The organism is Candidatus Limnocylindria bacterium (assembly GCA_036523395.1).
In the GTDB taxonomy this organism is placed as follows: Bacteria; Chloroflexota; Limnocylindria; order P2-11E; family P2-11E; genus CF-39.
The window spans coordinates 1-56,758 of record DATDEH010000109.1 but is presented as its reverse complement, the minus strand read 5'-3'; the positions used below and the strand labels follow the sequence as shown (position 1 = coordinate 56,758).

General features: G+C 68.3%; 60 protein-coding genes and 2 tRNA genes (1 of these 62 cut by a window edge). 15 read left to right on the top strand and 47 right to left on the bottom strand.

The window, feature by feature from the left end; genetic code table 11:
- Together VI056_13915 and VI056_13910 are read left to right on the top strand one after the other, a co-directional pair.
- A protein-coding gene (locus tag VI056_13915; GenBank protein ID HEY6204122.1) for a D-aminoacylase crosses the window boundary here: on the top strand, positions 1-1,170 show its 3' portion. The gene continues 450 nt to the left of window position 1, outside the view; only the last 1,170 of its 1,620 coding nucleotides appear in the window; its start codon lies off the left edge, out of view; the stop codon is at positions 1,168-1,170.
- A gap of 11 nt (positions 1,171-1,181) precedes the next feature.
- Positions 1,182-2,108, top strand: coding sequence for an alpha/beta hydrolase (locus VI056_13910; protein ID HEY6204121.1), 927 nt, complete (start codon positions 1,182-1,184; stop codon positions 2,106-2,108).
- A gap of 4 nt (positions 2,109-2,112) precedes the next feature.
- Here the strand turns inward: VI056_13910 and VI056_13905 are convergent, their stop codons facing one another.
- Genes VI056_13905 through VI056_13850 form a run of 12 tightly spaced genes read right to left on the bottom strand, consistent with a single transcriptional unit; the run spans position 2,113 to position 14,592 of the window.
- A complete protein-coding gene (locus VI056_13905) occupies positions 2,113-3,711 on the bottom strand; it encodes an NAD(P)/FAD-dependent oxidoreductase (protein ID HEY6204120.1) in 1,599 nt (532 codons plus the stop codon).
- Positions 3,708-4,775: an alpha/beta fold hydrolase gene (locus VI056_13900; protein ID HEY6204119.1), complete on the bottom strand. Its 1,068-nt coding sequence runs from the start codon at positions 4,773-4,775 to the stop codon at positions 3,708-3,710. Before VI056_13900 ends, VI056_13905 begins: the two co-directional genes overlap by 4 nt.
- The gene (locus VI056_13895) at positions 4,775-5,992 is read right to left on the bottom strand and encodes a dihydrolipoamide acetyltransferase family protein (GenBank protein ID HEY6204118.1); all 1,218 of its coding nucleotides are present in this window, start codon (positions 5,990-5,992) and stop codon (positions 4,775-4,777) included. The genes VI056_13900 and VI056_13895 overlap by 1 nt, the downstream gene beginning before the upstream one ends.
- A gap of 19 nt (positions 5,993-6,011) precedes the next feature.
- Positions 6,012-6,998: an alpha-ketoacid dehydrogenase subunit beta gene (locus VI056_13890; GenBank protein ID HEY6204117.1), complete on the bottom strand. Its 987-nt coding sequence runs from the start codon at positions 6,996-6,998 to the stop codon at positions 6,012-6,014.
- Positions 6,999-7,011: 13 nt separating this feature from the next.
- A complete protein-coding gene (locus VI056_13885; protein ID HEY6204116.1) occupies positions 7,012-7,974 on the bottom strand; it encodes a thiamine pyrophosphate-dependent dehydrogenase E1 component subunit alpha in 963 nt (320 codons plus the stop codon).
- Positions 7,974-9,020 carry an alcohol dehydrogenase catalytic domain-containing protein gene (locus tag VI056_13880; protein HEY6204115.1) on the bottom strand — a complete coding sequence of 349 codons (1,047 nt, stop codon included), beginning with the start codon at positions 9,018-9,020 and terminating at the stop codon, positions 7,974-7,976. The genes VI056_13885 and VI056_13880 overlap by 1 nt, the downstream gene beginning before the upstream one ends.
- Positions 9,017-10,108: a zinc-binding dehydrogenase gene (locus VI056_13875; protein HEY6204114.1), complete on the bottom strand. Its 1,092-nt coding sequence runs from the start codon at positions 10,106-10,108 to the stop codon at positions 9,017-9,019. Before VI056_13875 ends, VI056_13880 begins: the two co-directional genes overlap by 4 nt.
- Positions 10,105-10,866 (bottom strand): cyclase family protein, encoded by a 762-nt coding sequence (locus tag VI056_13870; protein HEY6204113.1) that lies wholly within the window; start codon positions 10,864-10,866, stop codon positions 10,105-10,107. Before VI056_13870 ends, VI056_13875 begins: the two co-directional genes overlap by 4 nt.
- A gap of 12 nt (positions 10,867-10,878) precedes the next feature.
- A complete protein-coding gene (locus VI056_13865; GenBank protein HEY6204112.1) occupies positions 10,879-11,988 on the bottom strand; it encodes an ABC transporter substrate-binding protein in 1,110 nt (369 codons plus the stop codon).
- A complete protein-coding gene (locus VI056_13860) occupies positions 11,985-12,815 on the bottom strand; it encodes an ABC transporter permease (GenBank protein HEY6204111.1) in 831 nt (276 codons plus the stop codon). The genes VI056_13865 and VI056_13860 overlap by 4 nt, the downstream gene beginning before the upstream one ends.
- Entirely contained in the window at positions 12,812-13,582 is a 771-nt protein-coding gene (locus tag VI056_13855) for an ABC transporter ATP-binding protein (protein HEY6204110.1), read from the bottom strand. The genes VI056_13860 and VI056_13855 overlap by 4 nt, the downstream gene beginning before the upstream one ends.
- Positions 13,579-14,592: a LacI family DNA-binding transcriptional regulator gene (locus tag VI056_13850; protein ID HEY6204109.1), complete on the bottom strand. Its 1,014-nt coding sequence runs from the start codon at positions 14,590-14,592 to the stop codon at positions 13,579-13,581. Before VI056_13850 ends, VI056_13855 begins: the two co-directional genes overlap by 4 nt.
- A gap of 110 nt (positions 14,593-14,702) precedes the next feature.
- Between VI056_13850 and VI056_13845 the strand changes: the two genes are divergently transcribed.
- The 4 genes from VI056_13845 to VI056_13830 all read left to right on the top strand — a co-directional run bounded on the left by VI056_13845 (position 14,703) and on the right by VI056_13830 (position 16,803).
- The gene (locus VI056_13845) at positions 14,703-15,878 is read left to right on the top strand and encodes a hypothetical protein (GenBank protein HEY6204108.1); all 1,176 of its coding nucleotides are present in this window, start codon (positions 14,703-14,705) and stop codon (positions 15,876-15,878) included.
- The gene (locus VI056_13840) at positions 15,857-16,096 is read left to right on the top strand and encodes a hypothetical protein (protein HEY6204107.1); all 240 of its coding nucleotides are present in this window, start codon (positions 15,857-15,859) and stop codon (positions 16,094-16,096) included. Before VI056_13845 ends, VI056_13840 begins: the two co-directional genes overlap by 22 nt.
- Before the next feature lie 81 nt (positions 16,097-16,177).
- The gene (locus VI056_13835) at positions 16,178-16,426 is read left to right on the top strand and encodes a hypothetical protein (protein HEY6204106.1); all 249 of its coding nucleotides are present in this window, start codon (positions 16,178-16,180) and stop codon (positions 16,424-16,426) included.
- Entirely contained in the window at positions 16,426-16,803 is a 378-nt protein-coding gene (locus tag VI056_13830) for a hypothetical protein (GenBank protein HEY6204105.1), read from the top strand. The genes VI056_13835 and VI056_13830 overlap by 1 nt, the downstream gene beginning before the upstream one ends.
- On the opposite strand, the gene VI056_13825 is transcribed toward VI056_13830, so the two are convergent.
- The 3 genes from VI056_13825 to VI056_13815 all read right to left on the bottom strand — a co-directional run bounded on the left by VI056_13825 (position 16,800) and on the right by VI056_13815 (position 20,344).
- The gene (locus tag VI056_13825; protein HEY6204104.1) at positions 16,800-17,852 is read right to left on the bottom strand and encodes a LacI family DNA-binding transcriptional regulator; all 1,053 of its coding nucleotides are present in this window, start codon (positions 17,850-17,852) and stop codon (positions 16,800-16,802) included. The genes VI056_13830 and VI056_13825 overlap by 4 nt on opposite strands.
- Positions 17,853-17,958: 106 nt before the next feature.
- A complete protein-coding gene (locus tag VI056_13820; GenBank protein HEY6204103.1) occupies positions 17,959-18,630 on the bottom strand; it encodes a Crp/Fnr family transcriptional regulator in 672 nt (223 codons plus the stop codon).
- A 34-nt stretch (positions 18,631-18,664) separates the two neighbouring features.
- Entirely contained in the window at positions 18,665-20,344 is a 1,680-nt protein-coding gene (locus VI056_13815; protein HEY6204102.1) for an acetolactate synthase large subunit, read from the bottom strand.
- A gap of 83 nt (positions 20,345-20,427) precedes the next feature.
- Here VI056_13815 and VI056_13810 point away from each other — a divergent pair, with 83 nt between their 5' ends.
- A complete protein-coding gene (locus VI056_13810; GenBank protein ID HEY6204101.1) occupies positions 20,428-21,081 on the top strand; it encodes a hypothetical protein in 654 nt (217 codons plus the stop codon).
- A 3-nt stretch (positions 21,082-21,084) separates the two neighbouring features.
- Here VI056_13810 and VI056_13805 read toward each other — a convergent pair whose 3' ends face one another.
- The 8 genes from VI056_13805 to VI056_13770 form a co-directional block, all read right to left on the bottom strand.
- Positions 21,085-22,500: an NAD-dependent succinate-semialdehyde dehydrogenase gene (locus VI056_13805; GenBank protein HEY6204100.1), complete on the bottom strand. Its 1,416-nt coding sequence runs from the start codon at positions 22,498-22,500 to the stop codon at positions 21,085-21,087.
- Positions 22,500-23,186 carry a dienelactone hydrolase family protein gene (locus tag VI056_13800; GenBank protein ID HEY6204099.1) on the bottom strand — a complete coding sequence of 229 codons (687 nt, stop codon included), beginning with the start codon at positions 23,184-23,186 and terminating at the stop codon, positions 22,500-22,502. Before VI056_13800 ends, VI056_13805 begins: the two co-directional genes overlap by 1 nt.
- Positions 23,187-24,086, bottom strand: a complete 900-nt coding sequence (locus tag VI056_13795; GenBank protein ID HEY6204098.1) for a fumarylacetoacetate hydrolase family protein — start codon at positions 24,084-24,086, stop codon at positions 23,187-23,189.
- 12 nt (positions 24,087-24,098) lie between these two features.
- Positions 24,099-25,004 (bottom strand): CoA ester lyase, encoded by a 906-nt coding sequence (locus tag VI056_13790; protein ID HEY6204097.1) that lies wholly within the window; start codon positions 25,002-25,004, stop codon positions 24,099-24,101.
- Positions 25,004-26,170 carry an acyl-CoA dehydrogenase family protein gene (locus tag VI056_13785; GenBank protein HEY6204096.1) on the bottom strand — a complete coding sequence of 389 codons (1,167 nt, stop codon included), beginning with the start codon at positions 26,168-26,170 and terminating at the stop codon, positions 25,004-25,006. Before VI056_13785 ends, VI056_13790 begins: the two co-directional genes overlap by 1 nt.
- A gap of 1 nt (position 26,171) precedes the next feature.
- On the bottom strand, positions 26,172-26,654 hold the full coding sequence (locus tag VI056_13780) for a MaoC family dehydratase (GenBank protein HEY6204095.1): 483 nt from the start codon (positions 26,652-26,654) through the stop codon (positions 26,172-26,174).
- Positions 26,655-26,679: 25 nt separating this feature from the next.
- Positions 26,680-27,447, bottom strand: a complete 768-nt coding sequence (locus tag VI056_13775) for a hypothetical protein (GenBank protein HEY6204094.1) — start codon at positions 27,445-27,447, stop codon at positions 26,680-26,682.
- A 217-nt stretch (positions 27,448-27,664) separates the two neighbouring features.
- Positions 27,665-27,736, bottom strand: a tRNA-Asn gene (locus tag VI056_13770).
- Positions 27,737-28,002: 266 nt separating this feature from the next.
- Here VI056_13770 and VI056_13765 point away from each other — a divergent pair.
- Positions 28,003-28,962 (top strand): hypothetical protein, encoded by a 960-nt coding sequence (locus tag VI056_13765; protein HEY6204093.1) that lies wholly within the window; start codon positions 28,003-28,005, stop codon positions 28,960-28,962.
- A complete protein-coding gene (locus tag VI056_13760) occupies positions 28,962-29,465 on the top strand; it encodes a hypothetical protein (GenBank protein ID HEY6204092.1) in 504 nt (167 codons plus the stop codon). Before VI056_13765 ends, VI056_13760 begins: the two co-directional genes overlap by 1 nt.
- Here the strand turns inward: VI056_13760 and VI056_13755 are convergent.
- From VI056_13755 to VI056_13740, 4 genes are all read right to left on the bottom strand, one after another.
- A complete protein-coding gene (locus VI056_13755; protein ID HEY6204091.1) occupies positions 29,422-29,562 on the bottom strand; it encodes a hypothetical protein in 141 nt (46 codons plus the stop codon). The two genes, VI056_13760 and VI056_13755, sit on opposite strands and share 44 nt — an antisense overlap.
- 39 nt (positions 29,563-29,601) lie before the next feature.
- Positions 29,602-30,147, bottom strand: a complete 546-nt coding sequence (locus tag VI056_13750) for a methyltransferase domain-containing protein (protein ID HEY6204090.1) — start codon at positions 30,145-30,147, stop codon at positions 29,602-29,604.
- 112 nt (positions 30,148-30,259) lie between these two features.
- Complete coding sequence (locus tag VI056_13745; protein ID HEY6204089.1) at positions 30,260-30,643, bottom strand: hypothetical protein; 384 nt, start codon at positions 30,641-30,643, stop codon at positions 30,260-30,262.
- Positions 30,640-30,846 carry a hypothetical protein gene (locus VI056_13740; GenBank protein HEY6204088.1) on the bottom strand — a complete coding sequence of 69 codons (207 nt, stop codon included), beginning with the start codon at positions 30,844-30,846 and terminating at the stop codon, positions 30,640-30,642. The genes VI056_13745 and VI056_13740 overlap by 4 nt, the downstream gene beginning before the upstream one ends.
- A 25-nt stretch (positions 30,847-30,871) precedes the next feature.
- Between VI056_13740 and VI056_13735 the strand changes: the two genes are divergently transcribed.
- Positions 30,872-31,387 carry a nitroreductase family protein gene (locus VI056_13735; GenBank protein ID HEY6204087.1) on the top strand — a complete coding sequence of 172 codons (516 nt, stop codon included), beginning with the start codon at positions 30,872-30,874 and terminating at the stop codon, positions 31,385-31,387.
- On the opposite strand, the gene rpoD is transcribed toward VI056_13735, so the two are convergent.
- The 5 genes from rpoD to ppdK form a co-directional block, all read right to left on the bottom strand.
- On the bottom strand, positions 31,375-33,036 hold the full coding sequence (gene rpoD, locus VI056_13730; protein HEY6204086.1) for an RNA polymerase sigma factor RpoD: 1,662 nt from the start codon (positions 33,034-33,036) through the stop codon (positions 31,375-31,377). The genes VI056_13735 and rpoD overlap by 13 nt on opposite strands.
- Positions 33,033-34,865 (bottom strand): DNA primase, encoded by a 1,833-nt coding sequence (gene dnaG / locus VI056_13725; GenBank protein HEY6204085.1) that lies wholly within the window; start codon positions 34,863-34,865, stop codon positions 33,033-33,035. The genes rpoD and dnaG overlap by 4 nt, the downstream gene beginning before the upstream one ends.
- Positions 34,866-34,939: 74 nt before the next feature.
- Positions 34,940-36,733 (bottom strand): ATP-binding protein, encoded by a 1,794-nt coding sequence (locus VI056_13720; GenBank protein HEY6204084.1) that lies wholly within the window; start codon positions 36,731-36,733, stop codon positions 34,940-34,942.
- Positions 36,734-36,916: 183 nt separating this feature from the next.
- Positions 36,917-38,005 (bottom strand): deoxyguanosinetriphosphate triphosphohydrolase, encoded by a 1,089-nt coding sequence (locus VI056_13715; GenBank protein HEY6204083.1) that lies wholly within the window; start codon positions 38,003-38,005, stop codon positions 36,917-36,919.
- A 10-nt stretch (positions 38,006-38,015) separates the two neighbouring features.
- Complete coding sequence (ppdK, locus tag VI056_13710) at positions 38,016-40,751, bottom strand: pyruvate, phosphate dikinase (protein HEY6204082.1); 2,736 nt, start codon at positions 40,749-40,751, stop codon at positions 38,016-38,018.
- A gap of 96 nt (positions 40,752-40,847) precedes the next feature.
- On the opposite strand from ppdK, the gene VI056_13705 reads away from it, so the two are divergent.
- A complete protein-coding gene (locus tag VI056_13705; GenBank protein HEY6204081.1) occupies positions 40,848-41,240 on the top strand; it encodes a phage holin family protein in 393 nt (130 codons plus the stop codon).
- Entirely contained in the window at positions 41,201-41,668 is a 468-nt protein-coding gene (locus VI056_13700) for a hypothetical protein (GenBank protein HEY6204080.1), read from the top strand. The genes VI056_13705 and VI056_13700 overlap by 40 nt, the downstream gene beginning before the upstream one ends.
- Positions 41,669-41,710: 42 nt before the next feature.
- Here the strand turns inward: VI056_13700 and VI056_13695 are convergent, their stop codons facing one another.
- The 5 genes from VI056_13695 to recO all read right to left on the bottom strand — a co-directional run bounded on the left by VI056_13695 (position 41,711) and on the right by recO (position 46,221).
- Positions 41,711-42,505 (bottom strand): SMP-30/gluconolactonase/LRE family protein, encoded by a 795-nt coding sequence (locus VI056_13695; protein ID HEY6204079.1) that lies wholly within the window; start codon positions 42,503-42,505, stop codon positions 41,711-41,713.
- A gap of 202 nt (positions 42,506-42,707) precedes the next feature.
- A complete protein-coding gene (locus VI056_13690; GenBank protein ID HEY6204078.1) occupies positions 42,708-43,343 on the bottom strand; it encodes a hypothetical protein in 636 nt (211 codons plus the stop codon).
- Positions 43,344-43,353: 10 nt separating this feature from the next.
- Positions 43,354-44,070, bottom strand: coding sequence for a hypothetical protein (locus tag VI056_13685; GenBank protein HEY6204077.1), 717 nt, complete (start codon positions 44,068-44,070; stop codon positions 43,354-43,356).
- A 13-nt stretch (positions 44,071-44,083) separates the two neighbouring features.
- Positions 44,084-45,442 (bottom strand): glycine--tRNA ligase, encoded by a 1,359-nt coding sequence (locus tag VI056_13680; protein ID HEY6204076.1) that lies wholly within the window; start codon positions 45,440-45,442, stop codon positions 44,084-44,086.
- The gene (recO, locus tag VI056_13675) at positions 45,439-46,221 is read right to left on the bottom strand and encodes a DNA repair protein RecO (GenBank protein ID HEY6204075.1); all 783 of its coding nucleotides are present in this window, start codon (positions 46,219-46,221) and stop codon (positions 45,439-45,441) included. Before recO ends, VI056_13680 begins: the two co-directional genes overlap by 4 nt.
- Before the next feature lie 70 nt (positions 46,222-46,291).
- On the opposite strand from recO, the gene VI056_13670 reads away from it, so the two are divergent.
- From VI056_13670 to VI056_13660, 3 genes are all read left to right on the top strand, one after another.
- Positions 46,292-47,350, top strand: coding sequence for a polyprenyl synthetase family protein (locus VI056_13670; GenBank protein ID HEY6204074.1), 1,059 nt, complete (start codon positions 46,292-46,294; stop codon positions 47,348-47,350).
- Between the two features lie 11 nt (positions 47,351-47,361).
- Positions 47,362-47,898 carry a PH domain-containing protein gene (locus tag VI056_13665; GenBank protein ID HEY6204073.1) on the top strand — a complete coding sequence of 179 codons (537 nt, stop codon included), beginning with the start codon at positions 47,362-47,364 and terminating at the stop codon, positions 47,896-47,898.
- A 98-nt stretch (positions 47,899-47,996) separates the two neighbouring features.
- On the top strand, positions 47,997-48,392 hold the full coding sequence (locus tag VI056_13660) for a hypothetical protein (GenBank protein ID HEY6204072.1): 396 nt from the start codon (positions 47,997-47,999) through the stop codon (positions 48,390-48,392).
- On the opposite strand, the gene cdd is transcribed toward VI056_13660, so the two are convergent.
- The 10 genes from cdd to VI056_13610 form a co-directional block, all read right to left on the bottom strand.
- Positions 48,389-48,796, bottom strand: a complete 408-nt coding sequence (cdd, locus tag VI056_13655; protein HEY6204071.1) for a cytidine deaminase — start codon at positions 48,794-48,796, stop codon at positions 48,389-48,391. The two genes, VI056_13660 and cdd, sit on opposite strands and share 4 nt — an antisense overlap.
- Positions 48,793-50,115, bottom strand: coding sequence for a hemolysin family protein (locus VI056_13650; protein ID HEY6204070.1), 1,323 nt, complete (start codon positions 50,113-50,115; stop codon positions 48,793-48,795). The genes cdd and VI056_13650 overlap by 4 nt, the downstream gene beginning before the upstream one ends.
- Positions 50,115-51,479, bottom strand: coding sequence for a bifunctional UDP-N-acetylglucosamine diphosphorylase/glucosamine-1-phosphate N-acetyltransferase GlmU (gene glmU, locus VI056_13645; protein HEY6204069.1), 1,365 nt, complete (start codon positions 51,477-51,479; stop codon positions 50,115-50,117). The genes VI056_13650 and glmU overlap by 1 nt, the downstream gene beginning before the upstream one ends.
- A gap of 22 nt (positions 51,480-51,501) precedes the next feature.
- Positions 51,502-51,572, bottom strand: a tRNA-Gln gene (locus tag VI056_13640).
- Between the two features lie 27 nt (positions 51,573-51,599).
- Positions 51,600-51,965, bottom strand: a complete 366-nt coding sequence (locus VI056_13635) for a KGG domain-containing protein (protein ID HEY6204068.1) — start codon at positions 51,963-51,965, stop codon at positions 51,600-51,602.
- A 48-nt stretch (positions 51,966-52,013) separates the two neighbouring features.
- A complete protein-coding gene (ispE, locus tag VI056_13630) occupies positions 52,014-52,868 on the bottom strand; it encodes a 4-(cytidine 5'-diphospho)-2-C-methyl-D-erythritol kinase (GenBank protein ID HEY6204067.1) in 855 nt (284 codons plus the stop codon).
- Positions 52,865-53,722 carry a 16S rRNA (adenine(1518)-N(6)/adenine(1519)-N(6))-dimethyltransferase RsmA gene (rsmA, locus tag VI056_13625; protein HEY6204066.1) on the bottom strand — a complete coding sequence of 286 codons (858 nt, stop codon included), beginning with the start codon at positions 53,720-53,722 and terminating at the stop codon, positions 52,865-52,867. The genes ispE and rsmA overlap by 4 nt, the downstream gene beginning before the upstream one ends.
- Positions 53,723-53,741: 19 nt before the next feature.
- Positions 53,742-54,641 carry a G5 domain-containing protein gene (locus tag VI056_13620; protein ID HEY6204065.1) on the bottom strand — a complete coding sequence of 300 codons (900 nt, stop codon included), beginning with the start codon at positions 54,639-54,641 and terminating at the stop codon, positions 53,742-53,744.
- 156 nt (positions 54,642-54,797) lie between these two features.
- The gene (locus VI056_13615; protein ID HEY6204064.1) at positions 54,798-55,721 is read right to left on the bottom strand and encodes a UTP--glucose-1-phosphate uridylyltransferase; all 924 of its coding nucleotides are present in this window, start codon (positions 55,719-55,721) and stop codon (positions 54,798-54,800) included.
- The coding region (locus tag VI056_13610) for a choice-of-anchor J domain-containing protein (GenBank protein ID HEY6204063.1) at positions 55,718-56,758 on the bottom strand (1,041 nt) is incomplete at its 5' end. The genes VI056_13615 and VI056_13610, both read right to left, overlap by 4 nt.

Genomic DNA, 56,758 nt, shown 5'->3' with positions numbered 1-56,758 from the left:
GAGCTCGCGCACGAAGATCGCCGGCCGACACCCGCCGAGCTCGGACGCATGCGCGCGCTGATCGAGGCCGCGATGCGTGACGGCGCGCTCGGGCTCGGCTCGGCTCTCATCTACTCACCGGCGACCTACGCCGATACCGACGAGCTCGTCGCGCTCGCGGAGGTGGCCGGCCGCAACGGCGGCATGTACATCTCTCACATGCGAAGCGAGGGAAACCGGCTCGTCGAGGCGGTGGATGAGGTGATCGAGATCGCGCGGCGCGCGAAGCTGCCCGCGGAGATCTACCACCTGAAGCAGGCCGGCCGTTCGAACTGGACGAAGCTCGACACGGTTATCGACCGGGTCGAGCGCGCTCGCGCCGGTGGCCTCGCGGTCACCGCGGACATGTATCCGTACGAGGCCGGCGCGACGGGCCTGAGCTCGTGCTTCCCGCCGTGGGCGCACGAGGGCGGCCTGCGCGCCACGCTCGCGCGCCTCCGCGAGGCCGGGCAGCGCGCGCGGATCCGCGACGAGATGGCACGCCCCGGTACGGATTGGGAGAACCTGTACGAGGCCGCCGGCACGCCGGAGGGCATCGTGCTCGTCGCGTTCAAGAACGAGCGCCTGAAGCCACTCACCGGACAGACGCTCGGCCAGGTCGCGGCGCAGCGCGGTGCCGACCCGCGCGACGTCGCGATGGATCTGGTGCTGGAGGACGAGAGTCGCGTGGGCATGGTCATCTTCATGGCGTCGCCGGAGAACCTGAGGCGAGAGGTCGCGCTCCAGTGGATGAGCTTCGGCTCGGACGCCGGTTCGATCGCGCCCGAAGGAGTGTTCCTCCTGTCGCAGCCGCACCCGCGCACCTATGGCACATTCGCGCGCGTGCTGGGTCGGTTCGTGCGGGACGAGAAGGCGGCGCCGCTTGAGGACGTCATCCGACGGATGACCGGTTTTCCGGCGGCGAACCTCAAGCTCGACCGCCGCGGGCTCCTGCGGGCCGGCCATTTCGCCGATGTCGCAGTGTTCGATCCCGCGACCATCAGCGACCACGCCACCTACGCCGAGCCGCACCGATATGCGACCGGTGTCGCGCATGTGCTGGTCAACGGAACGCCGGTCCTGCGGGACGGCGAGCACACCGGCGAGCGCCCGGGGCGCGTCGTCTACGGGCCCGCGCGCCAACACAGGTAATCTCTCGCACGATGCCGGTCGACCCAAAGATCGCCGGGCTTCTCGCCGAAGCTGAGATGATCGACCCGCGACCGATCGAGGCGCTCAGCGTCGCCGAGGCTCGCGCCCGCGGCGGATCGGTGAATGCCGCGCCAGCGCTCGCCCCCGAGCCCGTCGCCGACGTGCGGGACGTGGTCATCGACACGCTGCCGCCGATCCCCGCGCGTCTCTACCGGCCACGCTCGGGGACACTCCCCTTGCTCGTCTATTTCCATGGCGGCGGTTGGGTCGTGGGCAGCGTCGCGATCTCCGATCCCTTCTGCCGAGCGCTCGCGAACGCGAGCGGCTGCGCCGTCGTGTCGGTCGAGTACCGCCTCGCACCTGAGGACCGCTTTCCCGCCGCCGCGGACGATGCCTACGCGGCGACACGCTGGTCCGCGGGCCACGCCGCGGACCTCGGCATCGATGCATCACGGATCGCCGTTGGTGGCTCCAGCGCAGGCGGCAACCTTGCGGCGGTCGTCGCGCTCATGGCGCGCGAACGCGGCGAGCCGCGGGTCGCGTTCCAGTTGCTCCATGTGCCGGTGACCGATCACGATTTCGACACGCCGTCGTACCGCGCGAACGGCACCGGTTTCGGATTGACCCTGAAGGGCATGAAGTGGTTCTGGGATCTCTACGCACCCGACCCGAAGATGCGTGACGAACCCTACGCGTCACCGCTGCGCGCGAAGGATCTCTCTGGCCTGCCACCCGCGCACGTGGTGACGGCGGAGTGCGATCCGCTTCGCGACGAGGGCAGGGCTTATGCGTCGCGGCTGCAGCAGGCAGGAGTTGCGACGACGCACGTCGAGTATCCAGGGATGGTGCATGGCTTCACCGCGATGGCGATGGCGATCCCGATGGGACGCAGGGCGATCGACGACATGGGCGCGGCACTGCGAAGAGCGCTCCTCTAGCACGTCAGGCGGGAGCCGACGCCGCCCGTCCCGCGATCGCGCCGGCCAGGCTGAGACCCAGATCCTCGAGCAACACCTGCGCGCAGTTGCGGCCCGGCGCTCCCGTGACCGACGCACCGGGATGTGTCGTCGCGCCGGTCTGGTACAGCCCCGCCACCGGCAATCGGTAGCCGGCCCACCCAGCCATCGGGCGAAGCGCGCCTTCCTGCGCCAGGTCCTGCTCGCCGCCGTGACAGGAGCCGTGGTAGTTGTGCGGATTGCGGCGCTCGAGATCGAGCGGGCTCTCGACGTGCTGCGCGAGGATGTCCTGTCGCCTGAGCCCGGCGCTGTGGCGCAGGTAATGCTCGAGGAGCGCGTCAGATACTTCGTCCTTCACGGCGTCCCAGCGCTCCGGTCCGCCGTCACGCAGCTCGTAGGGCAGGAAGCCGACGACCTTTAGCGTGTGATGACCGGCCGGCGCGCGCGTCGAGTCGACCACCGACGACGAGATGCATAGGAGCGGCGGATCGTCGAGCTGGATCTCGCCGCGTTCGAACGCCGCGAGCGCAGCGAGCAATTCGTCGGTGGAACCGCAGATGCCCGCCGCGACCGACGCGGTCCTCCCACCGTCCAGTGCGTATCGCGGCTCGGCCGCGAGCGCGTAATGCGTGACGAACATCGTCACGCCGGTTCGCCAGCGCTCGAGGCCGCGCATGAAGTCCTCGCCGAGCGCCGTCGCGCCGACAACGGCGGGGAGGTGTTTGATGTGGATCGTCGACACCACCGCGCGCGTCGCGCGATGCTCGGAGCCGTCGGCCGTGAGCACTCCCACGGCGCGTCCGTCCTCGATCAGGATCCGAGTCACCTCCGCGCCGGTGCGCACTGCCCCGCCGTGCTCGAGAACGATGCGCGCGAGCGCGTCGGGCAGCGCGACGGATCCGCCCTCGGCGGTCGTCCACGAGAACGCCTGCCGTCCCGCCGCGATCGAGAGCGGGAGGAGTCCGGTGCCCGGCTCGTCGACCCGCGCCATCGTCATCAGCGAGAGCCACAGGAAGAACGTGCGGACGCGCTCGTTCTCGAAGCGCTCGCGCACGACGTCGAGGGCGCTCGAGTACCGCCAGCGCACCGCATCCAGGCCCGCCGGCGTCGCCTCTAGCGCCGCAATGGCCATGCTCGGTGTCGTCGCCGGGCTGTAGCGCGCTCGGTTCTGTGATTCCTTGACCTGATCCCAGTCATCGAGCATCCGCTCGTAGGCCCGCGCGTCGCGCGCCGAGTACCGTGCGATCTCGCGCGCCGTCGCGGCGCGGTCGCGATGCATCGTGATCCCGTGCCCGTCGCCGAACGGCATGACGACCACCGGATCCGGAAAGAGATACCGAAGACCGTAGCGACCGAGCTGCAGCTCGTCGTTCCGGACGATCGGACTGGACTGGAAGATCGTGTGCGCCGACGCGCAGAGATCGTGCCGATAACCCGGGAGCGTGACCTCCTCCGTCGACGTGTCCCCGCCGATGCGCGCGGCGCGCTCGAGCACCAGCACGCGCAGCCCGGCGCGAGCGAGATACGCCGCGGTGACGAGGCTGTTGTGTCCGGCCCCGGCGACGACGACGTCGAACTCGGTCACTGCAGGTGCTCGCGCATCCAGTCCGCCATCGCCGGCCGGTACTTGTACGGGATGTTGTTGCAGACGTGGTTGCCCTCCGGGTACAGCAACAGCGTGGCGTTCGGCGCCTCGCGCACGATGCGCTCGGCCTGCTCCGGCGGGAACAGCCGGTCCTTGCCGCCGTGGATCACCAGGAGCGGGCAGCTCACGTCCTTGAGCACGCCGTGTAGTGACAGCGTCTTCGACTTCTCGAACGCCTCGGCCTCATCACGCGACTTCGTGTAGAAGACGTAGCCGCCCTTCGTCAGCGGGTTGAGCTGCGGCCAGCATTCGGAGAGGTCGTATGGCCCGGCGAGCGCGACGAGCGCGCGAAGGCGCTTCTCTTTCGCGGCCGCCCGCGGCCCGTAGATGCCACCCATGCTGATGCCCATCAGACCCACGCGGCCCAGGTCGATGCCCAGGTCGGCCGACGCGAGATGGTCGAGCAGCGGCGCGATCACGGTCGACCAGTCGGCGCGGATCGGGAACCGTGGCGCGTTCTCGCCCTGGCCCGGCCCGTCGATCGTGAGCGTCGCGAGGCCGCGCCGCAGGAAGTCGTTCTCCATCGCGTAGAGCTCTTCCTTCACGGAGTCGAGGCCCGGGACGAGGATCGCGAGCGGCGCGCGCGTCGCGCCTCGCGGGAGGCGCAGGACGCCCGGGATGACGGAGCCCTCGAACGGCGCCTCGATGCGGCGCCCGGGAGGATCGATCCGTGGCATCGCCTTCGCGTAGGTCGCGACGGTCAGCGCGCGCAGCTCGTCATGCAGCGTGCGGTCCTCGAACCAGAGGAACTTGCCGAGGTGGTAGCACCACGCCGCGCGCTGGTACGCGTCGGTCGCGGTAACGGTGTGGCCCGCGCGGTCGGCCTCCTCCGCGATCGCCCGATGCTCGTCGCCGACGCGCTTCCAGCTCGCCGCCCAGTCGCGCCACTCGCTCGTCTCCGCCAGAACGCGATCGAAGTCGTTCGCGTCGATCCCATTCGCCACGAATCGCGGCTTCCAGTGGCCCGCCGCCAGACGGACGCGGTCGGCGGTCTCGGTCGCCACTAGGTCTCCAGGCCTTTCGCGACATCCGCGAGATAGCGCGCGGCGTCGGCGCCGTCGGCGACGCGGTGATCGACGGTGAGGGTGAGTGAGACCACCGGCCGTACCGCCGGGGCGCCGTTCACGGCGATCACTCGATCCGCGACCCGGCCGACGGCCAGGATCGACGCCTCCGGTGGATTGACGATCGCGGTGAAGCGATCGACACCGAACGTGCCGAGATTCGAAACGGTGATCGCCGCGCCGCCGAACGCCTCGGCGCGCGCGCGACCCGAACGCACGGCGGTCTCGAGCGCCTCGCGCTCGTCGCGCAGCGTCCCGAGCGCCTTGCGATCCGCGTCGCGCAGTACGGGAACGATGAGGCCGGCCTCGAGCGCGACCGCGAGGCCGACGTCGATCTTTTCGGACACGACGACGGCGTCGCCGTCGAAGCGCGAGCGCAGCCGTGGGTGAGCGCGCAGCGCCGTCGCCGCGGCCGCGACGATCACGTCCGTGTACGAGACCCCCGCGGCCTTGCGCTTCGCGTTGGCCGCCGTCATGTCCACATCGCGCGCGATGGAGAACTGCGGGGCGTCGCGAACGCTCCGCGTCATGGCCTCCCCCACGGCACGCCGCATCCGCGAGATCGGCTCCCTCTTTTCACCCACCGCGGCGGAGGGCGAGGCCGACGACGTCGAGACGGACGCAGCGGCTGCCTCCACATCCTCGAGACCGACGCGTCCACCCGGGCCCGTGCCACGCACCCCGTTGATGTCGACGCCGAGCTCCTGCGCCCGCTTCCGGGCAGCCGGTGAGCTGCGGACACGGTCGGAGCCATCCACCGACGCGCCGGCGGGGGGCGGCGGAGTCTCCGCGAGCGAGAGTCGAGCCCGCGTCGGCGGTGGGGTTACGTCCTTAGAAGGAGCGGGCGAGCCGTTTCGAGTGAGCGGAGACTCCGCCGCAATACCCGCCGGCGCGTCAGCTGGCAACGGCTCGTCGGCCGTGTCCGCGATCAAGGCGATCACGGTCGCGACTGGAGCGCTCGCGTCCGCCGGCAACAGGATGCGGCGCACGATGCCCGAGGTGGACGCTTCGATCTCCATGTTCGCTTTGTCCGTCTCGACCTCGAAGAGCACCTCGCCCTTCTCCACGCGGTCCCCCTCCTTCTTGTGCCACGCGACGAGACGCCCCTCGTCCATGGTCAGCCCGAGCTTGGGGAGGATGACGTTCGTGACGCTCATGCGCGGATCGTCGCGGCCGTCACGCCACGAGCTCTTTGGCGACGCGGACGATGTCGTCGACCTGAGGTACGACGGTCTTCTCGAGATGCTGCGCGTACGGGATGGGAGTTTCGAGGCCCGCGAGTCGCCGCGGTGGCGCGTCAAGGTCGTCGAAGGCCTCCTCGGCGACGATCGCGGCGATCTCGCCACCGTACCCACCCCGTTTGATCGCCTCGTGGACCACGAGCAGCCGGTGCGTCCTCCGGACCGAAGCGAGGACCGCGTCGCGATCGAGGGGAACGAGGCTTCGCAGGTCGATGACCTCCGCCTCGATCCCATCGGCCGCGAGCTTGCCGGCCGCCTCGAGCGAGAAGAGCACCTCGCGTGACCACGTCACGATCGTGAGATCGGTCCCGGCGCGTTTGACGTCGGCCTTGCCAAGCGGCACGAGGTACTCGCCGGAAGGCACCTGGCCTTTCGTGCGGTACAGGAGCTTGTGCTCGAGAAAGATCACCGGGTCGTCGTCGCGGATCGCGGACGTGAGAAGGCCCTTCGCGTCCGCCGGTGTCGACGGCATCACCACCTTGAGGCCGGCGACATGTGTGAACCACGCTTCGAGCGACTTCGAGTGCTGCGCCGCGTTCCCGCGGCCCGATCCGCCCTGCGTGCGCATGACCATCGGCACCCGCGCCTGGCCGCCGAACATGAACCGGTTCTGCGCCGCCTGGTTCACGAGCTGGTCCATCGCGAGTCCCGAGAAGTCGACGTACATGAGCTCGACCACCGGCCGCAGGCCCGTGAGCGCGGCGCCGACCGCGGCGCCGACGATCCCGAGCTCGCTGATCGGCGTTTGGCGGATGCGGGTGGGTCCGAATTTGTCGAGCAGCCCCGCCGTCACCTGGAAGGCGCCGCCGTGCTCGGCGATGTCCTCGCCCAGCACGATCACGCGCTCGTCGCGCTCCATCTCGAGGCGGAGCGCCTCACCGAGCGCCTCGTTGTAGAACATCTCGCGCGTCGCCCCCGTCATCTGCGGATGGGCCTCAGTAGCTTGCATATACGTCCCCCGGCAGCGAGATCGGGGACGCAGGCGGGCCCGCCTCGGCCCAGGCCACCGCGCGCTTCGCTTCCTCGATCACCTCGGCATCGATGGCGTCGAGCTCCGCCGCCGTCGCGAGCTTCGCTTCGGTGATCCAGGCGCGCGTGTCGACGAGCGGATCGAAGCGCGTCTTCCACCCTTCGATCTCGTCCTTTGACTGGTACTTCCGCGGGTCGCCGTAGTAGTGCCCTTCGTGTCGGTAGGTGTCCGCGACGAGGAAGGCCGGACCTTCTCCGCGGCGCGCCCGCGCGATCAGCTCACCCGCTGCGTCATAGACCGCGCGCACGTCGCGGCCGTTCACGCGGACCCCGGGCATGCCGTAGCCGCCGGCGCGGCTACTGATGTCGTCGATCGCGAATGCGTTCTTCACCGGAAGGCTCTCCGCATATTGGTTGTTCTCACAGACGTAGATCACCGGCAGCTTCCAGATGGAGGCCAGGTTCGCGGATTCATGGAACGCGCCCTGATTGGCGGCGCCGTCGCCGAAGAACGACACCGCGACTTGATCGGTGCCGAGCTGCTTCGCCGTCAGTGCGGCGCCCGTCGCGATGGGGATGCCACCGCCGACGATGCCGTTCGCACCGAGATTCCCCTTCGAGGTATCGGCGATGTGCATCGACCCGCCGCGCCCGCGGCAGTACCCGGTCTCGCGTCCGAGCAGCTCCGCGTACATGCGGCCCAGGTCGGCGCCCTTCGCGATGCAGTGTCCGTGTCCGCGGTGCGTGCTGGTGATCCAGTCGTCGTCGCGCAGGTGCGCGCACACGCCGGCGGCGATGCCTTCCTCGCCGGCGTACGAGTGGATCGTGCCCCAGAGCTTGCCCTCGCCGAATAGCACGGTGGCTCGCTCCTCGAAGTCGCGGATGCGTCGCATCACGCGATAGAGATCGAGCGCGGTCGGTCTCTCCATCAGTCGCCCTCCACCGGATGCAGCATCACGCGGATCGCGCCATCTCTGCGCTCGGTGAACGTCGTCCACGCATCACTGAAGCGCTCGAGCGGGAAGTGATGGGTGACCAGCCGCTTCACGTCCACCTGGCCGCGGGCAAGGAGCGTGAGCGCGCGGCCCGATACACCCTTCGGATTCGCGAGCGAGCCGAGCACGTCGATGTTGCCGCGGACGATCGTCGAGAGATCGACGCCCGAGAGCTCGGTGCCGACGCCGGTCGATCCCCCGAGGACCACGCGGCCGCCGCGGCGCGCGGTGAGGATCGCGGCGCGCGCGGCGTCGGCGGTCCCCGCGAACTCCACGACCAGGTCCGCGCTCCCCCTCAGGCTTTCGACGTCCGCCACGTCGACCACCGCGTCGACGAGATCGCTCACCCGCCCGAGCCGCTCGCCGCGCCCGACCAGTTGAACGGCTCCCGCACCCAGTGCGCGCGCGAGCTGCGCCGCGCAGAGACCGATCGCGCCGGGCCCGAAGACGACGACGCGCTCGCCCGCGGCGAGGCGGCCGCGCTCGAGCGCCCAGAGCGCGATGCCGAGGTTGTCCGTCCACGCGCCGTCGTCGAACGACATGCCGTCGGGCAGTGCGTGCAGAGCCGCGACCGGAACCGCGGCGTACTCAGCCAGGCCACCGCCGGTCGTGAAGCCGATGTGCGCGTGTCCGGTGTCGCGTTTGCCGTAGTTGAGGCACAGCGTGTACATGCCTTCGCGGCAGCGATCGCACGTCCCGCACCCGACATGCACTTCGACCCCGACGCGGGCTCCCGGGGCGGTGGTCACACCTTCACCCGTCGCGACGACCTCGCCGCTGAACTCGTGTCCGGGCACATGCGGAAAGCGCGTCGCTGGGAATCTGCCGGCGAGGATCTTCTGATCGGTGGCGCACACCATCGACGAGCGGACCCGGACCAGAGCCTCACCGCGCGCCGGCCGCGGTGTGGCGACATCGCCGACAACGAACGCCCCCGGGCGCTCGAAGATCACGGCGCGCATGCGCGGCGGGAGGCTCACGGTTCGACGATCACCTTGAGCGCGCCGTCGACGCGTTCGTTGAACGTGCGCAGCGCCTCGCGGAACCCACTTAGCGGGAAGTGGTGCGTGATCAGCTTCCCGGCGGGTATGCGACCGTCCGCCATCAGCGGGATGACCTCTTCCATCGTGTTGCGATTGGCGCGGACTCCGTAGAGGTCGATCTCCTCCAGCACGATCTTCTGGAAATCGATCGAGGAGGCCTCCTTCGGGATCCCCGTGAACGCGACGCGCCCGCCCTTGCGGACCATGCGGATCGCCTGTCCCACGGAGTCCTTGGTCCCCGCCGAGTCCGCCGCGACGTCGGCACCGATGCCGCCCGTCATCTCACGCACCCGCGCGACCGGATCGCCGTCGTGGTAGTCGACCGTCTCGAAGCCGAGCTCCTTCGCGCGACCCAGGCGCTTCCCGCCGCCCACGACGATGCAGCGGGCGGCACCGAGCGCCCGTGCACACATGGCGGTGAGGATCCCCATGCCCCCTGAGCCGACCGCGATGTAGATGTCGCCCGGATTGATGCCCGGCCGCTTCACCGAGTGCAGCGCGATCGACGCCGTGTCGCAGAGCGCAGCGACGTCGAAGGGCATCGAATCGGGGATCGGGAAGACGCTCTTGATGGTGTGAACGACGTAGGTCGCGTACGCGCCCTGCGTGTAGTGGCCATATTGCCGATGACCGAGATCCTCCCGGCCGTAGTTGAAGCACAGGTTGTAGCGACCGGTGCGGCACATCCGGCAGTAGCCGCAGCCGGAGTGGCTCGTGCCCGCGACGCGTGTCCCGGGTACGAATCCGTAGCCCATCGCGATCTCGCCCGCCTCAACGACCTCTCCGGACCACTCGTGGCCCGGGATGAATGGATACGCGCGTGGCCAGCGTCCCTTGAAGGTGCCATCGACGATCTCGGCATCGGTGCCGCAGATGGCGATCGCGCGCACGCGCGCGAGCACCTCGTTCGATCCCGGGCGCGGGATCGCAACCTCATCCCGGATCTCGAACTCGTGCGGGGCGGTGAGGACGAGCGCCTGCATCGTCGCGGTCTTCGGGGGGCTCGTCGTTCCGACCGCGCTCATGGCTGGAACGCCACGACGCGGCAGATGCAGCCTTCGCCGCCGACCCACCGCCACGGGAAAGCGCCGATGTCGACGCGCTTGCCAGCCACTTCGGCGAGCTCGCCACCGAGGTTCTCCAGCATCGGGATGTTCGCCTTCGCCATGTGGTAGTGGACGTGCTCGAAATCCTTCATCGGCAGCGTCTCGTCGATGGGTTTGCCGGTCTGCGCCTCGTATTCCTTGACGAGATCCGGACGGAAGTAGCGCACGCGGACGTGCAGTGAGTGATCCATCGACGCGAGGTCGCCACCGAACCAGCGGATCTTCTTCTCGACCAGGTAGTCACAGACCTCAGGCTGCGGGCCGGGGTGCCGATCGAAGTACGCGACGTCGTCGCGGGTCGGCTTGGTCCAGTTGTAGCGGTCCCACCCGGTGTAGAGGATGACGACGTCTCCCTCGCGGATCTGCTCCCCTTTCGGGACGCACGCGAGAACGTCCTTCAGCGAGTAGTAGGACCAGGGCTTGGTGATCGGTCGCAGGTCGATCACCAAGCCTGTCCCATAGAGGTCACCGATGGGGATCTCGCCCAGATGCTTGCCCGTCGGCCAGTAATGGATCGGCGCGTCGATGTGCGTGCCGGTGTGCATGTTCGTACGCACGAGCACGGTGCTCTTGCCGTCGCGATGGTGCGTCGTGATGTCCGTCACCTGGATCGCCTCGAACTGCGGCCATGTCGGCATCCGATCGCCCCACGGCTGGGTCAGGTCGACGAGCTTCATCTCTGCGGTTCCTCAGTACGGGAAGTTCGCCACGCGTCCGAGCTGATCCACGACCTTCTTGACGATGGCCAGGTCAGTGACGTCCTCGAACTTCAGGTCTTTCGTGATCTTGCCGAAGTCCTTCTCACTCTTGATCGTGCCTTCGATGTTCGCCTTCAGCAGGCCCTCGTTCTGCGGCCAGGCCCTCGCCTTCACGAGCAGGTCGAAGGTCTCCGCCACCACGTCGGCGGCCTCCTTGGTCTGGGTCACGCCGATGTCGATGACCTTCTGGCGGTTGGCCGGGTCGTACATCGCTCGATTCGCCTTCATGAGCGCGCGGATGATGCACTCCGGCGTGGCGGCGTCGTCCTTGAGCACCTGCGTCGGAACGAGGTAGACCGAGTACTGGTAGTCCGTGAGGATCTCCCACATGTTCGCGAGCACGGTGATCGTCGGTGTCTGCTTCTGCACGGTCTTCACCTGGTCGATGTGCAGCACCGCCGTGTCCGTGGTGCCCGTCGCCAGCGCCTGCACCCGGCCGGCGGTCGTCGTCGTCACGAAGGTGACGTCCTTCGCATCGATGCCCGCCTTCTTCAGCACGATGCGCGTCATGACGTCCGCGAAGCCGCCCGGCTCCTGGACGCCCATCTTCTTACCCTTGAGGTCGGCCATCGTCTTGATTCCCGGGCCAACGGCAAAGGACACGTCCACGTTGGGCGCGTAGGTGTAGATGATCTTCACGTCGGCGCCGTTGGCGATCGCGTCGACCACCGGCTCAGCTGACGAGCCCGCGAGGTCGATGGCGCCCGAGGCCGACGCGCGAAGCGAACCCACGCCGCCGTCGAAACGCACGAGCTCGACCGTAAGGTTCTCGTCCTTGAAGTACCCGAACGCGTCCGCGACGTACGGAGTGAGATGGACGACGTTCGGCGGCGTGACGGGCACCGCGATGGTGATCTTCTTCGCGGCGCACGTAGCTCTCGGTGCCGCCGTCGCCGTCGCTGCCGCGGCTGTCGCCGCTGTGCTTGCGGTCGCTGCGCCGCCGGTCCCACCACCTCCACCCCCGCAGGCGGTGAGCACTGTCACCAGACCAAGACCGATCGCCCCAAAGGCACGCGCGAGCATCTTCGACCTCCCTTTCATTGCTCTTTCCTCAACCACGGTGCGATGCGACCCTCGAGCCACTGCACGAAACCCATCATCAGAACGCCCATCGCCGCGACGACGATGACCGGCACGAACATGCGATCGATGCGGAAGACGTTCTCGTACGAGATGATCAGATAGCCAAGCCCGACGAGGCCGATGAAGAACTCGGCGACGATCATGCCGATCAGTCCGCGGCCGATCGCGAGCCGGACCCCTGCCAGCACGTACGGCGTCGCGGAAGGGATGATCACGTCGGTCCACAAACGTCGCTCGCTGGTGTTGAACGAACGCGCCACCTCAAGCAGCTCGCGGTCTACGTTGCGCACGCCCTGCTGCGTATTGATGAGGATCGGGAAGATCGCGAAGAGCGCGACCGTTGCGATGCGAGGCGGGTCGCCGATCGACTTGAACGCGACCGCGATGAGCGGCACGAGCGCGACGGCCGGTACGGAGTAAAGCGCCGACACGAGCGGATCGATGGCGTTGTAGACGAAGCGCCAGCGGCCCGACGCGATGCCGAGGACGAGCCCGAGCACCAAGGCCACCGCCAGGCCGCCGAACAGCTCACGAAAGCTCTGCCCCATCGCCTCCGCGAGCTCGCCGTTCGCGACCAGCTCGAAGAACGCGCGGAAGATGTCCGACGGCGGACGCAGGATGAGCTTGTTGAGCGTCGGCCCGTAGAACTCCCAAACCCCGAGGATCACCGCGATCGCGCCAAGACGCACCGCCCAATCCCCAGGACGCAGCCGGCGCCAGCGGCTGGCACGCGCAACTGATGTGCGCTGCTCCTCGACCTCGACCCCGACCTGATGGAAGGTCATGCCGCCCGCTCTCGAAGGAGGCGCCAGCAGTGGTCGCGGAGCGGCACGAAGCGAGGGTGCGCGATGACGCTCTCGACGGTGCGCGGCCGCGGGATGTCGACCTGCAGGAGCTCCCGAACGCGCGCGGGCCGCGAGGACAGGACCAGGATGCGATCGCCCATCGCGATCGCCTCTTCGATGGAGTGCGTGATGAAGACCATCGTCCGCGGCGCGAGTTGGTAGATGCGCAGCAGCTCGTCCTGCAGGATCTCGCGCGTGAGGGCGTCGAGCGAGCCGAAGGGCTCGTCCATGAGGAGGATGTCCGGTTCGAGCGCGAGCGCGCGTGCAAGGCCCGCGCGCTGCTGCATCCCGCCCGAGAGCTGGTTCGGGTACGACCTCTCGAAGCCGCGCAGCCCGACCATCTCGATGTTGCGCTCGACCCGTTCGTCGATGGTCGCCTTCGGCAGGCCGGCGAGCTCGAGCCCGTACGCCACGTTCTCGCGCACGCGCTTCCAGGGCATGAGCCCGAAATGCTGGAACACCATCGCGACGTTCCGGCGCGGCGCGCTCACCACGGCGTCATCGATCAGGATGCGGCCACCGTCGAGCGGGATGAGGCCGTGCATGCTCCGTAGGAGCGTGGTCTTGCCACAGCCCGAGGGACCGAGGATGCAGAGGGCCTCCTTGTCGCGCACGGCGAGGTCGAGTCCGTCGAAGACGGTGAGGCCGCCCGAGCTGAATCGCTTCGTCGCGCGCTCCACCGAGATCCGCGCGGTCTGCGCGCTCACGCTGTGCTCTCCCGAGCGCCGGACGGCACGGAAGTCGACCCACGGATCACGAGCGTGGTATCGAGCACGACGTGCCGGCGCGCGACCGGCTTGTTCTCAAGCACCGCGATGAGCATGCCGGCGGCGATCTGGCCCATATCCCACTGCGGCACACGGACGGTCGTGAGTGGCGGGTCGATCAGCCCGACGAGCGGGATGTCGTTGACGCCGACGAGCGAGATGTCCTGCGGGATGCGCAACCCCGCGTCGCGTGCGGCACGGAGTGCGCCGATGACGAGGAGGTCGTTCGCGGCGAAGATCGCGGTCGGCGACACGCGCAGGAGGCGCGATGCCGCTTCATAGCCCGACGGCTCGGAATAGGCATCGGCCTCCGCGAGCAGCGAGGAGTCCGTCGGCAGCCCGCGCGCCTTCATCGCTTCGCGGTAGCCCCCCGCGCGCTCCGCGCCGGTGGTCGTGCTCAGCGGTCCCGCGATGTGCGCGATCCTCCGGTGGCCGAGGCTCGTCAGGTGCGCGATCACGGCCTCGGCGGCGCGCGCGTTGTCGACCTCCACGGAAAGGTCCGCCGGGATGCGCGAGCCGCGGTTCACGAGGACGAACGGGAAGCGCTCGCGGCGGAGCGCGGCGACGGTCGCGTCGGCCATGCGGCTCGTCGCCATGAGGAGGCCGTCAGCCTGATGCTCGCGGAGCATCCGAAGCGACGCGGTCTCGCGCTCCGGGGAGTCGTCGGTATTGCACAAGACGAGCTCGTAGCCGTGCTCGCGCGCGGCCTCCTCGGCGCCGCGGATGATCGGCGGGAAGAAGGGATTCGTTATGTCCGGCACGAGCATGCCGAGCGCGTGCGTGCGCTGGAGCCGGAGGCCGCGCGCGATGGCCGACGGTCGGTACTCGAGGCGCTCCACCGCGGCCAGCACCTTGCGCCGCGTCTCGGCACGCAGTGGCAGATCGGCGCGGTGCAGCGCACGCGAAACGGTCGAAGGATGCACCCCGGCGAGGCGCGCGACATCGTGAATGGAGCGTCGTGCGGCCGTGTCCGAGTCCTCCCCACGGAAAACGTTTGCGGTCGGCAGGCCGCAGGCTACCGGCGCGGCTGGGCGCCGTCAAACCGAACACAATCCAGGCCGTGAGTGCTCCACCACGCGCGCTCGAGGCGCGCGGCCTCGCGCTCGTGGGCCACACCGATCTCGACGGCAAGGGCGACGGCATGCAGATCATGCGAAAGGGCGACGTGCTCTACGTGGGCCACATGGGCGACTTCGGCGTGGGCACGAGCGTCGTCGACATCTCCGACCCTGGCCGTCCGCGCGTCGTTCGGCAGCTCCCCGTCCCGAGCGGGACGCATTCGCACAAGGTGCAGCTCGCGGGCGACCTGCTGCTCGCGAACCACGAGCAGTACCCGTACCGCGTTGGCGTTCCCGCAAGCAGCGGGCTCCTCGTCTATGACGTCTCGAAGGCGACGGAGCCGAGGCGCATCGGGTTCCTCGCGATCGACGGGCTCGGCGTGCATCGCATCTGGTGGACGGGCGGCAGATACGCATACGCATCGGCGCGCGAGAACGGCATCCGCAACCGCTTCCTCATCGTCGTCGACCTGGCCGACCCAACGAAACCGACACTCGCGTCGCGCTGGTGGTGGCCAGGCCAGGCGGAGCGCGACGGCGAGACGCTGCCCGACGACAACGAAGTTGGCGCGCATCACGTCATCGTTCAGGGCGACCGTGCGTACGGCGGGTACTTCGATCGAGGCGTCGTCGCCTATGCGGTCCGCCCGGACGGATCGCTCGATCTCATCTCATCGCTCGCATGGCCCGAGGGCGGCCACGCGCACACCCACACCGCGCTGCCGCTCGGCACGCGCAAGCTCCTCGCCGTGACAGACGAGGCGATCGAGCCGAACTGCGAGGGCGCGCCGAAGAACGTGCATCTCGTCGACATATCCGACGAGGACCATCCGCGTGAGGTGTCGCGCTTCCCGGTGCCGGAGGGCGACTATTGCTCCCGAGGGTTGCGCTTCGGCCCGCACAACCTCCATGAGAACCGGCCGGGGACGTTCCAGAGCGACCGGATCGTCTTCGTGACCTACTTCAACGCCGGGCTGCGCGTCTACGACACAGCCGATCCGCGCGCGCCACGCGAGATCGCATCCTTCGTTCCCGAAGCGCCCGCCGGCCAGCCGACGATCCAGTTCAACGACGTGCTCGTCGATGGCGAAGGAACCATCTTCGTGACGGATCGAGTACGCGGTGGGCTCTACATCCTGAAAGGCACAATGGGCCCGTGGCACGCATCAGCTATGTGACCGACCCGGACGACGCCGAGCTGCGCGAATACCTCGAGCTTGCTCGCCGCTACGGCACGCCACGCCCCGAGACGCAGGCCATCCGCTCGCACGTGCCCGCCGTGGCGAAGGCGTTCTCGCGCGCGTGGGAGCGCATCTTCCGGCAGGGCGTCCTCGAGCACTCGCTCAAGGAGCTCTGCCGGGTCTACGTTTCGAAGACGATCGAGTGCGAATACTGAGGCTCGCAGCGCTCCCTCCGTGGGAGGGACCAGGGCCTCACCGAGGTTGACTACGCCGATCTGCTGAAGTTCGAGACGTCGGTGCGTTTCACGCCGCGGCAGAAGGCCGCGCTGCTCTACACGAGCATGCTCGTCTGGGATCCCGAGGGCGCCGACGACGCGGTGTGGCAGAAGCTGCGCGAGCACTTCAGCGACGCGCAGATCGTCGAGCTGGGATCGTTCGTCGCCGTGACCTTCGGACAGCAGCGCGTGATCAAGACATGGCATGTCGGCCACAACGAGCTGCCCGGCGAGCCAGGTGCTGGTCTCGCCGCGGGGACGGCGCGCTGATGGCGCGCCTCGCGGGCCGCACCGGTGACGAGATCCGCGCGCTTCAGCCCGCGGCCCGCGAGGCGTGGGCGGAGATCGAAACGAGCGTCCTGCGATCCGGAGTCGCCGATCAATCGCTGAAGGAGCTGTGCTTCCGCTTCCTCGCTGATGACGCTGACGTCCGCGACCCGGAGCGATTCGCGGGACGCGAGCGCGCAGCGCTGGAGTGGGCGTACGCGATCGCCGTCGACAGCGCGAAGGCCGACGACGCGCTCTGGTCGCGATTGCATTCGCTGTTCAGCGAGCCGGAGCTGGTCGACCTCGGCTGCGCGATCGGTTTCGAGCTCGGGCGCCAGCATTGGCGTCGCAGCGTGGGCTTGCCGGGCCGCGGCGCCTAGGCGGTCCTCATCGCGGCCGTCGAGGCCGCGGCCGGCGTCGCGGTCGAGCCGCGGACCTCGAGCTGCGTCTGGAGCACGACCTGCCTTCGGTCGATGTGCCTTCCCTCCAGGTGATCGATGAGGAGCGCGGCGGCGAGCACTCCCATCTCCTCCTGAGGTATGTGGACGGTCGTCAGCGGCGGGTCGAACAGCTCGGACTGCGGGATGTCGTTGAAACCGACGACCGACAGATCGCGCGGGACGTTCAGCCCGATCTCTCGCGCGAGGCGGATCGCGCCCAGCGCGATGAGATCGTTCGCGCCGAAGATCGCCGTCGGCGGCTCACCATCCAGCAGCAGGCGCCGCGTGGCGCGATAGCCCGACGCCTCCGAGAACGAATCCGCGACCGAGACGAGCGCGTCCTCCTGCGCGAGGCGGTGACGTCGCAGCGTGGCGCGCGCCGCGAGCAGTCGCTCCTGGCCCGTCATCGTGGTCTGCGGTGCGGCGATGAGTCCGATGCGGCGGTGGCCGAGCTGGATCAGGTGCTCGAGCGCGGCCGTTACGCCCTGGCGGTTGTCGGGAGCGACCGCCAGGTCGTCGCTCGCGCGCGACGCGCTGTTGAGGAGGACGAAGGGGAACTTCTCGCGACGCAGCTCGCCGAGCGTCGAGTCTGCCGTCGAGCTGGAGGCGATGAGCATCCCGTCCACGCGCCACTCGCGCAGGACCCGCAGGTAGCTGGCTTCGCGCTCGAAGGAATCGTCGGTGTTGCAGAGGATCAGGTGATAGCCGCGAGCGTGGGCCGCGCCCTCGACGCCCTTGATGATCGGTGGGAAGACGGGGTTGGTGATGTCGGGCACGAGCATGCCAAGGGTGAACGTCCGCCGAAGCCGTAGGCCGCGGGCCAGCGCGGACGGACGGTAGCCGAGACGCGTGGCGGCGGCGATGACACGCTCTCGCGTCTCAGGGAGCAGGCTCAGCTCGGCTCGCCCGTTGAGGACTCGCGAAACCGTCGAGGCGTGGACGTTCGCAGCCCGCGCGACGTCAGTGATCGTGACCCGCCTAGCCGCCAACCGTTCACCCCCGGCGGAAATCGATTGTTTCCCCATCGGACTATACGCTCGGCGGCCGATATCGGATGTGTGACCCCGCTCAGCCGATCAAGACCGGCAAGAGCCTCTAGCCGTGGATCTCCTTGCGCAGCCGATCGGGCGCCAGCACGTCGATGTGGCGCCGAGCGACGCGGATCAACCCGCGGTGCTCGAAATCGGCGAGCACTTTGTTGATCGTCACGCGCGTCGAGCCCACAGCAGCGGCGAGCTCGTCCTGCGTGAGCGTGAGCGCGTGGGGGTCCGGCTGCCCGTCGCCCGAGTCGAGTATGTATTTCGCGAGGCGGCTCGGAACGTCGAGGAGCATCACGTCTTCGAGTGCTTGCGTGAGCTTCTCGAGGCGTGCCTCGAACATCTCGAAGGCCCGGTACAGGATCCGCGGGTTCCGTTCGAGCATGCGCGCGCAGGTCTCGCCGAGCAGCTGGATCGTCACCACATCGGTCGTCGCGATGACGGTCGTCGGCCGGCTTCGCCCGAAGATCGCCTGCTGGCCGAGCACGCCTCCGCGCTCCAGCACCCACAGCAGCACCTCGCGGCCTTCGATGTCTTCGCGCACGTGCTTGACCATGCCCTCGACAACGATGTGGAGATCGCGCGCTGGGTCGCCGCGGTGGTAGATGACCTCATCCCGCTCGAAACGCCGCAGCTTCGCCTGCGCGAGCAGCTCCTGGAGCTGCGCATCGGTGAGCTCGTTCACCGGCAGGCAGTCCGACAGGCTCCGCGCGACGGTCATCAGGTCCATTGCGTCGCTCAGGCTACGCCGCGGGGCAAGTCGGTCAGCCCGGCGTTACCGGCTGCCTGCCGTATGTCATCGCGTCCGCGATCTGCGCATTTTTTTCGTGATCCCAGGGCACCGCGAGCAGCGCTGGGCCGCCGAGATCGAGCGCGTGACGGAGCATCGGTAGGAGATCCTTCCCGCTCTCCACCGCGTACCCGGCGATGCCGAACGCCTCCGCGAGCTTCACGAAATCGGGGTTGCCGAACTGCGTCGCGAAGGTGCGCTTGAATTGCCGCTTCTCGTTGACCTCGATCACCCCGAGACGCTCATCGACGAGAACGACAACGACGATCGCCGTCCCGAGGCGTTTGGCCGTCTCGAGCTCCTGCACGTTCATCAAGAACCCGCCGTCACCACTGAACGCAACGACCTTTCGTTCGGGATGGACGAGCTTCGCCGCGATCGCGCCAGGCAGCGCGATGCCCATCGACGCGAGGCCGTTGGAGATGACGACGGTGTTCGGACGCTCCGTCGGGAACAAGCGTGCGAGCCAGACCTTGTGCGCGCCCACGTCGCTCACGACGATGTCGTCCGGACCAAGAGCATCGCGGAGATCAGCGACGACGAGATCGGGCGGAAGCGCGCGACCGGCCGAGAGACCCCGCGCAGCGGGGGACCCCGTCCCGACGAGCGACGGGGCGCGCCGCGTGGAGAGGGTTTCGGCCGGTCGCGCGCGCACCATCGAGCTCAGCGCATTCAGCGATTCGTCGAGCTCGCCGATGACCTCGATCGACGGTTGGTAGTGCCCATCCAGCTCGGCCGCGGTGCTGTCGACGTGCACGACCATCTTGTCGCGCTTCGGGTTCCACAGGACCGGCGCCCATTCGACGAGGTCGTAGCCGACCGCGATCACGACATCCGCATCGGCGAGCATCTTGAGGTTCGCGAGGTCGGCGCCCGGCCGCTGGAGACCGACCGGCGGCAGCGAATACTGTCCGAGGGGATCGAGGACCCCTTTCGCCATGTACGTGTGAGTCGCCCAGATGCGACTCCGCTGGACGAAGCGTCGTAGCGCGTCGACGGTGGGATTGCCGACGGCCTGGCGACGCGTGACCCCGTTGCCAGCGAGGATCACAGGCGCCTTCGCCGCGTTGATGATCTCCGCCGCCCGATCCAGCGCCTCCTGCTGCGCCTTTGGGTACGACGTCCGCCGCACCTCCAGCGGCGCGGATCGCACCTCCTCTTTCGCCACGTCCTCGGGGAGCTCGATGTGCGTCGCCCCCGGCTTCTCGATGCGCGCGAGCCGGAACGCCTTGCGCACGACCTCGGGAACCGATTCCGGCACTGAGACGCGAGTGCTCCACTTCGTGACCGGAGCGAACATCTGGACGACGTCGATGTACTGATGCGACTCCAGGTGCACGCGCTCGAGGCCCGCCTGTCCGGTGATGGCAACGAGCGGCGCGCGGTCGAGCTGCGCATCGGCGACGCCGGTGAGGAGGTTCGTCGCGCCGGGTCCGAGCGTGGCCAGGCACACGCCGGGGTAAGACGAGAGCCGTCCGTACACGTCGGCCATGAAGGCGGCGGCCTGCTCGTGTCGCGTGAGCACGAACTGGATCTTGTCGCTGTCCTCGAGCGCCGCGTTGAGGTCCAGCGTCTCCTCGCCCGGGATCCCGAATACGTAGCGCACGCCCTCGTTCTCGAGGCAGCGAACGAGCAGCTGCGCGGCGTTCACCATGGGGACCCCATCATTGTGCGCCGCCCGGGACGCGCCGGGAAGACTGTTCTTTCGCGCACCTTCGTGCGCATCATGCGCGGCCGGTGGACGATCTGCGCGCGCGGTTGGCTCACGTGCTCTGGATCGGTGGAGGTCCTCAAGCGGGAAAGACGACGTTGTCGCGCCTTCTCGCCGGGAAGTGGGATCTGAAGATCTACGACCTCGACTGGCACGCCGTGCGCGAGCATGCGGGCCGTCCCGGCACCGCCGTCGAGGCGTTCCAGCGCCTTTCGATGGACGAGCGGTGGGCCGTCCCGAGCGCGGACGAACTCCTCGAGCGCTCGATCGCGATATGGCAAGACGGATTCGCTCTCGTCGTCGAGGACCTGCTTGCGCTGCCTCGCTCGCGCACGATCGTCGCGGAGGGGCCCGGAGCGTTTCCCTGGTGCGTGGCGCCTCTACTCAACTCGGCACGGCAGGCGATCTTTCTCGTGCCCACGCCGGAGCGGCGCGCGATCGTTGCATCGCGCCGCTGGGGCAGCGGTCAACTCGATCGCTTCCCGGGCATCGTCGAGCGCGAACGCGCGCTCACGAAGGTAAGCGCGCGCGACGTGCTGCTCGACGCGCGCATCGTCTCGTCGTGCGCCGAGCTGGGCCTGCGCTGCGAGCGTATGGATGGATCACTGGACCTCGACGACAGCCTGGCGCTCCTGGAGGGTCACTTCCGTGAACATTTGCCCGGAGTTCCGAACGTCTGAGACTTATTCCGACTGCGGCCCGGTCGGCTTCTGCGTTCCCGCGCCGATCCAGATCGTTTGGATGTTCACGAATTCCTTGATCCCGTACGACGAGAGCTCGCGGCCGTAGCCGCTGCGCTTGATGCCGCCGAACGGGAGCCGCGGGTCCGAAGCGACCATGCCGTTCACGAAGACGGATCCGGACTCGATCTTCCGCGCGACCGCTTCGCCGCGCGCGAGATCGCGCGTCCAGACGCTCGCGCCGAGCCCGTAGGCAGAATCGTTCGCGACGCGCACAGCCTCGTCAGCGTCGCAGACGCGGAGCACCGCCGCGACCGGCCCGAAGGTCTCCTCTTTGAACACCGGCATGCCCTCGGTGACATCCGCAAGGACGGTCGGCTGGTAAAACCAGCCCTTGCCCGTGCCGCGCTCGCCACCGGTGAGAACGCGCGCGCCCATGCGCACCGATTCAGTCACCTGGAGCTCGAGCTGTTCACGCAGGTCCGCGCGCGCGAGCGGACCGATCTGCGTCTTGGGGTCGAGCGGGTCGCCGACCCTAAGCGCCGCGACCTCGGCGGCGAAGCGCCGCTCGAAGTCGCGCGCGACGGACTCGACCGCGATGAAGCGCTTGGCTGCGATGCACGACTGCCCGTTGTTCTGGTTGCGCGCGCGGGCGCCGACCTTCGCCGCCGCGTCGAGATCGGCGTCGGCCAGCACGATGTACGGATCGGAGCCGCCGAGCTCGAGCACGCACTTCTTGAGCGCGCGCCCGGCGAGCGCGGCGATGCGCGAACCGGTGTCGGAGCTTCCAGTCAGCGTGACCGCGCGGATGCGGGGATCGGCGATGACCGGCTCGACCGCTGAGCCCGCGACCAGCACCGTACGCAGCAACCCCTCGGGGAAGCCCGCGTCGCGGATCACCTCTTCGACCGCGAGCGCGCACTGCGGCACGTTCGACGCGTGCTTCAGCACCGCGGCGTTCCCGGCCATCAGCGCCGGCGCGGCGAAGCGGATCACCTGCCAGAACGGGAAATTCCAGGGCATGACCGCGAGCACGATGCCCAGCGGTTCGAAGGCGACGATGCTGCGCTGGGCGCTCGTTTCGATGACCTCGTCGGCGAGATAGCGCGCGGCGTTGTCCGCGTAATGCTCGGCGCCCCAGGCGCATTTCTCGAGCTCGGCCTTCGCCTCCGCGATGGGCTTCCCCATCTCGATGGTGATGAGCCGGCCATAGCGATCGGCACGCTCCCGAAGCAGGCCGGCGAGCCGCCGCATAGCTGTCGCGCGCTCGGCGATGGATCGCTCGCGCCAGGCGATGAAGGCGTCCTGCGCATCGTCGATGGCGCGATCGACCTCCTCGGTCGTGAACGGATCGAACCGCGCGAGGACCTCCTCGGTAGCGGGGTTCACGCTCGTGATCGGCGACAGCGTGGTGCTCATCAGCGCACGTTGCTCTTCAGGAACGGCATGATCTTGCTCCACGCATCCTTCGCGTCGTCGGGTCGGTGGACATCCTTGCGCTGCTCGTTGAGGAACGCATGGTCGGCCTCGGGGTACGTGTGCTTCGTGAACGGCACGCCGTTCTCCTTCGCGACCTTCTCGAGGTTGGCGAACTCGGCCACAGAATGGTCCTTCCCACCGAAGATGCCGAGAACCGGGATCCCACGGAGCGGCTTCAGGTCCGGCAGGCGCTGCCCGACCCCATAACAGTCGACGACCGCGGCGACCTTGTCCGGCGCGACGCTCCCGACGAGCAGCGCGAGGAAACCGCCCATGCAGAAGCCGATCACGCCGACCTTCTTGCTCGTCACGGCAGGCTGCTTCGCGAGGTACTCGGCCGCGCCCTTCGCATCCTTCGCCGCGGTGTTCGCCTGGAAGAACTCCATCATCAGCTTCTGTGCCTTGTCGGGCTCACCGATCTTGGCGCCCTTGCCGTGATAGAAGTCCGGCGCGAGCGCAACGAAACCTTCGCGCGCGAACATGTCGGCGACGCCCTTGATCTGATCGGTGAGGCCCCACCATTCCTGGATGACGATGACGCCCTGTCCCTTGCCCGATGAAGGTGTCGCAAGGTAGCCGTCCGCGGTGCCGCCGTTCGCCGGGAATTTCACCATCTGACCAGCCATCTACGCCCTCTCCTGAACACGATTCCGGAGCACGCCTATTCCTTCGATCTCGACTTCGACGACGTCGCCAAGCTTGAGGAATTCGGGAGGCTTTCGCGCGAAGCCGACACCCTCCGGTGTTCCCGTGATCATGATGTCACCCGCCAGGAGTCGGCACCCTGCCGAGAACTCGCTGATCAGGCGAGGGATCTTGAAGACCATGAAGCGTGTGTTCGAATCCTGTTTCGTTGTGCCATTCACGCGCGTCTGAACGCGCACCGCCGATGCGTCGAGCTCGTCGGCGGTGACGATCCACGGCCCCATCGGCAGGTGCGTATCGAAGTTCTTGCCTTTGAACCACTGCCCGCCGTGCCGCCGTTGCACGTCGCGCACAGACACGTCGTTCGCGCACGTGTAGCCGAACACGTGCTGCATCGCGTCCGCCTCCGCGATGTCGTGGCCTGGACGCCCGACGATCACGGCGAGCTCGACCTCCCAGTCGAGCTGCTGCGAATGCGGCGCGGGGAACAGCACGGTCGCGTCCGGTCCCGTCACCGTCGCGGGATTCTTTGAGAAGAGGGCGGGATACTCGGGGATCTCCTGCTGCCCGGGCGTACCCTGCGCGACCCTCATGTTCGCGCCCTCCTGGAAGTGCTCCGAGTAGTTCCAGCCGACGCAGAACACATTGCGCCGCGGCACCGGGATCGGCGCGAGCAGCTTCGCGCGCCTCGGATCGATCCCCCCGTGGGCTCGCGTCGCCGCGTCGCGGATGTCCTCGCGGATCCCGTCGAACTGCTCGATGACTCGCAGCATGTCGATCGGCGCCCCGGGGACGAGAGCGCGGATCGCCATGATCGTGCCGTCGGACACGAAGGTGCCGGCGCGTGGACCGTCCTCCGACACGAAGGTGAGAAGTCTCATGCGCGGACCAGACTAGGAGTTTCGCTCGACCGCGCGCAGGACACGCCGCGCGCGATCGACGACCGGTGCATCGAGCATCTGGCCGTCGAGCGCGACCGCGCCCTCGCCGCGCTTGAGCGCTTCGTCGAACGCGTGAAGGACCCGCCTCGCCTCTTCGACCTCCGCCGTGGTCGGGCTGAAGATCTCGTTCACGATCGTGACCTGATCCGGATGGATGAGCGTCTTGCCGGCGAAGCCGAGGCGCCGCGCCCGCAGCGCATCGGCGCGCAGGCCCGCGGGATCCTTGATGTCGGGCCAGATGCCATCGAAGGCGAGCTTTCCGGCGGACACGGCGGCCACGACCGTCGCGGAGCGCGCGTAGACGAGGTCCGCCGCCTCCCCCTCGCGCTTGGTCGGAAGTCCGAGATCCAGCGCGAAGTCCTCCGACCCGAACGCGAGGCCGACGACGCGCTCCGAGGCCTGCGCGATGCGCGGCGCTTCAAGGAGCGCGGCGGCGCTTTCGATCGACGGGATGATCCGCAAGGTGGCGCGAGCGACCTTCGCGTCGCGCTCCAGGACATCGAGGCGCTCGGCCAGCCACTCGACCTCGTCCGGGCGGCGCACCTTCGGCGCCATGATCCCCGCCAGGCCTGCACGAACGACCGCGTCCAGGTCGCCGGCGCCGTCGTCGCTCAGCGCACGCCGGATGCGGACGTACCGGCCGGGGCCGCCGGCACCCCGCGCCGCGCGCCCGAGCACGTCGGCGATGATGCGCCGTGCGTCATCCTTCGCCGCCGGTGGCACACCGTCCTCGAGGTCGAGGATCGCGACATCCAGCTCGCTCGCGTCGAATTCCCCGAGCCCGAGAGCGCGCGCGACCATTCGTTCCCGATGTGCGGGCACGAACATCAGCGAGCGCATCGGCGGAAGCCCGTTCATCAGTACGAGCGCGGCATGCCGAGCACGTGCTGGCCGATATACGCCAGCACGAGGTTGTTGCCGATCGGAGCGGTAAGCAGAAGACGCGTCTCGCGGAACTTGCGCTCGACGTCGTATTCCCGGGCGAAGCCGTAGCCGCCGTAGGCATCGAGTGCCGCGTTCGCGGCGTCCCATGCCGACTGCGACGCGAGGAGCTTGGCCATATTCGCTTCCGCTCCGCATTTGCGGCTCTGGTCGAACAGCCACGCTGCCTTGTCGCGGAGGAGCGCCGCGGCCTCGAGGCGCGCGTGAGCCTGAGCCAGCGGGAACTGCACGCCCTGATTCGCGCCGATCGGCCGTCCGAATACGACGCGCTCGGACGAGTAGGCCACGGCGCGCGCAACGAACCAGCGGCCGTCCCCGAGCGACTCGGAGGCGATGAGGATCCGCTCCGCATTCCAGCTGTCGATGATGTGTCGGAACCCCTCGCCCTCTTCGCCGACCAGGTCGGTCGCGGGGACCTCGACGTCGTCGATGAAGAGCTCGGTGGTGTGGTGATTGAACATCGTCTCGATGGGACGCACCGCGATGCGCCCGTTGGCGATGGCCGCGCGAAGGTCGACGATGAACACGCTGAGCCCGCGCGTCTTGTCATCGACGTCCTCGTACGGCGTCGTGCGGGCGAGCAGGAGGAGCAGGTCCGAGTGCTCCGCGCGCGAGATGAAGATCTTCTTTCCCTTTATGACGTAGCGGTCACCGCGCCTCGTCGCCGTCGTCTTGATGCGCGTCGTGTCCGACCCCGCCTCGGCTTCGGTGACGCCGAACGCCTGCAGGCGCAGCTCGCCCTTCGCCAGGCGCGGCAGGTAGCGGCGCTTCTGCTCGTCGCTCCCGTGTCGAAGTAGCGTGCCCATCGTGTACATCTGCGCGTGGGCCGCGGCGGCGTTCCCGCCGGAGGCGTTGATCTCTTCGATGATGAGCGCGGCTTCCGCGATGCCGAGCCCGGCGCCGCCATATTCGGTCGGGATGAGCGCGGCGAGCCAGCCAGCGTCGGTGAGGGCGCGCACGAACCGCTCGGGGTACTCGCTCGCGCGGTCCAGCTCGCGCCAGTAGTCATCCGGGAACTGCGCGCACAGCGAGCGCACCGCTGAGCGGATCGACTCCTGCTCGTCGGTCCTGGCGAAGTCCACGCTATTCGCGCGGCTCGGGGAAGTGCGGCTTCGGCGCGTTCGCGCGCGTCGGGACCATGAACGTGCGCTTCGCGATGAGCACGATGCTCCCGTCCTGTTTGATGCCGCGCTGTCGCACGGTGACGATGCCCCAGCCCGGGCGCGAGCGCGACGCGCGGGCCTCCAGCACCTCGGTGTCGGCGTACAGCGTGTCGCCTTCGAAGAGCGGATTCGGGAGCGTGACCTCACCCACTCCGAGTGCGAACCCCCAGCGGCTCGTCTCCGGGACCATCATGCCCGCGACCGTGGCGAGCGTGAGGAAGCTGTTGACGAGCGGGCGTTTGAATTCGGTCTGCGCCGCGTAGTGCGCGTTGAAGTGGATCTCGTTCGCGTTGTTGGTGAGCAGCGAGAACTGGATGTTGTCGGCCTGGGTGATCGTGCGACCGATCGACGAGCGGAACGTCGCGCCGATCGTGAAATCCTCGAAGAAGGGCCCGTCAGTCACTTCGCGGATAGTGACACGAGATCGGCTACACGGCGATTTGGTAGACGGCCGGGCGCTCTGAGAACCCGAGCGGCACGTTGATGTCACGACTACCCGCGTGCACTTCGCGGTGGCAATTTGCGCACAGCAACACGCACTTCGCCAATTCCGACGCGACTTCCTCCCACCCACGAATGAGTCCGTTCTCAGAAATCCCAAACTCTTTGGTCGCACCGTCGCGATGATGAAACTCAAAGATGGCCGACTCGTAGCCTTGAGTGCAGCCTTCGCATCGACCGCCCAGCGCGCTGACTGCCCGCGCCTTCAGTTTGCGACGGCGTGGTGCCGACGAATTGGTGGATGCATCAATAGTCGCGTGCCGCCTGCGGTGACAATTGGCGCAAAGTAGGTCGCATTTAGCGACTTCGGCAAGTAACCGAATCTGGGACCCATTGAATTTTGCGATTCCGAACAGCTTGGTCGCCGCATCGCGATGGTGAAACTCGAGTGCCGCGATCGAGCGTGCATAGCCGCACTCGACGCATGCACCACCCGCAGCCGATACGAGGTCACGCTTCCGTTGACGGCGTCGCTTGCGCCCGTATCGCGACCAAGACTGAAGGCGCTGAAGTCGCACTTTTCCACGCCGGTCGTTTGGATCGGAACCAGGAGCAAGGTGCGACGTGTTGTGGGCGCGAAACGGCGAGCAGCTGAAACAGAATCGCCTTCGGTGAAGATCGCGCATGATGCCATCGACAACCGCTTTCGCCGGGAATCGACGGCCACAGGACTGGCAGGTCTTCTGTTTTGGCATTCGTGCGACCTTCTTCCTTGGCCCGCGCAGTCGACGAAGTGGCAGGCAATTGAGGCACCTCGCCCGGCCCCGGAGGTTTATTCGTTGACCGTCGATCACCGGGTAGATCGGGAATTCCACGCCGCACTGCTTGCAAACCAGCACTCTAGAACATTAGTTCTATCGCGCGAACCTGTCTACTCCCGACCAAGAGTGTCTCTTGTGAGTTCGTCGTCAGCTCCGGCGGGAGGATTCGAACCTCCAACCAAGGGATTAACAGTCCCCTGCGCTACCGTTGCGCTACGCCGGAAAGAGACTCGATGTTAATGGCTACGAGATCGTGCACGAAACGTTGTAGGCATCGCGTCACCTGACCGCGATCTGAGCGCGACTACCGTCGCCGCAAGCGAGCCGATTCGTGAGGAAGCGGGCCTCGCGACCGCCTACCGCCTTCTGTGGCTCGCCGTCGTCTTCGACCTCCTCGCATTCGGGATCGGCTTCGATTGGGACCGCCGCTGGCACGCGACGCACGCGTTCGAGGACTTCTTCTCGCCACCACACCTCTTCATCTACTCGATGCACTTATGCGCGGCCATCACGCTGGCATATTTCGCGTTCACGCCGAATCTGCGGCGCTGGTTCGGCCCGACGTTCCGCCTCCCGCTCGTCCCCTTCCCGATCCCCGGATCGATCGGCCTTGCGGGCGCTGGCTTCGGCCTTGTCGCTCTCGCCGGGATGTTCGACGCGATCTGGCACTCGACGTTCGGCCTCGATGAGACCAACTGGTCGTTCCCTCACTCGATGCTCGGCTGGGGCCTCTTCGTTTCCTTCCTCGGCATGGCGTCTTGCCGCATCGCGCTCGCGCACCCCGCGCCCGCCCCGCGCGACACCCAGCCGCGCATCCCGCGGCCGATCGGTTGGCCCAGCGCGCTGGTCTTCGGCTTCCTGATCGCCGCGACTGCGGCCGAACGCTTCGCCGGGCCGCTGGCTACGAACCTCTCGCCCGAGGTCATCCAGTACATCTCACGTATCCCTGTGCTCGCGAGCGAACCCGCGTTCCAGCACACGACGCGCATCTATCTCGCCGCCGGCATCGATCGCTCCAACCCACTCTTCGTCCCGCTCATCTCACTGTCGGCTGGGCTCATGCTCGGCCTACTGCACCACCTCACCACTCGCCGCTGGGTGATGATCGGGCTTGCTGCTCTGCTTAGCTGGACGACCACGCTCGTCCCCTATCTGGTCCCCGCGACGGTCATCGCGATCGGCGGGAATCGGCAGGGGAGTCCGGCGGTCTGGTTCCTGGCCGGTGTGGGCTTCGCATTCACGACCGCGGCGATCTGGCAGGACACTCCGGGTGGGCCGCTCGTGGGTACGGCGCTCTTCATCGTAGGCTCCCTGGTCGCTGATGCGATCTCGATCGTCGTCGCGGTGCCGACGCGCGCGGGTGTGATCAAGCTCGCGACGCTCGCCGGCATCGTCATGCCCGCGCTCACCGGTATCGTCGACCTCGTGCTGCGCGCGCGGATCCCCTGATGCAACAAGCCGAGTGCCTGCGCCGCGTGCGTCCGCTCGTGCGCGACCGCGTGCCTTCCGACCTTCGTGAGTTCCGGTGGGAGTCGTTCTCATTCCAGAGCAAGCTGTGGTACGGGAACAAGGCACTGCACTACGAGATCTGGCCACGCGAGCGACTCGGCACGATCGAGATCGGCCTGCACTTCGAAGCCGACTCGCTCACGAACGCGCGGCTCCTCGCGGCGTTCGCCGCGAACGCGAAAGCGATACGTCGCGCGCTGGCCGCTGCGCGGATCGAGGAGTGGGACCGCGGTTGGGCACGCGTATGGGAACCTCTGCCCCACCGCCGACCGGACGCGGCGCTCGCGAACGAGCTCGCGGAGCGGGTCGCCGCTTACGTGACCGCGCTCGAACCGATCCTGCGTCGCGAGCTGCCGAGCGATGTGGCGTGGTCCGAGCCTGCAGCGCGGCCGGTGCGCGTTAGGGCCGCGGCGCGGTCCCGAGCGTCGCGATCAGCCCGATGATGAAGATCGTCACGAGAAAGACGGGTATCGCAAGCAGCGCGTACACCTTGTGCTCTTCGATGCGCGGCTCCTCGTGGACCGGCCGGTGCTCCGACATGCGACCTCCGTCAGCGGGCTGTCGGCGTGAGGTTACCGCCTAGGACGGCACGCTGTCCCGGCGAAAACGCAACAGGTGGCCGGGCCGCGTCCCCCCAACGTCCAGTCGCTTGCCCCAGCTCGACCGCGCCGCCGCGACGTCGGCACGCGCTATGGCGCGATCCTCCATCAGGCTGAAGCCGCACGAGCAATAGGCGTGTGTCACGTCGGCAATGTCGCGAGCGGAGAGCGGCGTGCGTCCGTCGCGCGCGATCAATGAGAGCGCGAGCGTAAGCCGACCACCGGGACGTGGCAGGCGGCAGATCGCCTCGAACACGCCCGCGTCCTCGGCCAGCGCCCCACGCAGCAGCGATCCCCACGGGAAGTGGATCGTCACCTCGTCGGCGAAGCACTCCAGCCCGAGACGCTCCAGCGGCTCGCGCACCAGGACGAGGTTCGGGACGCGATCGCGGAGCGCACGACGAGCGGCATACGCGAGTGCATCCGCGGACGCATCGAGACCGATCGCGAGCGTGTCCGTCCTCGTTCGAGCCACGTGCAGCGGGTAGCGGCCGTCGCCCGTGCCCGCGTCCACTGCCGTCCGCAAGAACGCGCGGGCGACCTCGGTCAGTTAACCGACGTCGATGTCGAGGAGGCGCTTGCCGATGAGCTGTCGCATGCGATTGATGTTATCGCTTGGCGCGGGCGGCGCAGACGACTCAAACCCCGCGGATGACTGCGATGAGGCGTGTGAAGAGCAGCGCGCCCCCGAGGACCGTGAGGATCGCGCTCGCGAGCAGCGTCCCGAGAGCGTCGGTGCGCGGGAACGCGCCGCGTCGCGTCAGCACGATCCCGGTGACCGCGAACGCTGCCCCGACGAAGATCACGAACGCGAGGAACACGTCGTATACCAGCAGCTGACGCTTCGCGAAGAAGGCGGGGTACGGCGCGGATGACGACAACGGATCCGCGCCCTCGACGAAGACGGCGATGGCAGCCGAGCCGACGCCGACGGCGACGCCGAGCAGGCCACCGACCAGTCCCCACATCCGGTCGCGCCGAGCGCTGAGCCCCGCGCCGACGGGCACCGGCGTATCGGTCACGGCTTGCGCGCCGCGTCTACCGCCTCGTTGGCGTTCTGCACCAGACGCTGGGCTCCGCCGATGGCGCGCGGAACGTCGTAGCGATGATCGAAGTTGCCGAGATTCTCCGCCGCCTCGAGTGCTTCCTCGAGCGCGGATTCCGCCAGGCGCAGCGCCGAGCTCAGCCTCTCGAGCTCACCCTGATCGACCTCGCGAGCCGCCACGGTTGCAAATGCTAACGTCCGTTCGTTGATCGACCGCATCCGCACCGTTCGTCAGATCAGGCAGTACGCAGCGGACGAAGTTCCCGACGAGGTCGTCAAGCAGCTGCTGCGCGTCGCGCAATGGACGGGAAGCTCGCGGAACACTCAGCCGTGGCACTTCGTCGTGGTCAAGGACAAGGACCGTCTCCGCAGGATCAGCCAGCTGCGGCCTCCGATCAACTGGCTCGCCGGCGCGCCCTTGGGGATCGCGATCGTGCTCGATGGCGCCGGCGTGAGCGAGGCCTACGACGAGGGCCGCGTGACCGAGCGCATCCTCATCGCAGCGCACAACCTCGGCTACGGCGGCGGTGTCGCCTGGTTCGGCGACGACGCGCAGCAGGCCGAGGCCAAACGCATCCTCGGCGTCCCGGCCGACCGGACCGCGCGCTCGATCGTCATGATCGGGCGGCCCGTCTCGGCCAAGGATCCTCGTCCCAACGCGCGGCCCGGAGGCCGCAAGCCGCTCTCAGAGATCGTGAGCTACGAGCGCTATTCCAAATAGTCCTTGAGCTTGCGGCTCCGGCTCGGGTGACGCAGCTTCCGTAGCGCCTTCGCCTCTATCTGACGGATGCGCTCCCGCGTGACGTTGAACTCACGGCCCACTTCCTCGAGCGTGCGCGTGCGGCCATCCTCGAGACCGAAGCGAAGCTGCAGCACGCGACGCTCGCGACCGGTGAGTCCTTCGAGCACGCTCTCCACCTGCTCTTTGAGCAGCTTGTGCGACGCCGCGTCGGATGGCGCGAGCGCCTGATTGTCGGGGATGAAGTCGCCGAGGTGACTGTCCTCTTCCTCACCGATCGGCGTCTCGAGCGAGACCGGCTCCTGCGAGACCTTCACGATCTCGCGCACCTTGTCCGGCGTGATGAGCATGCGCTCGGCGATCTCTTCCGCGGTCGGCTCGCGGCCGAGCTCCTGCAGCAGGCCACGCGAGACGCGGATGAGCTTGTTGATGGTCTCGACCATGTGGACCGGGATGCGAATCGTCCGCGCCTGGTCCGCGATCGCGCGCGTGATGGCCTGACGGATCCACCACGTCGCGTAGGTGGAGAACTTGTAGCCCTTGCGGTAGTCGAACTTCTCCACCGCACGGATGAGGCCGATGTTCCCTTCCTGGATGAGATCGAGGAACGACATACCACGACCGATGTACTTCTTCGCGATCGAAACGACGAGTCGAAGGTTCGCCTCGGTGAGATTGTGGCGCGCGTCGTCGCCCTTCTGGATGAGCTCATCCGCGAGGCGGCGTAGCGCGCGCTGCTCGTCGGCGTCCGATTCGACCAGCATGTTGAGGTTCTTCACGAGCACGTCGCGGATCTCCTGGCCGAGCATGACGAGCTCGCCAAGACGCTCCGCGCCTTCCGCCGGTCCGTGGATCTTCGCGTACTGCGGCAGGATGCGGAACGCGAGACGCTGCGGGTCGCGCTTCGCGGCGTCGATCAGCGCGACGGTCTCGTCGATGAGCACCTTCGCCTCGGTCGAGATCTCCTTGCTGTTCGCTTCTGCTTTCAGCGGATCGCGCAGCTTCAGCAGGCGGTTCGTGAGACGGCGAAGCTCTTTGCCGCCCTCCGGGTCGCCGAGCGTGCGGTTCAGTGATTTGACTGTGAAGCGGGTCGCCTCGTCGACGAACTCGCGCGGACGGCCAAGAGCCATGCGCTTCTTGACCTCGACGCCCAGCTCGTACAGGTGGATGACCGAGAGCGCGGGCGACACGAGCGCCTGCTCCCCAAGCTCGATCGACTTCGCGAGGTTGACCTCTTCCTCCGCGGTGAGCAGGGGGACCTTGCCGATCTCCTTGAGGTACATGCGGACCGGGTCGTCGACGCTGATGAGGTCGCTCGCGAGCACCGCCGAGATGGCGTCCTCGCGCTGAAGCTCCTCGGCCTCTTCTTCTTCTTCTTTGACCTGCGACCAGTTCGGACCGCGCTCCGCCTCGAGGATCTCGACGTTGTTGTCGTCGAGGGCGAGCAGGAGCTCTTCGACCTCGCCCGGCTCCGCGTCCGGGATGGCGCGAACGATGTCCTCCTGCGTGACATAACCCTGCTGGCGTCCCCGTGCGAGCAGACGCTCGGCCTGCTCCTTGTGCTCCGGGTGGATCCCGGTGCGCTCAGGGACGGCCTTTTCGGTCTCTTTTTCCTTCGTTGTCGTTTTCATCGATCCTCTTCTCGTTCCAGCTCGCCGCGCAGCACCGTGCGGCGCTCTCGCCGCTTCATGAGCCGCTCGAGCTCCTCGCCCATCCGCGCGATCTCGCCATCCAACCCCCCGACGTCGCCTTCGGCGTGCGCGAGCTGGATCCGCGCTTCACCCAAACGACGCTGCACGTTGTCTACCCGAAGGCGCAGCGCGGCGATCTCGATCACCTGGCCTGGGTCCGTCTGTTCGTCGAGCTCAGGCGCATTTGCGCCAAGTGCCGCAGCAAGGGCGGCTAGTTGAGCCGGCAAGTCAGAGTCCGGACGCTTCCCCGCCTGAAGCTGTTCGTAGAGGGTACGCAGGTCGGGGTCTACCAGGTCAGTGGGGGCAAGGTCGGCGCGCGCGATCTCCTCCGGATATCGAGTTAATAGTGCCATGACGTAACGCTCAAAAGAAGGCGTTTGTTTCGCTGCTGGCGCCTCGCGACGCGGCGGCGAGGGCTCGGTCGGCGTCCGCGCCGTCCTCTGCGTACTCTTTCCGGCCGCGGGGAGCCTCTCTCTCAAGAACGCGGGATCGACCCCAGCGCTTCCCGCCACCTCCGACAGGTAGACCTCCCGCCGAACAGGATCCGGCTCCTCCGCGATCAGCGCGGCGGTCCGCTGAAGGAAGCGGAGCCGGCCTTCGGACTGATCGAGGCGAGACGTCGCGCGGACCCGATCGATGAGGAACTCGAGCAGCGGCTTGGCCTCCGCCAGGAGGCGGCGGAAGGTCTCCGGCTCCTTCCGAGCGACGTCGTCAGGGTCGAGCCCCTCCGGCAGCACGGTCACAAAGAGCGCGAGGCCGGTCCGGGTCCCCAGCCGACCGCCGCCCGCGCCCGATCCGAACCGGCTGAGGGCGCTGAGGAGCTCCCGTCCGCGCGACTCGGCGGACCGCTGACCGGCAGCGTCGCCGTCGAAGGCGACTATGGCGCGCTCGATCTTCATGTCGTTCAAGACCCGGTACTGGTCCTCGGTGAGCGCCGTCCCCATGGACGCGACGACGTTGGTAAAGCCGGCCTGATGGCAGGCGATGGTGTCGAAATAGCCCTCGACGATGACGGCCGTGCCCTCCTTCCGGATGGCCGCGCTGGCCTTGTCGAGGCCGTACAGCGTGGCGCTCTTGTTGAACAGGAGCGTCTGGTTGGAGTTGACGTACTTGCCCTGCTGGTCGTCGCGCATAGCGCGGCCGCCGAAGGCGATGGCTCGGCCGCGCCGGTCCCGGATCGGGACGATCAGCCGGTCGCGGAAGCGGTCCCACAGGCCCCGCTCGTTCTTGGTGACCAGTCCGGCCGCGACAGCGTCGTCCTCGCTGAACCCCTTCTTCCGGAGGTACAGGAGGAGGCTGTCGCGCTGGTCCGGCGCGTAGCCAATGCCGAAGGCGTCGATCGACTCCTGTGTGATGCCGCGCTTGGCGAGGTACTCGGTGACAGACTTGCCGCGCGGGGTACCGCGCAGCGCCTGGCGGAAATAGAAGGTCGCGGCGTCGTTCGCCTGGAAGAGCCGGTCTTCCTGCTTGCGCTGCTCCGGCGCGCGCCGAGTGAGTTCGACTCCGGCGCTCTCCGCTAGCTCCTTGAGCGCCTCCGCCGGGGACAGACCTACCTGTGTCTCCATCCAGGTGAAGACGTCCCCGTGAACCCCACATCCGAAACAGTGATAGGTGCGTCTCTCCGGATCGACCGTGAATGAGGCCGTCTTCTCGGCGTGAAAAGGACAGAGCCCGCGATAGATCCGTCCGGCCTTCTTAAGGGCGACCTTCGTACCGACAAGTTGGACGATGTCAACGCGCTCTTTTACGAGATCGAAATCACCCGGCACCACTACAACGGTAGCGGTCGGACGTTGCGCGCACTCGAGGACGTCAGCCGTCGTTGAGTGAGATGCGGCCCTGATCAGTTCGTGGCGGTGAGGAGCTTCTCCAGCTTGCGGATGTCGATGGGCTTCGTCACGTGCTGATCGAATCCCGCGGCTCGCGACAGACGGCGGTGGCGCGCCTCGCCGTAGCCGGTGAGCGCCACGAGCGTAGCCTTCGACCCGAGCTCACCGCGCATCCGCCGGGCGACCTCGTAGCCATCGAATCCAGGCATGCCGATGTCGAGCAGCACGATGTCGGGTCGATGGAGCGCCGCCTGCTCGATCGCGCTCGGGCCGTCGTGCGCAGCGCGCACGTCGTGGCCGTAGTCGCGCAGAAGCTCCGCAAGCGCGTCGGCCGCGTCGACGTTGTCGTCGACGACGAGGACCCGGCGCTTCGGAAGTGCGGAAAGCCCGGCGCCGATCGGGTCGTTGTGCGGCACGACCTGGCTCACCGGACGGATCGGCAGGCGTGCGATGAACTCGCTGCCCTGCCCGGGCCCATCGCTGCGCGCCTCGACCGTTCCGCCATGCATCTCGACGAGACGGCGGACCAGGGTGAGCCCGATGCCGAGCCCGCCGCGTGCGTACGCGCGGACGTCGGGGCCCTGAACGAAGAGATCGAAAACGTGATCGCGCATCGCGGGTGTGAGACCCGCACCGTTGTCCTTCACCGACAGGACGAGGTGCCCAGCGTCCACGAACGCGCGGAGCCAGATCCGACCGCCCACATCGGTGTATTTCGCGGCGTTGTTGAGGAGGTTCGCAAGCACCTGCTCGAGACGCGCAGGGTCGGCACTGAGCGTGAGGGGTTCGTCGGGCAGGTCGAGCGTCAATCGATGGCCACGCTCGTCGATGACCGGCCGCGCGGCTTCCACGGCGCGCGTTACCAGCGTCGAGACGAGGACGGCCTCCTGTCGAAGCTCGATCTTGCCGCGCGTGATCCGTGAGACGTCGAGGAGATCGTCGATCAGGCGGGTCATGTGCTCGACCTGACGCTCGATCGTCTCGCGAGCGCGCGTCACGCGAAGCGGTTCGTCGCTGTGAAGGCGCATGAGCTGCAGCGCCGTGGTCACTGGCGCGAGTGGATTGCGAAGCTCGTGTCCGAGCATCGCGAGGAACTCATCTTTGCGCCGGTCCGCGTCCGCGAGCTGCTCCACCTTCTTGCGCAGCTCCGCCTCCGCGTGCCGGCGTTGGATCGTCTCGGCTTCCAGCGCGCCGGCCTGCTGCTGGAGCCGCGCGATGACGCGAAGCTGGGCGTCACCCTGAAGCCCCATGTAGCTCTCGGCAGGGATCACGGCTGTGTGGATCGCCGTCATCTCGCCGAACGACTTGGCGTGCGAGGTGTCGTGGAACGCCTCGATCGGATACGCGCACAGTAGTGAGAACGGGTGGCGGGTATGCAGCTCGGCCCAGAGCTCCTCGAGCCGGATGGCCGCGTCCCTGTTCCCCTCGGCCCAGAGGAGAGCGACCATCTCGCCAAAGGCGTGGATCTGCGATGCGCGCTCGCGCGTCGTCGAGATGAGCATCCCGATCGTGTCGTCGAACCGTGCCGGGTCCGGCCAGCCGTCGACCATGAACCGGTTGAGCGTGTCGCGCGCGTCGAGCGCCACGTACCGGCCCTCCGCTCCCGCCCCGAGGATGTCGAGGCCACGAGCGGTGAGGCGCTGCGCCACGCCGTCGCGATGCGGCGGGGTCGCGATCAGGATGCCGGCGCTGGCGGCGCTGAGCGCCGATCCGAGGTAGTCGCTGACGCTGTCGAGCAGATAGGGGTCGCGCTCATAGAACTGGACGGCGTGGCCGTTCACCGCTGGCTCACCCAGCTGCAGTCCCATCGTCACGCGGTCGGCGTCGCAAGTTGCATGCCTGTTACAAAACGAGTCGGCAGGGCCGACTCGTTTTGCTGCGCACGCCCGAGCGTAGCGAGGGCAGTGTGCAGACACTCCCCGTGAGGGTGAGTGCTCGCCCGTACCCTGCACAGCCGAGCGGAGCGAGGCACTGTGCAGATGACGATCCGCCTAGAGGTGGCTCCAGGCGGCCGGGATGAACAGGCTGGTGAACGTGTCCAAGGCATACCCGTCCGTCATCCCGGCGATGTAGTCGGCGACGGCCCGCTTGGTGTTCTCGGACGAGGCGATCCGCTGATGCTCCGCTGGCATCCGGTCCGGGTGCGCCTCGAAGTACTGGAGGAGCTCCCAGAGGACCCCCTGCGCTTTCTCGTCCTCGGTCTTGGCGGGCCCCGCGAGGTAGACGTTGTCGAACATGAACTTGCGCAGCGCGTTGGTGGCCTCGAGCACCTCGTCGCTCATCGTCACCTCGGGCTTCCCATATGAGGTGACGACGACGTCGTAGATCATCGTGTCCAGGCGCTCGGCGCGATCGTTCCCGAGCGCGGAGCGGATGTCCTGGGGTAGGTCGGCCTCGGTGATGATCTCGGCCCGCATCGCGTCGTCGATGTCGTGGTGCAGGTACGCGATCTTGTCGGCATAGCGGACTACCCAGCCTTCCGGCGTCTCCGGCTCGCCCCAGGCCGCGGTCTCGAGGCCGCCTTCCGTGGGCGAGCTGTGCTTGAGGATGCCGTCGCGTGTCTGCTTCGTGAGGTTCAGACCCGCGCCGTTCTTCTCGAGCTTCTCGACGATCCGCACGCTCTGCTGGTTGTGACGGAATCCGTCGGGCAGGAAACGCGCGAGCAGCTCCTCGCCTATGTGGCCGAAGGGCGTGTGCCCGATGTCATGGCCGAGTGCCATCGCCTCGACGAGATCCTCGTTCAGCCGCAGCGCGCGGGCGAGCGCTCGTCCGATCTGATTGACCTCGAGGATATGCGTCAGGCGCGTGCGATAGTGATCGCCGACGGGCGCGAGGAAGACCTGCGTCTTGTGCTTCGTGCGTCGAAAGGCCTTGCTGTGGATGATGCGGTCGCGGTCCACCGCGAATGCGGTCCGCGTGGGCGAGGGCTCCTCCGGCTTGTCACGCCGGCCGTCCGCGCTCTTCGTCGCGTACGGCGCGAGTGTCGTGCCCTCGAGTTCCTCGGAGCGCTCACGGATCCGTAGCGACGCGACGCTGCGGTCGCGTGACAGCTTCGCGCCGCGCTCAACTTTGGTGGCCATGGCCCGGATGTTAGCGGTCCTTCTCCCCCGCGCCGGCGATCGCCGCCTGCGCTGCCGCGAGTCGAGCGACGGGCACGCGATAGGTCGACGGCGACACGTACGTCAGGCCGACGTCGTGGCAGAACGCGATCGACGACGGATCGCCTCCGTGCTCGCCGCAGATGCCGATCTTGAGTCCCGGCCGCGTCTTTCGCCCGCGTTCGATGGCGATGCGCATCATTGCGCCGACACCGTCGCGGTCGAGGACCTGGAACGGATCGGCGGGGATGATCTTCTGCTCGACGTACTTGGTGAGGAAGCTCTTCTGCGCGTCGTCGCGCGAGATGCCGAGGATCGTCTGCGTGAGGTCGTTCGTTCCGAACGAGAAGAACTCGGCCTTCGTCGCGATCTCGTCGGCGATGAGGCACGCCCGCGGGATCTCGATCATCGTCCCGAACTTGTACGGGACCTTCTTGCCTCGTTCCTTGAAGATGGCCTCGGCGACGGCGACGACCTGCTCCTGCAGCCGGTCGAGCTCGCCCATCACGCCGACGAGCGGCATCATGATCTCGGGCTTCGCCTTGATCCCCTTCTCGGACGCGTCGATGGCGGCGCCGAGGATCGCGCGGATCTGCATCTCGAGGATCTCCGGGTACACCAGCAGGAGGCGGCAGCCGCGCAGGCCGAGCATCGGGTTGTCCTCGTGGAGCTGCTGCAGGCGCCGCTCGATCTTCTCCTTGCGCTCGAGCTCGACGCCGTCCTTCCCGGTCGCGCGCATCACCGCGATGTCGACGTCGACGTCCGCGTACTCACGCAGGAACTCATGCAGCGGCGGGTCGATGAGCCGGATGACGACGGACAGACCGTCCATGGCCTTGTACATCTCGAAGAAGTCGCCCTGCTGGAACGGCAGCAGCTTCGCCAGGGCGACCTTCCGTCCGGGGGCGTCGTCGGCCATGATCATGTCCTGCACGATCGGTAGTCGCTCGGCCTGCCGGAACATGTGCTCGGTCCGCGCGAGCCCAACGCCTTCCGCGCCCAGCTCGCGCGCCAGGCGGCACTCCTCGGGAGTGTCGGCGTTCACCCACACGCCGAGCGTGCGACGCGCATCCGCCCACGTGAGCAGCTCGATGAGCTCCTTCTCCTCGCGGAAGTTCGGCTGGATCGTCGGAAGCTCGCCGAGGAAGACCTCGCCGCTCGTCCCGTCGATCGAGATGGCGTCGCCCTCGCGCACGACCTTGTCGCCGACGCGCATCTGACGCTTCGCGAGGTCGATGTCAAGCGCGGCGACGCCCGCGACGCACGGAAGACCGAGGCCACGCGCGACCACCGCGGCGTGACTCGTCGACCCACCTCGAGCGGTGAGGATCCCGGTCGCCGCGATCATCCCGTGGAAGTCGTCAGGACTCGTCTCGGGGCGCACGAGCACGACCAGCTGCTTCGATCCCTTGAGCTCGACGGCGCGGTCCGCGTCGAAGACCGCGCGCCCGGTCGCGGCACCGGGCGAGGCGTTGAGACCCTTTGCGAGGAAGCGACCCGCCTTTCGCGCCTTCTCGACCTCGGACTCGTCGAACCGCGGCAGGAGCAGCTGCTCGACATGCATCGGATCCACGCGCTGAAGCGCCTCGTCCTTGTTGATGACCTTCTCGCGCACCATGTCGGTCGCGACCTTCACCGCTGCGCGCGCCGTTCGCTTCGCGCTGCGCGTCTGGAGCATGTAAAGCTTCGCGCGCTCGATCGTGAACTCGAGGTCCTGCACGTCGCGGTAGTGCTTCTCGAGGCGCTGCGCGATCTTCTCGAACTGCGCGTAGACCTTCGGCATCTCGTCTTTCATCTGGGCGATCTTCGAGGGCGTTCTGATTCCGGCAACGACGTCCTCGCCCTGCGCGTTCACGAGATACTCGCCGTAGAGCTCTTTCGCGCCGGTGTTCGGATTCCGCGTGAACGCGACGCCCGTCCCGGAGTCGTCTCCCATGTTCCCGAAGACCATCGACTGCACGTTCACGGCGGTGCCCAGGTCGTGAGCGATCTTGAACGCGTTGCGGTAATCGACCGCGCGGCGCCCGAACCACGATCCGAATACGGCCTCGATCGCGAGACGCAGCTGTTCGAGTGGCTCGGTTGGGAATGGTCTCTTGGTCTCGCGACGGACGATCTCCTTGAACTCCGTCACGAGCTCCTGCAGCGACTTCGGGGTGAGATCGGTGTCGCTCTTGGCACCGGTGGCCTTCTTCTTCGCGTCGAGGGCGTGATCGAACTTCTCCGCCGGGATGTCCTGCACGATGCGGCCGAACATCGAGATGAACCTGCGGTAGGCGTCCCAGGCGAAGCGTGGATTCTTGGTGAGCTTCTCCAGGGCGGCGCGGCTCTCGTCGTTGAGGCCGAGGTTGAGGACGGTGTCCATCATGCCGGGCATCGACATCGCTGCGCCCGATCGCACCGAGACGAGGAGCGGGTTCTTGGTGTCTCCGAGCTTCTTTCCGGTGGACTTCTCGACGCGCGCGAGTGCCTTCTCGACCTGATCCCAAAGCCTCGGCGGAAGCTTCTTCCCCGATGCGAAGTAGGCGTTGCACGCCTCGGTGGTGATCGTGAAGCCCGGAGGCACCGGGAGGCCCGCGTTGGTCATCTCCGCGATGCCAGCGCCCTTGCCACCGAGGAGCGCGCGCATCTTCGCGCTGCCCTCGGCCTTGCCGTCGACGAAGAGATAGACCCACTTCTTGGCCTTCGCGGTGCTCTTCTTGGCGGTCGAGCGTCGACGTGCAGGCACGGAGCGGAGCACCTCCCCTTCGGACGTCGCGATTCTGGCAGATTTCGTGCTCCGACGGACTCCGCGATGCGGACGCCTGCGGTACATTCGCCTTCCTTGTACGAACGACCTGGTTACCGCACGCTCCTCGGCCGCATCCGCAACAACGTCCGGCTGTACATCCGCAAACAGCTCGAGCTGCCGCGCCAGGAGATCGCCGAGATCGTTCGCGCGAACCTGCGCGCCGCGATGTGGTTCGGCATCGCGTTCGCGTTCATCCTGGGCACGCTCATCGCGCTCACCGTGCTCGTGATCGCCGTGATCGCGATCTGGCTGCCCCTGTGGGCCGCGGCCCTCATCGTGTTCGCGCTGTTCATCGCGCTCGCCGCACTCACCGGTTACATCGGATACAAGAAGCTGGACCTTCGCGGTCCCACGCGAAGCATCAATTCGCTGAAGGAGACGATGCGTTGGGCGAAAGCCCGTCTGCTCGGACGGAGCGCGAGCTAGCTGATCTCCGCGCGAGCCTGGACGTCGATCTGAGCGAGCTGCGGACCCGCTTCCGCGAGGATGTGGATCCGCGCAACCTCGTTCGGCGCCAGCCCGCCGCGGTCTTCGGCACGCTGGGCTCGATGCTTGCTATCGGCGCGGTCGGCATCGCTCGCGGCGTGCGCGAGCGGCGGATACGCCGCTCCGACACCGATCTCGATGCCGTCATTGCGCGGCTCGGGGGTCGGGCCGACAAGCTGAAGGGCAAGGCCCGCAAGCGACTCCGCGACGCGCTGCGTAGCGAGATCGGCGAGGTCGAGCAGGGACCGAAGGCCCGGCAGGCGATCTTTCAGGCCGTGAGCACCGCGGTGACCGCAGCGCTCACCCTCGTGGCGCGGCGCTTCGCCTCGCGTCTGGTCGGGGACGAGGATCTGCCGACAGAGAGCTGATCGCGCGGCGGGGCCCGGAATCGACCGGGCCCCGCGGTGTCGCTACTTCCCCGGATAGGGCGCGGCGAACGCGCTGACCTTGTTCGGACCTCCGTGGAACAGCGCGAGGTCCGCGACGTACACGGTGCGTCCCTTGAACACGATGCTCGCCGGCGAGTTGAACGCGTTCGCGCCGGTGCCACGGTGTTCGGCGATCACGCCACCGTCAGGCGAGAGCACCGCGATCCCGTCGGACTGATTCGAGCACACGTACAAGTTCCCGCGTACGTCGAAGGCGATGCCGTCGGCGCCGTCGAGGGCGCCGCCCGCGACACCCTGCGCGAACAGCTGGATCGCGCCAAGTGATCCACCCTCGTAAGCGATGCGGAACACCTGATCGCGAGCAGTCATTGCGACATAGAGGAAGCGCTCGTTCCGATCGAACGCGAGGCCGTTGGCACCGAACGGTGGGAACTCGCCCGACGGGGGTGCGAGCTGGGCCGGATAGGCGAACACCGTCTTGCTGCCGTTGGGAGCGATCCTCGTGATCGTGCCCGGGAACGAGTCGGACACGAACAGGTTGCCCGCCCGGTCACGGGCGAAGGCGTTCGGCGCGCCGAAACCGCTGGCAATCGTCGTCGCGTCGTGCGTGCCGACGTCGATACGCAGCACGCGACCGCCCCCAACGTCTCCGACATGAAGTCCCTCGCTCGGAACGAAGAGCATCCCCAGCAGCCTCGCGACGCCGCCAGGCACCGGCGCGACGCTGATGACGTCGATGAGCGCGCCGCTCGGATCGAGGACGCAGATGTTCGCAGGGCCGCTCGCCGCACCGAAGTTCAGCGGCGATGCGTACACGTTGCCCTGCGGATCGACCGCGATGCCTTCGGGAAGATTGCAGGTGGCGCTCAGCTCGGGACCGAAGTTCTGGACCGAGCCGGCGGCCGGCGCGCCGAGAGCCGGCTACGACATAGATAGGACGAGTGCGAGCGTGGTGAGCGGCACGAGCTTCCTCATGGCTCCTCCCCTTTGAGGGATTTGGCCGAGTCTATTGCGCGGGTCAGATCAGCAGGAAGCCGACGAACATGACCGACACGCCAAGGAGGTTCGTCAGCTCGAGGATCCCAGAAGCGCCGGTGAACGCGACGGTCCCGCCAGCCGCGACGATGAAGACTCCCACCGCGATGACCACATTCGCGATCGCGCGCCGGCCCTGATTCCGTCGACGGAGGAAGACCCAGGCCGACCACAGGGCGCCGCCGATGAGAACGAGGCTCCCGACCCCGCTACCGATCGCGGCGAGGATGCGTGGCAACGAGCCGTCCGGATAGCCCTTGCCGGTGTCGACGGCCACCGCGATGTCGACCGGAGAGGCGAAGACTGCATAGACAGCGAGGGCCGACAGCGCGAGCACCGCCGCGAGCGCGGCGCGTCCGTATCGCGGCGCGACGATGAAGACAGTGCCGAGCGCGAGCCACGCGACGTTCGCGATCGCGCCGAACAGGTAGAAGAGCCGGTATTCGACATCGGTCGCGCCACCGGATCGCGCGAGGTAACCCATGAACGCCGCGACCGCGAAGAGGAGAAGACCGATCGCCCACGCCAGCTGCGATGACCGCCGCTTTCGCGCGTACTGCATCGCCACGGCCACGGCGAACGCGCCCGAAACAAGCGTGGTGATGAGCGGGACGAGCACTGTGCGGAGCCTAGCGCCGGCGGATGACGAGCGCCGCAGCGGCGATACCCAGAATTACGGCACTCGCGAGCGGCACGGCCGTCGCGTCGACGCCGCCGGTCGACCACGCGAGCGCGGTCGCGACGATCGGATCGCGCGTGCCGGTCGCGGCGAGCGCCGAGAACACATCCCGCCTCATGAACGCGGCGGCCGCGCCGGCGACGCTGAGAAGCAGAGCGACGGCGGCAAGCGCGACGGCGACCGTCGTCGCATCGATGCGCGGACCGCCGGCGGCCGCGAGGACGATCACGGCAATGCCGGCGGCATGACCGGCCCACCGCAACGGTACGAGGAGTCGGTCGCGGACCGTCGGCAGCGCCCCGGCGACGAGCGAGGCCAGGGCGAAGGCTTGCGCGGCGGTCAGCGCGAGCGTGACCGCGCCCGGCCGCGTGGCGACGAGCACGAAGGAGATGACGGCAGTGCCAAGCAGCAGCGCGCCCGCCATGTCCGCCCGGCGACCGCCCGCCGCGATGACGACCACTGGCGCGAGGAACGCCCCGGGTGCGAGCACCACGGCGACCAGGCCCGCCGCCGCCGCGGGGTCGAGTCGTTCCGAAACGGCGAACGCGAGCGGAACGGTCACCGCGTACGGCGCGAGCACGAGGGCGAGATTGCGGAGCCGTCGCAGTCCGAGCAGCGCGAGGAACGGCGCGCGCGCGCCGTGCGCAGCGAGATACAGGAGCGCCACGAGCGCAGCCGCGCTAGGCGCCGAGCCGCTCCTTCAGCGCGGGCACGAGATCGGCGATCGGCACCCGGACCTGGGCCATGCTGTCACGGTCGCGGATGGTGACGGCGCGGTCCTCTAGCGAATCGAAGTCGACAGTGACACAGAGCGGCGTGCCGATCTCGTCCTGCCTCCGGTAGCGGCGGCCGATCGCCTGGGTCTCGTCGTACGTGCTCATGAAGTGCGGGCGGATGGCCGCCCATACCTCGCGCGCGAGCGGCGTGAGCCTCTCGTTCTTCGACAGCGGCAGGACCGCGACCTTGTACGGCGCGATCGCGTGGTGCAGCCGCAGCACGACGCGCACGCCCTCCTTGTCAGGCTCCTCCGCATACGCCGCGCAGAGCAGCGCGTACGTGGCGCGATCGGCCCCGACAGCGGTCTCGACGACATACGGGAGAAAGCGCTCCCCGGTGAGGTCGTCGTGGTAGCGCAGGTCCTTGCCGGAGAACTCGCTGTGGCGCCGGAGGTCGAAGTCGGTGCGGTTGTGGATACCCTCGGTCTCGTTCCATCCGAATGGGTACAGGAACTCGATGTCGACGGCCTTCGCCGCATAGTGCGCGCGCTCGTTCTCGGCGTGCTCGCGGAAGCGGAGGACGGCGTCGGCGATGCCCAGGTCGGCGTACCACTGACGGCGTCGCGCGAGCCACTCCTCGAAGAGGCGCGGCGCGTCATCGGGGCGGCAGAAGTACTGCATCTCCATCTGCTCGAACTCGCGCGAGCGGAAGATGAAGTTCCCCGGCGTGATCTCGTTGCGGAATGACTTGCCGATCTGCGCGATCCCGAACGGCAGCCGCCGCCGCGTCGACTGCTGCACGTTCTCGAAGTTCACGAAGATGCCCTGCGCTGTCTCGGGCCGCAGCCAGGCGACGGACGCGGTGTCCTCCGCGGGACCGACGAACGTCTTGAACATGAGGTTGAAGCGCCGTGGGTCGGCGAGCTTCTTCTCCCCGCAACTGGGACAAGCGACGCTGCTCAGGTCGATCTGGTTGGACCGCCACGCGTCCATGAGATGGCCGCCCTTCGGCAGCTCGTCGATCCGGTAGCGCTTCCGGCAGTTGCGGCATTCCACGAGCGGATCGGTGAAGTTCTCGACGTGCCCCGAGGCTTCCCAGACTCTAGGGTGCATGAGGATGGCGGCGTCGAGACCCACCATGTCCTCGCGCAGCTGGACCATCGCGCGCCACCACGCACGCTTCACGTTGTTCTTGAGCTCCACACCGAGCGGCCCGTAGTCCCACGTCGCGCCAGCGCCACCGTAGATCTCGCTCGACGGGAATACGAACCCCCGCCGTTTCGCGAGAGAGGTGAGCTTGTCGGCTACATCCGACGCGGTCACGAGGCCGCTGGGCTCGGGAGCGGTGGCAGCGCGCGGATCTCGTCGAGCAGGCGCGCCGCGGTGATCTCGCGGTCGATGACGTGCTGCACGAAGAAGCGCATGTGGTGCTCGAGCTCGCTCGCGAGCGTCGCGTCGACGCGGAGCTGCGCGGCACCGGCGAAGTCGCTCTGCAGCAGATAGCGCAGCGACTTGAGAGCACGCACGGTGAGCGCGAGCTGGCCGCTCAGTCTCATCGCGCACGACGCGCACAGCGCGCCACCCGCGGCCGCGCTCCAGGCGTTCTGGCGTTCCTGCAGCGCGTCGCGGCACGAGACGCACTGATACAGCTCGGGCCTGAAACCGGAGCGATCGAGCAGGTGGAGGTCGAACCACCGGCACACCAGGCCCGGTGGGTGGCCCGCGTCCAGGTGCCGCAGGGCCGTTTCCAGCAGATCGAAGAGCGGCGCCGACGGCTCGTGCTCGAGAGTGAAGCGGTCGGTCAGCTCAACGACGTACCAGCCCGCGGCGATGCGCATGAGGTCGTCGCGGAGGCTCGGGTACACCGCGCGCGTCTCCGCACCGGTGAGCACGTCGAGTTCGCGACCGCGAGCGAGCTGATAGGTGGCATGCGTCAGCGGCTCCGCGTGCCCCGCCATGCGGCTCGTCGCACGTCGGATGCCCTTGGCAACGACGTGGAGCTTCCCGAAGTGGCGGCTGAAGAGCACGAGAATGCGGTCGGCCTCTCCGAAATCGACCGTCCGAAGGACGATCGCCTCGGCGCGATACGTGCGCGACGCCATCAAGAACGCATGCTAATCGCTGGGTGACGCTGCGTGAACGTCGACGCACGTATCATCGATCACGGTGGGCATGCAGTCGTCACAGGCGCTTCTCGAGGCACGCGTCGCCTCCATCGATGAGGAGATCCGCTCGCTCCTGACGCAGCCCGAGCCGGCGCTACAGCCCTTCTACGGGATGATGCTGTACCACCTCGGCCTCGACGCGGCACGGCCGCGCGGGGGAAAGCGCCTCCGGCCGCTCCTGTGTTTGCTGGTGTTCGAAGCCCTTGCGGGCGTGCCGCCGCGCGTGCTGCCCGCGGCCGCGGCGATCGAGCTGTTGCACAACTTCACGCTCATCCACGACGACATCGAGGACCAGGATCCGGCCCGTCATCACCGGCCCACGGTCTGGTCGGTGTGGGGCGTCCCGCAGGCGATCAACGCCGGCGACGGCATGTACGCCGTCTCGCGGCTCGCCGTGCAGCGTCTGCGGGAGCTCGGATTCCCGGCGGAAAGGATCCTGGACTTCGCGAGCCTGATGGATCAGACCTGCGTCCGGGTGTGCGAGGGCCAGTTCCTCGACATCAGCTTCGAATCTCGCACCGACGTCACCGCGGACCGCTACCGCGTGATGGCCGCGCGCAAGACCGGCGCGCTGTTCGGCGCGTCGGCACAGAGTGCCGCGATGCTCGCGAGCGACGACCCCACGGTGCGCGAGCAGCTCGCGCGCTTCGGCGAGGAGTTCGGTCAGGCGTTCCAGGCCCATGACGACCTGCTCGGCATCTGGGCGTCGACCGAGCGGACCGGGAAGATCGAGATGAACGACCTCGTGAAGCGCAAGAAGACGCTGCCGGTCGTGCTGGCGTTCGAGCGCGCGTCGCCGCGCGTGCGCGCGCAGCTCGACGAGCTGTTCGCGCCGCAGGCCCCGCTTCCGGCGGAGAACGTGGACCGGATCCGCGCGATCCTCGACGACCTCGGTGTGCGGGCGATGCTCGAGCGAGAGATCGAAGCGCATCGCGGCCGCGCGCTGCACCTCCTGCACGGCGTTGCGGCCGGCGGAGGGCCACCACTGCGTCTGCTCGAACATCTCGTCGCGAGCGCGACCGGCGCGGCGGACGAACCGGCGGCGGCGGGAACGCTCTCCGCCTAAGATTCCCGCGAATGTCGGATCGCGAACGCCGGGGAGACGCGCGCTCGACGTGGATAGCCTTCTCTGTTCCCGGCGATCTCGTCCTCGAGCCGAACGAGCGTGTCCTCGTCGCCACACGGCCGCTCTTTCTCTGGGAGCCGCTCGTGCTGCTGCTGATCCTGTTGGTGGTGGGCGCGCTGTACGCGACCGGCCAGGCGAACAGCGCGCTCGCCGGCTCGCTCGTCATCGCCGCGCTCGTCCTGCTCGTGTGGATCGTCGTGCGCTGGATCCCGTGGAGCCGCAAATGGTTCGTCCTCACCGATCGGCGCGTGATCGCGACCTGGGGCGTGCTCAACCGCAACCAGGCGGCGCTGCTGCTCGACCGCATCCAGGACGCGAGCCTCACGCGGCCATTCCCGCTGCGGATCATCCGCGGGTTCGGGGTTCTGCACCTCGAGTCCGCCGGAGAGCACGCCGAGGAGCGCATCAGCGGAGGTCTGCGCGAGCTCGCGATGACGAACGCGACCGCCTTCTACCGCGCGCTCACCGACGCGCAGACGCCAGGCTGATCGCCGACCCGACGCGTCGCATCGCGATCGCCGAGCTCACCGGGTCGCTCCGCGACCGCGTCGACGAGCTCCGGCACCGTTGGGATCCGGACCAAGCCATGACGGTCGAGTCGCACGTGACCGTGATCGACGATCTGGTCGACCTGGAGCGGCTGATCGCGGTGGCCGCCGCGACGCCCCCACTCCGCCTGCGGATCTCGCGCTCGGCGCGATGGATCGCGCCCGACCCTGGTCTCTTTCTCGTCGTAGACGATCCGCAGAGCGACCTGAGACGGTTCCGCGAGGCCCTGCTCGGCCCGGAGCGCGCCACGTACCGCGCGCACGTCACGCTTCTCCATCGCGACAGCATCAACAGCCAGGAGCAGCTCGACGAGGCGTGGGCGTCACTCGGCGATATCGACTTGGCGCAGGACTTCATCGCCCGGGAGCTGATCGTGCACGACTTGGCCGATGGGATTTGGCGAGAGGTCGCGCGACCACGCTTCGCGACCTAGCGCAGGTTCTCGGGCAGGAATGGATCCGGAAGCAGTTCCCTCAGCGTCGTGACCTTTCGCTTCCCACCTGTCGTGGCGAGGATCACGCGCATGTCCGGCGAGAACTCCGCGAGCACCTGGCGGCAGGCGCCGCACGGCGTGGGGAGACGTTCGTCGTCGATGACGATCGCGATCGAATCGAACGCCGTGTCGCCGGCGTTCACCGCGGCGAACGCAGCGGTCCGTTCCGCGCAAACGGTCAGGCCGTACGAGGCGTTCTCGACGTTCGCGCCGCTGTGCACCCTGTTGCGCGGGGTCCGGATGGCCGCGCCGACCTTGTACTTCGAGTAGGGCGCGTGCGCGCGCTGCCGCGCGAGCGAGGCGACGCGGATCAGCTCCTCGTCGCCCGGTCCGATCTCGGTCAAGCCGGCTCCGGGCTCGGCTGGAGCCGCGTGACGCGGACGCGGCGGATGCGCTTTCCTTCGATGGTCTCCACGATGAAGCGCGCGCCGGCGGCCTCGAACGATTCGCCCTGGCGCGGGAAGCGCCCGAGCTGTGCGGTGACGAAACCGCCGAGCGTGTCGTAGGCCTCGGTCGGCTCGACCTCGAGCCCGAATGTCTCGCGCACGTCCTCGAACGGGATGCGCGCGTCCATCAGCGCCTCGGTCTCAGACACGGGGAGAACGAGCTCGTGCTCAACATCGTATTCGTCGCGGATCTCGCCGACGATCTCTTCGACGAGGTCCTCGATCGTGACCAGGCCGGCTGTGCCGCCGTACTCGTCGACGACGATCGCGATATGGACCTTGTCCTTCTGCATCTCTCGAAGCAGCGCGTCCACCTTCTTCGTCTCGGGGACGAACACGGCCGGCCGCAGGAACTGGCGTAGCGCGAGCTGACGGTCGCCGCGCGCGATGCGGCGGAAGACGTCCTTCACATACAGGATCCCGATGATGTTGTCGGCCGACCCTTCATACACCGGAATGCGCGAGTGGCCGACCGTCGTGATGCGATCGAGGAGCTCCTGCGGCGATGTCTCGACGTCGAGACCGACGATGTCGGTGCGCGGGACCATCACCTCCGCCACCGTCTTCTCGCCCATCTCGAAGATCGAGCTGATCATCTCCTGCTCCGTGCGCTCGAGGACGCCCTGTGCCTGGCCGGTCTCGATGAGCGCGCGGATCTGGTCCTCCGTCACCACGCCGGGCTGCGGCGCGGTACCGCCGAACGGTCGGACGATGACCTGCGTCACGCGGAACAGCACGGTCACGATCGGGCGCGTGAGCCAGGTGATGAGCTCGAGCGGGAACGCGAGTAGCAGGAGCGTTCCCTGCGCGTGACGCGCGGCGATCGCGCGCGGGACGAAGAGGCCGAAGAGCACCGCGATGAGCGAGAGCACCGCGACGGTGACGGCGACCGCGCTGACGTCGGTGAAGACGGCGGTCGTGTCGATGCGCAGGAAGAACGCGAGCAGCGCCGACAGCCGCGGGGCGATGAACGCGGCCGCGATGCCGGCGTAGGTGAAGACGATGAGGAACTCGGCGACCTGGATCGCCGCGAGGTAGTAGCCGGCGCGGCGTCCGATCGCACCGGCACGCTGCCCGCGGCGACCGCGGAGGGTGAGCTCATCGATCACGCCGGGCCGCCGCGCGATGTTGATCGCCGCTTCGCTCGCGGAGAGCACCGCGAGCACGACGACCAGCGCGAGCTCGAGGAGGAGCAGCTGCCAGGCGGGCGAATCCATCAGGTCGCCTTGTCCTTGCGCTCGGTCTTCTTGCGGATGCGCGCAGGAACGCCGACGGCGAGCATGTCGTCCGGCACGTCCTTCGTCACCACCGAGCCCGCGCCGGTCTGGCTGCGCGCGCCGACCTTGATCGGTGCGCGCAGCAGCGAGTCCGATCCGATGAACGCGTCGTCGCCGATCTCTGTGCGGTGCTTGCGCACGCCGTCGAAATTCAGGGTGATGACGCCCGCGCTGACGTTCACGCGCTCGCCCACCTGCGCGTCGCCGACGTACGAGAAGTGATGCATCTTCGTGCCTTTGCCGAGGCGCGAGTTCTTCACCTCGCCGAAGTTCCCCATCTCGACGCCCTTCTCGAGATACGCGCCGGGCCGGAGATGCGAGTACGGACCGATGCGCACCCCGTCCTCCAGGGTCGCGCCCTCGATCATCGACGCCTCCACGCGGCAGCCTTCTCCGATCGTAGAGTCGCGGACGATCGTGTACGGGCCGATGCGCGTGCCGGTGCCGATGCGTGTCCGCCCTTCGAGGACGGAGCCCCGCTCGACGACGACGTCGGGCGCGATCTCAACGTCCGCGTCGACGAGCGACGAGCCGGGATCGTGGAACGTCACGCCGCCGAGCATGTGCCGTTCGCGGATCCGGCGTCGCACGGCGTCCTCGGCGGCCGCGAGCTCGACGCGCGTGTTCACGCCCATGCCCTCGTCGGAGTCCTCAGTGCAGTGGGCCGCGACGCGCGCGCCCTCCGCGGCGGCGAGCGCGACGAGGTCGGTGAGAAAGATCTCGCCGGTCTCGTTCGCGCGCAGGCGCGGCACCGCTTTGCGCAGCCACGCGAGATCGACCGCGTATGCGCCCAGGTTTGATTCCGGGAGCCGCTTCTCCTCGGCGGTCGCGAGACGCGCCTCGACGACACGCGCGACGTCGCCGCCGGCATCGCGAACGACGCGCCCGTACGCGTTCGACGTGCCGACCATTCCCGAGAGGAGCGCGAGTGGCGCGCCGCGCTTCGCGCGAAGCTCGGCCAGCGCGCGCAGCGTGCTCGCCCGCAGCAGCGGCGTGTCCCCATAGACGATGAACGCCTCGCCCGAGGCGTCCGGGATCGCGCCGAGCGCGACGCGCACCGCGTCCCCCGTGCCCTGGGGCGGATCCTGCATCGCGACGACCGCGCCGTCGCCGACGATGGCTCGTGCGGGCTCGCTCTCCTTGGACAGCACCACGACCGGGCGCGCCCCGGCGCCCCGAACGGCATCGAGGACGTGCGAGAGCAGGGGCCTCCCGGCCACGAGATGCAGGACCTTCGGGGTCTGAGAGCGCATCCGCGTGCCCAGACCAGCCGCGAGCACGATGCCCGGCGGTCCCGCGGTCACTCGGATTGGCGGGTCAGGCGGGTTGGGGCGCCAGGGATCGAACCTGGGATCGGGGATTCAAAGTCCCCTGCCTTACCACTTGGCCACGCCCCAGCGGACACGGCCAAAGGATATTCGGGACTAGCGGCGGTCGCCGGTCTTCTCGCCGTTCGTGGGCTGTTTTCCACGCCGGATGAGCTCGGCCACGCGACGGCCGCCCTTGCGCCCGAGCTGCGCGTAACCCTCGCTGCCGAGCTGCGTCTTGCGCGCCTCGCCGCCCTTTCGTCCGAGGTCCGCGTAGCCCTTCGATCCGAGCTGCGTCTTGCGCGCTTCGCCGCCCTTGCGCCCGAGCTTCGCGTAGCCCTCGGTGCCGAGCTGGCCCTTACGCGCCTGACCGCCGCGCTTGCCGATCTCCCGGTAGAAGGACGCCCCGTGCTTGCCGGCCGTCGAGGTCCCGCCCTTTTGGCCGGCCTGGCGCACGGTCATGTCTCCGCGTTTGTCGTCCATGCCTTTCACGTTAAGGGGACAGCCCTCGCTCGCCCGGTCCGGCGACCCTTAGCCAGCCATCGTGTGCGCGTGTGCCGCAAGACCGACCCGGCGAAGGATCCGCGCGATCCGCAGGGCGTCGCGACGGTCATCCGCGACCGCGAAAAGCGTCGGTCCGCTACCGCTGAGCGAGAGCGGGATGCCCTGCCGCGCGGCGCGGTGGCGCGCCTGGGCGATCTCGGGGCAGAGCCGCTCCGCCGGTGCAAGCAGATCGTTGCGTGCGTGCTCGCGAAGGAGCGGTGCCGTGACGGCGCGCTGTGCGAACGCGGCGTTCACGGCATCGACCGACGCCGTCCCGCCACGATCCTCGCTCCGCAGCGCCGCGAAGACATCGCCCGTCGATAGGCGTGCGCGCGACCGCACGACGACGACGTGCATGGGCTGCGGATCGGGAAGCGGATCGACGCGCTCGCCTCGCCCGGAGACCAGGGCAACGCGCGCGCCGCTCACGAAGAACGGCACATCCGATCCCACGGTCGCCGCGACCGCGACGAGATCGAGATCGTCACAGTGCCAGATCGCCGCGAGCGCGCGGATCACCGCGCCCGCGTCGCTCGATCCCCCACCCAGGCCCGCGGCGACCGGCACGCGCTTGCGGATCTGCACGAACGCCGCGGCGTCGTGACCCGTCGCTTGGGCCATCGCGCGTACCGCGCGGCTCGCGAGATCGTCGCCGCGCGGCGCGCCGACGTTCGGGGCGATGCGCACCTCGAGACTGCGGCTCGGCGCGACGCGCACGCGATCGGCGAGATCGATCGTCGCGAACACGCTCCGCAGGTCGTGGTAGCCGTCCGCTCGCTTGCCGGTGACCGCGAGCGCGAGGTTGATCTTCGCCGGAGCGAGGAGCGTGACGGCGCGCGTCACGACGGACCGGTGGGCACGCCGAGGGAGCGCGCGAGTGCGGTCCATTCCTCGAGAGTGAGCTCTTCGGCGCGGCGCCGCGGCTCGATCCCGCACTCGCGCAGCGCCACGGCGGCGCGGTCCGGCGCGACGCCGGCCTCGTGACCGAGCGCGCCGCGGAGCTGCTTGCGGCGGTGGCGGAAGACATCGCTCACGAACCGCAGGAATGCGGTCCGCTGCAGCGGCGCGAACGCCGGCCGCGGCCGCGTACGCAGGGCGACGACCGCGGAGCTCACCTTCGGTGCGGGCCGGAATGCGCTCGGCGGTACGCGGCGCACGATCTTCGCGTCGGCGAACGACTGCACGAACACCGACAGGTAGCCGCGCTCCTTCCCCGCGGATGCCGTCGCCACCATGCGGCGCGCGACCTCCTCCTGGACCAGCACCACGACGAGGGGCGGACGCCGGTCGTCGCCGATGAAGCGCTCGAGGAGCGGGGTCGTGATCTGGTACGGGACGTTCGCGACGATGCGTGTCGGCCGACGCTCGCCGGCGGCGAAGAGATCCACCGCCAGCGCGTCTGCGCGGACGATCCGCACGTTGTCGCGGCCCGCCAGCGTGTCGCGGAGGACCGCGACCATCCGCTCGTCGATCTCGACCGCGGTGACCGAGCGAGCCCGGTCGGCGAGCTGCGCGGTGAGCACGCCGGGCCCCGGACCGACCTCCAGGACGTCGTCCGCGGGCGACAGCTCGGCGGCCTCGAGGATGGCCTGCAGGACGCGGCGATCGACGAGAAACCGCTGGCCGAGTGAGGTCGCGGCGCGGACGCCGTGCCGCCGCAGGATGCTCCTCAGCTCTCGCGGATCGACGACGTCCACCGCGGCGAAGACTAGTGCGCTATTTGCACGTCCACTGGGCCGCTTGGCCGTGGGCGAACATGTACGCCGCCACGTTCGCGCTGGCCACGGGATCGAAGACGCTCGCGCCGCCGTAACCGGCACGCACGCTGTTCGCGGCCCAGGTCGCGGGCATGAACTGGAAGAGACCCGCGGCCCCCGAGCGCGAGTTCACCGCGTACGGGTTGTAGTGGCTCTCGCACCACGCGACGCGAAGCAGCTGGTTCGGGTCGGCACCCCATGTTGCGGCCGCAGCTCGGATGACGGACTCGATGTCGGCTGGCGCCGGGGCCGGCTTCGTCCCGACCCGCCGGACCTCGGTCACCGGCGTGACGACCTCGAAGCTGCTTATCAGGGCGCGCCCGGCTTCCGCGCCGTCGACGACATGCACGCGGTAGGTGTTGTCGGCCAGCCCGGTGATGCCCGCGGTGACGACCACGACGCGGCCCGCCGCAAGATCTGCGTCTTGGAGGATCTGGACGGGGAACGCGAGCGTCTCCCGAACCACGGTGTCGTAGTCGGCGATCCGGACGAGATGGATGACATCGCCGGCCGCGACGATGGCGTCCCGAGCGCTGTCGACGCGGTCCTGGGGCCCCAGCTCGATGCCGTTCACGGCAAGCGCTTCGGCCACGGTGGCGGCCCGCGGCGCGCGCAGCGGCGTGATGCCCTGGGCATCCACGAGGGTCAGCGGGACGCTCGGCGCGACGATGCGCAGCATCGCCGGCGCGGGCGGCGGAACGTCGCGTGGCAGCGAGCGTGATACCGGAGCGACACGAGCGAAGTCGCTCGCACGCGTGACGCCCGGCGCGCCCGCGGCGATCGATGCCAGCGCCAGCGCCGCGCCGAACGCGGTGAGCGAGATCAGGGCGAGCGACGCGACGCGCCGCAGCTCAGCCAACGATGTCCGGTACAGCTTCCCCACCTTCCCGACCCCACACGACCCGGGCATGGCAAAGCCCTAGGTGTACTCAGGGGGAACGCAGAAGATCCTAGCAGAGGCTACGGCGGTGGCGTTTAGGCGCCTGGGCGCCTGTTTAGGGGAGCAGCTGAACGCTTAGCGTCCGCGGGGCGCCTTCCAGCCGAGGCCCTCCAGATGGGCGCGAACAGCGGATCCGGTGTCGTTCCGGCCGAGCGCGGCGTCGACGAACGCGTTCACGTAGCCGATCTTGTCGCCGCAGTCGTAGCGCTGGCCCTTCAGCTCGACGGCCCAGACCGGAGCGCCCTGACGAGCGAGCTCGGCGACGGCGTCGGTGAGCCAGACCTCTCCGGCCCGACCGGGCGGCTGCTTGGCCAGGACGTCGAAGATGTCCGGCTCGAGCACGTACCCGTGGACCGCCGCGAGGTCGCTGGGGGCATCCTGGGGCGCCGGCTTTTCCACGATGCTGATGACCCGCAGGGTCTCGTCGTCGACCTCGGTGCCTGCGACGACGCCGTAGCGGCTGATGTCCTTCTTCCCCACTCGAATGCAGCCGATCACGCTCCCACCACCCAGGCGCTCGCGGGCTTTGATGAGCTGCATCAGCGCCGGCTGCTCGCCGAGCATGATGTCGTCGCCCCAGAGCATCGCGAACGGCTGCTCGCCGACGAGACCGCGCGCCTGGAGCACGGCGTGCCCGTTCCCCTTCGGCTCGGCCTGGAGGACGGACTTCACCTGCGCGAGGCGCTCGGCGCGCTTCAGAAGCTCGAGGTCCTCGGTGCGCATGTCGGCCGCGAGCCGCGCTTCGATGCGCGGATTCGGTTTGAAGTACGCCTCGATCCACTCCTTGCCCGGTCCGACGACGAGTACGACACGCTCGATGCCCGACTCGGTCATCTCCGTCACGACGATCTCGATCACCGGTGTATCGACGATCGGGATGAGCTCCTTCGGCACGGCGCGGCTGATCGGCAGGAAGCGGGTGCCGAGTCCGGCCGCTGGGATGACGCCGTATCTCACCGGCTTCACCGCCGGCGCACCCGTCTCGTGCTCGCGTGTCATCGGCGCTCGGCCGCGACGCTGAACGGGACGGCCTGCGTCGTCCGAACGGCGAACCCGGTCACGGCGAGAAGCGGGGCACGCCGGTCAGTCGAGGTGTCGAGATCGAGGTCGAGCGTTCCGGCGTCGACGCTGCGCCTGTCGACGGTCGTCCCGTTCGCCGTGAAGCGCAGGACCTGCACGAGGAAACGCTGGGCGACGACGTTCGTCGAGCGGACGAAGCCCTCGGCCTTCCAGCCGTTGTCGCTCTCGGCGTCGTCGTTCAGGACCCCGGTGATCGCGATGTCGTCGATCGCCATACCGTGAAGGTTCAGCGCGCCGTCGGTCACGTACTCGAAGCGGACCTGGATCTCCTTACCCGCGTACGGCGTGAGATCGACCTCCTGCTGGATCCAGACCGGGGCCCTGCCCCCACCCGAGAGATCGGTGTAGCCGTTGCCCAGGTTGGTGCCGTTCGGATCATCCGTCGTGGTCGCGGGCGCTTGAAGAGTCGTCCAGCGCGCGCCCCCGTCGGTGGAGACCGCGACGTACGCGTAGTCGTAGTCCTTCTCGATCTCGTACCAGGTCCAGTACGACAGGGTCGGTCGCGTGGCACCCCGCAGGTCGACGGTCCGCGTGAGCGTGCTGTCGAGCCCATCCGCGCGATCGGACCACCACATCGCCTTGCCGGAGTGCGGATCGGTCGGCAGGAGCTTGGTCTGACGCGCTCCATCGAAGTGGATCTTCATCACCGCTCGCGGGAGCTCGAGGTAGCGCGCCGCGTACTCGTGCGTGCTCGAAGACACGGTGTTGCCAAGCGTCACGCGATCCTGATCGGTCGGGCCGGCGGGAGTACGGAACGCGATGCCGTTCGGATAGCTGTACCGAGCTTCCGCCGACGATCCGATGAACGCGTTCGCGGCGGCAAAGTCGGCGAACAGATCCTCGAGGCTCCGCTGCCCACGCGCGCGAAGCACCGCGTCGAGATCGGCCGGGGTGTCGATGCCGTGCGCCATGAACGCGTTGATGAGATCGTCGCCGCCCGCCTGCTGGCGCGCGAA

What these genes read in the sequence shown, in the direction of transcription:
- VI056_13910 (HEY6204121.1), top strand. Translation starts at nt 1,182, where the DNA reads ATGCCGGTCGACCCAAAGATCGCCGGGCTTCTCGCCGAAGCTGAGATG.
- VI056_13895 (HEY6204118.1), bottom strand. Translation starts at nt 5,992, where the DNA reads ATGAGCGTCACGAACGTCATCCTCCCCAAGCTCGGGCTGACCATGGAC.
- VI056_13890 (HEY6204117.1), bottom strand. Translation starts at nt 6,998, where the DNA reads ATGACGGGGGCGACGCGCGAGATGTTCTACAACGAGGCGCTCGGTGAG.
- VI056_13885 (HEY6204116.1), bottom strand. Translation starts at nt 7,974, where the DNA reads ATGGAGAGACCGACCGCGCTCGATCTCTATCGCGTGATGCGACGCATC.
- VI056_13875 (HEY6204114.1), bottom strand. Translation starts at nt 10,108, where the DNA reads ATGAGCGCGGTCGGAACGACGAGCCCCCCGAAGACCGCGACGATGCAG.
- VI056_13870 (HEY6204113.1), bottom strand. Translation starts at nt 10,866, where the DNA reads ATGAAGCTCGTCGACCTGACCCAGCCGTGGGGCGATCGGATGCCGACA.
- VI056_13865 (HEY6204112.1), bottom strand. Translation starts at nt 11,988, where the DNA reads ATGAAAGGGAGGTCGAAGATGCTCGCGCGTGCCTTTGGGGCGATCGGT.
- VI056_13860 (HEY6204111.1), bottom strand. Translation starts at nt 12,815, where the DNA reads ATGACCTTCCATCAGGTCGGGGTCGAGGTCGAGGAGCAGCGCACATCA.
- VI056_13830 (HEY6204105.1), top strand. Translation starts at nt 16,426, where the DNA reads ATGGCGCGCCTCGCGGGCCGCACCGGTGACGAGATCCGCGCGCTTCAG.
- VI056_13820 (HEY6204103.1), bottom strand. Translation starts at nt 18,630, where the DNA reads ATGGACCTGATGACCGTCGCGCGGAGCCTGTCGGACTGCCTGCCGGTG.
- VI056_13815 (HEY6204102.1), bottom strand. Translation starts at nt 20,344, where the DNA reads ATGGTGAACGCCGCGCAGCTGCTCGTTCGCTGCCTCGAGAACGAGGGC.
- VI056_13805 (HEY6204100.1), bottom strand. Translation starts at nt 22,500, where the DNA reads ATGAGCACCACGCTGTCGCCGATCACGAGCGTGAACCCCGCTACCGAG.
- VI056_13800 (HEY6204099.1), bottom strand. Translation starts at nt 23,186, where the DNA reads ATGGCTGGTCAGATGGTGAAATTCCCGGCGAACGGCGGCACCGCGGAC.
- VI056_13795 (HEY6204098.1), bottom strand. Translation starts at nt 24,086, where the DNA reads ATGAGACTTCTCACCTTCGTGTCGGAGGACGGTCCACGCGCCGGCACC.
- VI056_13790 (HEY6204097.1), bottom strand. Translation starts at nt 25,004, where the DNA reads ATGAACGGGCTTCCGCCGATGCGCTCGCTGATGTTCGTGCCCGCACAT.
- VI056_13775 (HEY6204094.1), bottom strand. Translation starts at nt 27,447, where the DNA reads ATGCCAAAACAGAAGACCTGCCAGTCCTGTGGCCGTCGATTCCCGGCG.
- VI056_13765 (HEY6204093.1), top strand. Translation starts at nt 28,003, where the DNA reads ATGCACTTATGCGCGGCCATCACGCTGGCATATTTCGCGTTCACGCCG.
- VI056_13760 (HEY6204092.1), top strand. Translation starts at nt 28,962, where the DNA reads ATGCAACAAGCCGAGTGCCTGCGCCGCGTGCGTCCGCTCGTGCGCGAC.
- VI056_13755 (HEY6204091.1), bottom strand. Translation starts at nt 29,562, where the DNA reads ATGTCGGAGCACCGGCCGGTCCACGAGGAGCCGCGCATCGAAGAGCAC.
- rpoD (HEY6204086.1), bottom strand. Translation starts at nt 33,036, where the DNA reads ATGAAAACGACAACGAAGGAAAAAGAGACCGAAAAGGCCGTCCCTGAG.
- VI056_13720 (HEY6204084.1), bottom strand. Translation starts at nt 36,733, where the DNA reads ATGGGACTGCAGCTGGGTGAGCCAGCGGTGAACGGCCACGCCGTCCAG.
- VI056_13715 (HEY6204083.1), bottom strand. Translation starts at nt 38,005, where the DNA reads ATGGCCACCAAAGTTGAGCGCGGCGCGAAGCTGTCACGCGACCGCAGC.
- recO (HEY6204075.1), bottom strand. Translation starts at nt 46,221, where the DNA reads ATGGCGTCGCGCACGTATCGCGCCGAGGCGATCGTCCTTCGGACGGTC.
- VI056_13670 (HEY6204074.1), top strand. Translation starts at nt 46,292, where the DNA reads ATGCAGTCGTCACAGGCGCTTCTCGAGGCACGCGTCGCCTCCATCGAT.
- VI056_13665 (HEY6204073.1), top strand. Translation starts at nt 47,362, where the DNA reads ATGTCGGATCGCGAACGCCGGGGAGACGCGCGCTCGACGTGGATAGCC.
- VI056_13660 (HEY6204072.1), top strand. Translation starts at nt 47,997, where the DNA reads ATGACGGTCGAGTCGCACGTGACCGTGATCGACGATCTGGTCGACCTG.
- VI056_13650 (HEY6204070.1), bottom strand. Translation starts at nt 50,115, where the DNA reads ATGGATTCGCCCGCCTGGCAGCTGCTCCTCCTCGAGCTCGCGCTGGTC.
- VI056_13635 (HEY6204068.1), bottom strand. Translation starts at nt 51,965, where the DNA reads ATGGACGACAAACGCGGAGACATGACCGTGCGCCAGGCCGGCCAAAAG.
- VI056_13615 (HEY6204064.1), bottom strand. Translation starts at nt 55,721, where the DNA reads ATGACACGCGAGCACGAGACGGGTGCGCCGGCGGTGAAGCCGGTGAGA.